General features: G+C 53.7%; 52 protein-coding genes, 1 pseudogene, 1 riboswitch and 2 other annotated features (1 of these 56 running past the window's edge). Of the genes and pseudogenes, 49 read left to right on the top strand and 4 right to left on the bottom strand.

The features are described from left to right. The 3 genes in view from C173_RS34995 to C173_RS14510 are tightly spaced (at most 56 nt apart) and all read left to right on the top strand, a layout consistent with a single transcriptional unit that may run on beyond the window. Positions 1-63 carry the 3' end of a glycoside hydrolase family 76 protein gene (locus tag C173_RS34995; protein WP_036725950.1) on the top strand. 1,014 nt of this gene lie to the left of the window's left edge, so only the last 63 of its 1,077 coding nucleotides appear in the window; its start codon lies off the left edge, out of view; it ends in the stop codon at positions 61-63. Positions 64-81: 18 nt separating this feature from the next. Continuing rightward, complete coding sequence (locus C173_RS34990) at positions 82-1,140, top strand: glycoside hydrolase family 76 protein (protein WP_036725949.1); 1,059 nt, start codon at positions 82-84, stop codon at positions 1,138-1,140. Positions 1,141-1,196: 56 nt separating this feature from the next. Beyond that, positions 1,197-2,759 carry a glycoside hydrolase family 76 protein gene (locus tag C173_RS14510; protein ID WP_036725946.1) on the top strand — a complete coding sequence of 521 codons (1,563 nt, stop codon included), beginning with the start codon at positions 1,197-1,199 and terminating at the stop codon, positions 2,757-2,759. Positions 2,760-3,182: 423 nt separating this feature from the next. On the opposite strand, the gene hpt is transcribed toward C173_RS14510, so the two are convergent. From hpt to C173_RS14495, 3 genes are read right to left on the bottom strand one after another with little or no spacing between them, the layout of a single operon-like run. Next, positions 3,183-3,710, bottom strand: a complete 528-nt coding sequence (gene hpt / locus C173_RS14505) for a hypoxanthine phosphoribosyltransferase (protein ID WP_036725945.1) — start codon at positions 3,708-3,710, stop codon at positions 3,183-3,185. A 30-nt stretch (positions 3,711-3,740) separates the two neighbouring features. Next, on the bottom strand, positions 3,741-5,255 hold the full coding sequence (locus C173_RS14500) for an IMP dehydrogenase (protein WP_036725942.1): 1,515 nt from the start codon (positions 5,253-5,255) through the stop codon (positions 3,741-3,743). Between the two features lie 32 nt (positions 5,256-5,287). Then, positions 5,288-5,848: a phosphoribosyltransferase gene (locus C173_RS14495; RefSeq protein WP_036725941.1), complete on the bottom strand. Its 561-nt coding sequence runs from the start codon at positions 5,846-5,848 to the stop codon at positions 5,288-5,290. Between the two features lie 124 nt (positions 5,849-5,972). Next, a riboswitch (purine riboswitch) is annotated at positions 5,973-6,075 on the bottom strand. Between the two features lie 331 nt (positions 6,076-6,406). Between C173_RS14495 and hemA the strand changes: the two genes are divergently transcribed. The 11 genes and pseudogenes from hemA (at position 6,407) to ypfJ (ending at position 18,419) form a co-directional block, all read left to right on the top strand. Next, positions 6,407-7,798: a glutamyl-tRNA reductase gene (hemA, locus tag C173_RS14490; protein ID WP_036725939.1), complete on the top strand. Its 1,392-nt coding sequence runs from the start codon at positions 6,407-6,409 to the stop codon at positions 7,796-7,798. A gap of 5 nt (positions 7,799-7,803) precedes the next feature. Continuing rightward, entirely contained in the window at positions 7,804-8,631 is an 828-nt protein-coding gene (gene ccsA, locus C173_RS14485; RefSeq protein ID WP_036725938.1) for a cytochrome c biogenesis protein CcsA, read from the top strand. A 61-nt stretch (positions 8,632-8,692) separates the two neighbouring features. Next, complete coding sequence (locus C173_RS14480; RefSeq protein WP_036726084.1) at positions 8,693-9,340, top strand: precorrin-2 dehydrogenase/sirohydrochlorin ferrochelatase family protein; 648 nt, start codon at positions 8,693-8,695, stop codon at positions 9,338-9,340. A 197-nt stretch (positions 9,341-9,537) separates the two neighbouring features. Beyond that, a complete protein-coding gene (hemC, locus tag C173_RS14475; RefSeq protein WP_036725936.1) occupies positions 9,538-10,482 on the top strand; it encodes a hydroxymethylbilane synthase in 945 nt (314 codons plus the stop codon). Positions 10,483-10,573: 91 nt separating this feature from the next. Beyond that, positions 10,574-12,121 (top strand): uroporphyrinogen-III C-methyltransferase, encoded by a 1,548-nt coding sequence (gene cobA, locus C173_RS14470; protein ID WP_036726083.1) that lies wholly within the window; start codon positions 10,574-10,576, stop codon positions 12,119-12,121. Positions 12,122-12,263: 142 nt separating this feature from the next. Continuing rightward, complete coding sequence (gene hemB, locus C173_RS14465) at positions 12,264-13,262, top strand: porphobilinogen synthase (protein WP_036725935.1); 999 nt, start codon at positions 12,264-12,266, stop codon at positions 13,260-13,262. A 24-nt stretch (positions 13,263-13,286) separates the two neighbouring features. Next, entirely contained in the window at positions 13,287-14,588 is a 1,302-nt protein-coding gene (hemL, locus tag C173_RS14460; RefSeq protein WP_200869542.1) for a glutamate-1-semialdehyde 2,1-aminomutase, read from the top strand. Positions 14,589-14,713: 125 nt separating this feature from the next. Further along, positions 14,714-15,439: pseudogene (locus C173_RS14455) on the top strand (RluA family pseudouridine synthase); the annotation flags it as partial. 771 nt (positions 15,440-16,210) lie between these two features. After that, a complete protein-coding gene (locus tag C173_RS14450; RefSeq protein ID WP_036725933.1) occupies positions 16,211-16,630 on the top strand; it encodes a hypothetical protein in 420 nt (139 codons plus the stop codon). A gap of 182 nt (positions 16,631-16,812) precedes the next feature. Further along, positions 16,813-17,364, top strand: coding sequence for a hypothetical protein (locus tag C173_RS14445; RefSeq protein WP_036725930.1), 552 nt, complete (start codon positions 16,813-16,815; stop codon positions 17,362-17,364). A 194-nt stretch (positions 17,365-17,558) separates the two neighbouring features. After that, entirely contained in the window at positions 17,559-18,419 is an 861-nt protein-coding gene (gene ypfJ, locus C173_RS14440) for a KPN_02809 family neutral zinc metallopeptidase (RefSeq protein ID WP_036725929.1), read from the top strand. A 127-nt stretch (positions 18,420-18,546) separates the two neighbouring features. Here ypfJ and C173_RS14435 read toward each other — a convergent pair whose 3' ends face one another. After that, on the bottom strand, positions 18,547-19,788 hold the full coding sequence (locus C173_RS14435; protein WP_036725927.1) for a GGDEF domain-containing protein: 1,242 nt from the start codon (positions 19,786-19,788) through the stop codon (positions 18,547-18,549). A 195-nt stretch (positions 19,789-19,983) separates the two neighbouring features. Between C173_RS14435 and C173_RS14430 the strand changes: the two genes are divergently transcribed. From C173_RS14430 to C173_RS34675, 35 genes are all read left to right on the top strand, one after another. Beyond that, positions 19,984-21,405 carry a glycosyltransferase family 4 protein gene (locus C173_RS14430; protein ID WP_036725926.1) on the top strand — a complete coding sequence of 474 codons (1,422 nt, stop codon included), beginning with the start codon at positions 19,984-19,986 and terminating at the stop codon, positions 21,403-21,405. A gap of 135 nt (positions 21,406-21,540) precedes the next feature. Beyond that, a complete protein-coding gene (locus tag C173_RS14425; protein WP_036725924.1) occupies positions 21,541-22,896 on the top strand; it encodes a LysM peptidoglycan-binding domain-containing protein in 1,356 nt (451 codons plus the stop codon). A 199-nt stretch (positions 22,897-23,095) separates the two neighbouring features. Next, positions 23,096-23,758, top strand: coding sequence for a stalk domain-containing protein (locus tag C173_RS32880; RefSeq protein ID WP_051478057.1), 663 nt, complete (start codon positions 23,096-23,098; stop codon positions 23,756-23,758). 92 nt (positions 23,759-23,850) lie between these two features. Then, positions 23,851-24,135: a binding site (T-box leader), on the top strand. A 159-nt stretch (positions 24,136-24,294) separates the two neighbouring features. Beyond that, positions 24,295-26,931: a valine--tRNA ligase gene (locus C173_RS14415; protein ID WP_036726078.1), complete on the top strand. Its 2,637-nt coding sequence runs from the start codon at positions 24,295-24,297 to the stop codon at positions 26,929-26,931. A gap of 5 nt (positions 26,932-26,936) precedes the next feature. After that, a complete protein-coding gene (locus C173_RS14410) occupies positions 26,937-28,313 on the top strand; it encodes a bifunctional folylpolyglutamate synthase/dihydrofolate synthase (RefSeq protein WP_036725923.1) in 1,377 nt (458 codons plus the stop codon). Between the two features lie 7 nt (positions 28,314-28,320). Further along, a complete protein-coding gene (gene murC, locus C173_RS14405; RefSeq protein ID WP_036725920.1) occupies positions 28,321-29,697 on the top strand; it encodes a UDP-N-acetylmuramate--L-alanine ligase in 1,377 nt (458 codons plus the stop codon). A 228-nt stretch (positions 29,698-29,925) separates the two neighbouring features. Continuing rightward, positions 29,926-31,107 (top strand): glycosyltransferase family 4 protein, encoded by a 1,182-nt coding sequence (locus C173_RS14400; protein ID WP_036725919.1) that lies wholly within the window; start codon positions 29,926-29,928, stop codon positions 31,105-31,107. Positions 31,108-31,282: 175 nt separating this feature from the next. After that, positions 31,283-32,470, top strand: coding sequence for a glycosyltransferase (locus C173_RS14395; RefSeq protein ID WP_036725917.1), 1,188 nt, complete (start codon positions 31,283-31,285; stop codon positions 32,468-32,470). A gap of 91 nt (positions 32,471-32,561) precedes the next feature. Next, positions 32,562-33,902: an SPOR domain-containing protein gene (locus C173_RS14390; RefSeq protein WP_235191893.1), complete on the top strand. Its 1,341-nt coding sequence runs from the start codon at positions 32,562-32,564 to the stop codon at positions 33,900-33,902. 227 nt (positions 33,903-34,129) lie between these two features. After that, a complete protein-coding gene (locus C173_RS14385; RefSeq protein WP_036698966.1) occupies positions 34,130-34,375 on the top strand; it encodes a DUF4321 domain-containing protein in 246 nt (81 codons plus the stop codon). A 37-nt stretch (positions 34,376-34,412) separates the two neighbouring features. Beyond that, positions 34,413-35,015, top strand: a complete 603-nt coding sequence (locus C173_RS14380) for a Maf family protein (protein WP_036725915.1) — start codon at positions 34,413-34,415, stop codon at positions 35,013-35,015. A 26-nt stretch (positions 35,016-35,041) separates the two neighbouring features. Further along, complete coding sequence (gene radC, locus C173_RS14375) at positions 35,042-35,731, top strand: RadC family protein (protein ID WP_036725914.1); 690 nt, start codon at positions 35,042-35,044, stop codon at positions 35,729-35,731. A gap of 39 nt (positions 35,732-35,770) precedes the next feature. Beyond that, positions 35,771-36,805: a rod shape-determining protein gene (locus C173_RS14370; RefSeq protein ID WP_036725912.1), complete on the top strand. Its 1,035-nt coding sequence runs from the start codon at positions 35,771-35,773 to the stop codon at positions 36,803-36,805. A gap of 67 nt (positions 36,806-36,872) precedes the next feature. Then, positions 36,873-37,742, top strand: coding sequence for a rod shape-determining protein MreC (gene mreC, locus C173_RS14365; protein ID WP_235191892.1), 870 nt, complete (start codon positions 36,873-36,875; stop codon positions 37,740-37,742). Then, a complete protein-coding gene (gene mreD, locus C173_RS14360; protein ID WP_081751172.1) occupies positions 37,742-38,272 on the top strand; it encodes a rod shape-determining protein MreD in 531 nt (176 codons plus the stop codon). Before mreC ends, mreD begins: the two co-directional genes overlap by 1 nt. Positions 38,273-38,353: 81 nt before the next feature. Beyond that, a complete protein-coding gene (gene minC, locus C173_RS14355) occupies positions 38,354-39,013 on the top strand; it encodes a septum site-determining protein MinC (RefSeq protein ID WP_036698972.1) in 660 nt (219 codons plus the stop codon). 5 nt (positions 39,014-39,018) lie between these two features. Continuing rightward, a complete protein-coding gene (minD, locus tag C173_RS14350; protein ID WP_036725909.1) occupies positions 39,019-39,813 on the top strand; it encodes a septum site-determining protein MinD in 795 nt (264 codons plus the stop codon). Between the two features lie 588 nt (positions 39,814-40,401). Next, a complete protein-coding gene (locus C173_RS14345) occupies positions 40,402-40,878 on the top strand; it encodes a hypothetical protein (RefSeq protein WP_036725907.1) in 477 nt (158 codons plus the stop codon). A gap of 541 nt (positions 40,879-41,419) precedes the next feature. Continuing rightward, the gene (locus tag C173_RS14340) at positions 41,420-42,286 is read left to right on the top strand and encodes a M23 family metallopeptidase (RefSeq protein WP_036725905.1); all 867 of its coding nucleotides are present in this window, start codon (positions 41,420-41,422) and stop codon (positions 42,284-42,286) included. Further along, positions 42,279-43,121 (top strand): M50 family metallopeptidase, encoded by an 843-nt coding sequence (locus C173_RS14335; protein ID WP_036725904.1) that lies wholly within the window; start codon positions 42,279-42,281, stop codon positions 43,119-43,121. Before C173_RS14340 ends, C173_RS14335 begins: the two co-directional genes overlap by 8 nt. Positions 43,122-43,155: 34 nt before the next feature. Beyond that, complete coding sequence (locus tag C173_RS14330; protein ID WP_036725903.1) at positions 43,156-44,397, top strand: Rne/Rng family ribonuclease; 1,242 nt, start codon at positions 43,156-43,158, stop codon at positions 44,395-44,397. Between the two features lie 101 nt (positions 44,398-44,498). Beyond that, positions 44,499-44,584: a sequence feature (ribosomal protein L21 leader region), on the top strand. A 14-nt stretch (positions 44,585-44,598) separates the two neighbouring features. Further along, entirely contained in the window at positions 44,599-44,910 is a 312-nt protein-coding gene (gene rplU / locus C173_RS14325; protein WP_036698983.1) for a 50S ribosomal protein L21, read from the top strand. A 12-nt stretch (positions 44,911-44,922) separates the two neighbouring features. Next, a complete protein-coding gene (locus C173_RS14320) occupies positions 44,923-45,258 on the top strand; it encodes a ribosomal-processing cysteine protease Prp (RefSeq protein ID WP_036725900.1) in 336 nt (111 codons plus the stop codon). A 17-nt stretch (positions 45,259-45,275) separates the two neighbouring features. Beyond that, positions 45,276-45,587: a 50S ribosomal protein L27 gene (gene rpmA, locus C173_RS14315; RefSeq protein ID WP_020429282.1), complete on the top strand. Its 312-nt coding sequence runs from the start codon at positions 45,276-45,278 to the stop codon at positions 45,585-45,587. A gap of 239 nt (positions 45,588-45,826) precedes the next feature. Beyond that, positions 45,827-46,567 (top strand): Spo0B domain-containing protein, encoded by a 741-nt coding sequence (locus C173_RS33370; protein WP_036725898.1) that lies wholly within the window; start codon positions 45,827-45,829, stop codon positions 46,565-46,567. 15 nt (positions 46,568-46,582) lie between these two features. Continuing rightward, complete coding sequence (gene obgE, locus C173_RS14305; RefSeq protein WP_036725896.1) at positions 46,583-47,890, top strand: GTPase ObgE; 1,308 nt, start codon at positions 46,583-46,585, stop codon at positions 47,888-47,890. A 213-nt stretch (positions 47,891-48,103) separates the two neighbouring features. After that, positions 48,104-49,282 (top strand): SPFH domain-containing protein, encoded by a 1,179-nt coding sequence (locus C173_RS14300; protein WP_036725895.1) that lies wholly within the window; start codon positions 48,104-48,106, stop codon positions 49,280-49,282. Positions 49,283-49,287: 5 nt separating this feature from the next. Further along, the gene (locus tag C173_RS14295; protein ID WP_155991460.1) at positions 49,288-50,034 is read left to right on the top strand and encodes a hypothetical protein; all 747 of its coding nucleotides are present in this window, start codon (positions 49,288-49,290) and stop codon (positions 50,032-50,034) included. Positions 50,035-50,049: 15 nt separating this feature from the next. Further along, positions 50,050-50,805, top strand: a complete 756-nt coding sequence (locus tag C173_RS14290; protein WP_036725892.1) for a hypothetical protein — start codon at positions 50,050-50,052, stop codon at positions 50,803-50,805. Between the two features lie 175 nt (positions 50,806-50,980). Next, a complete protein-coding gene (locus C173_RS14285) occupies positions 50,981-51,418 on the top strand; it encodes an ACT domain-containing protein (protein ID WP_036698990.1) in 438 nt (145 codons plus the stop codon). Between the two features lie 8 nt (positions 51,419-51,426). Beyond that, complete coding sequence (locus C173_RS14280) at positions 51,427-52,713, top strand: homoserine dehydrogenase (RefSeq protein ID WP_036725890.1); 1,287 nt, start codon at positions 51,427-51,429, stop codon at positions 52,711-52,713. 64 nt (positions 52,714-52,777) lie between these two features. Next, positions 52,778-53,758, top strand: a complete 981-nt coding sequence (gene thrB, locus C173_RS14275; protein WP_036725886.1) for a homoserine kinase — start codon at positions 52,778-52,780, stop codon at positions 53,756-53,758. Then, entirely contained in the window at positions 53,755-54,642 is an 888-nt protein-coding gene (pheA, locus tag C173_RS14270) for a prephenate dehydratase (protein WP_036725885.1), read from the top strand. The genes thrB and pheA overlap by 4 nt, the downstream gene beginning before the upstream one ends. A 4-nt stretch (positions 54,643-54,646) precedes the next feature. Then, positions 54,647-55,528 carry a branched-chain-amino-acid transaminase gene (gene ilvE / locus C173_RS14265; RefSeq protein ID WP_036725884.1) on the top strand — a complete coding sequence of 294 codons (882 nt, stop codon included), beginning with the start codon at positions 54,647-54,649 and terminating at the stop codon, positions 55,526-55,528. Positions 55,529-55,742: 214 nt separating this feature from the next. Next, positions 55,743-57,287 (top strand): LysM peptidoglycan-binding domain-containing protein, encoded by a 1,545-nt coding sequence (locus tag C173_RS34675; RefSeq protein ID WP_036725882.1) that lies wholly within the window; start codon positions 55,743-55,745, stop codon positions 57,285-57,287. Positions 57,288-57,671 lie beyond the last annotated feature (384 nt).

Genomic DNA, 57,671 nt, shown 5'->3' with positions numbered 1-57,671 from the left:
CTGCTGGAGCGGATGGCTGTGCTTGCAGGGACCGGGCAGCCGAAAACTCGAACCTCATTTTAGAATAGGAGGAGGTGGCGTATGGATCATTACAACGGGACATCATCATTAGAAGACTGGGCAGCGCGTGCAGACTGGCTCCAGGACTCCCTGTGGCGGCACTACTATAATGCGGACAGCGGAATTATGAGCCAGTGGTATCCGCGGGAATACAGCAGGGCAGGCGACAATTTCTACTACTGGTGGCAGGCGCATGTCATTGATGCTCTGACCGATGCTTACGAACGGACGCGGGATTCTGGATATGCCGAACGCATCCGCGGCCTGAGCCGCAGCTTGCATGCTTATAACGGCGGGACGTTCAAGCATAATTATTATGATGATATGGAATGGACTGCCCTTGCGCTGCTGCGGGCGCATCAGGCTACCGGTGAAGCGGAATATCTGAATGCTGTACTTGAATTATGGGCGGATATTCAGACGGCCTGGAATGAGCACTGCGGGGGCGGCATGTCCTGGAAAAAAGATCAGCTGGATTACAAGAACACGCCGGCGAATGCCCCGGCCGGTATTCTGGCCGCCCGCCTATACTCGCTGCTTGGGCATGAAGAGGATCTGAACTGGGCGATCCGGATTTACCGCTGGAACCAGGCTAATCTGGTTGACCCTGACACCGGGTTCGTATGGGATGGAATGAACCGGCAGGGCGATGGGCAGATCGATTACGACTGGGAATTCACTTACTGTCAGGGCGTGTTCGTGGGAGCGGGGATAGAGCTCTGCCGTGTCACCGGCGATTCCGGCTATGCCGCAGATGCCCGCCGGACCGCTGAGGCCTGCATCGGCCGCTTATGCCATTCTGATTCGCTGCTGCTGCCGGATGAAGGGATTGACGACACCGGATTGTTCAAGGGAATTCTGATCCGCTATCTGGTACAGCTGGAGCAGCATTTCCCCGGAAATGACCGGGTCCGTGAAGTCATATGGGCCAATGCCCGTACGCTATGGGCGCAAGGGCTGGACCGGACGCTGGGGCTGTGCGGACCCTCTTGGGAGCAGGTTCCCGTACTGCCGGTACAGCTTAGTGTACAGCTCAGCGGTCTGATGCTGCTTGAGGGGGCAGCCAAGCTTAGCCATTAGCCCGCTGCCGCCTGACGGTTGTGGACTGGATGTACAAATGAAGGGGGTATTTGGTAATGTTCACCTGGAAGAAAGTAAGAACGGCCGCAGTTCTCTGTCTGTTGTCCCTGTCTCTGTCTGTACCGTCTCCCGGTGCGGGAAGTACGGCAGAGGCTTTCACCGTCTCCAATGCTGATGCTGCAATGAACTCTTTTGTGCAAGTATTCTATGATTCTTCCGCCAAATACTTCTATACCAACAGCGATCACCAGATTTATTCTGAACATGCCCATGGGCCGAACGGGGGTCTCTACACCGACTTCTGGTGGGAGGCACAGCTCTGGGAGACCGTAATGGATGCCTACGAGCGCACGGGCAGCAATGTCTACCGCACGATGATCGATGAGATCTACACCGGATTCAACGCCAAATACCCGGATATGATGACAAATCCGTTCAACGATGACCTGGGCTGGTGGGCGCTGGCCTGCGCAAGAGCCTATGAACTGACTGGAACCACGGAGTATCTGAACCGCGCCAGCTTCCTGTTTGGCCAAATCTACAGCGAATGGGACAGCACGTACGGCGGCGGGATCTGGTGGAGAAGGGACGCCCATGTGCCGGGCCAGGCCAACGCCCAGAAGAATATGGCCACGAATGCCCCGATGGTCATGACCGCAGTCAAGCTGTCTAGTGCCTACAGTGATCCTGCTTATCTGACCAAGGCTACTCAAATCTATAACTGGACCAAATCTACCCTGGTTGGCGGCAGCAAAATCAACGATCATATTGAAGGTGCAGGCAGCGGTATCGTTAAGGATTGGGACTTCACTTACAATTACGGAACGTTCCTGGGGGCGGCTGTGTCCCTGTATCAGGCTACCGGAACTGCCGCCTACCTTACGGATGCCAATAATGCAGCCGGGTATGCCGTTAACAAAATGGTATCAGCCCAGACTCTGATGTATGAAGGGGAGAATGATGCCGCGGGCTTCAAGATGGTCTTCGCCCGCAACCTGAACCGTCTCCGTACGCTGGGCGGACAGCCGCAATACCTGAACTTTCTCCAGCAGAATGCAACGCAGGCCTGGAATCACCGCCGCGTAAGCGATGGAATCATCGGCAGCGACTGGCTGCGCAATACAGGCTCCTCCTATGTGCAGAGCCTGGCCGCCGCTGCGGGCGCTTCTATTCTGCAGCTCGTTCCCGCCGACGGCTACACCGGGTACATTGCGGGCAACGGGGCTTATGAAGCGGAGAACGCAGTGCGGACGCTGGTTGGGGGAGGCGGGATGATCAATGAGAGCACCAATGCCGGATTTAGCGGAAGAGGGTATGTCGGGGGATGGAACACAAGCGGCACCTCCATTGATTTCTATGTCAACCAGAATACGGCCGGAACCAGAACCGTCACCTTCCGCTACGCGGCGGCGGCCGGCAATGCTTCACGCTACGTGAAAGTGAACGGCGTGGTAACAGCCTCCAATCTGGTATTCAATTCTACCTCCAGCTGGAGCACCTACGGAACGGTATCCGTCACGATTCCGCTGAATGCAGGCTCGAACACTATTCAACTCGGGTATAACAGTGCACTCGGAAATACGAATTATCTGAATGTTGATTTGCTGAGCGGGCTGTAAATGCGGGGCGGCAGAACAGGCGGATTGTTAAAGCAAAAAGCAAGGGCACGCAGGAGTTTCTGGGTCCTGAGGTAATATTGCAGCACAAAGGGAGCGCCGTAATTGGCGCTCCCTTCTGCTTGCTTATTAGTTCTAGTACAGCGTCAGATTTAAAGATGAAGATGGGAGTTGTTCATTGCGGCGTTTGGCAAGGTGTAACGGACTGGGGCGCGCTTATTCCAGATGAAAGCTACCGCTTGGGCAAAGTAACGGACCCCATGGAGCTTATTCTTGGAATTTCTAATCTTAACCATCTCGTAGAGAGACGATAAGGTCCACTCCGTCCGTTAAACCTCAAAAAGGGGCGTTTTCCTGGGAATAGGGTCTATCAGGTCCGTTAGAGCCCACTCATCGCGCCCACTCCAACTTTTAAATCTGACCCTGTTAGTCCCCGGTCTCTACGATCCAGACCTCCGGCAGATTGCGGTACTGCTCGGCGTAATCCAGGCCATAGCCGACGACGAATTCGTCGGGAATATCAATCCCGCTGTAGTCGATGGGAACATTGACGAGACGGCGGGAAGGCTTGCTGAGGATGGTGCAGATACGCACGCTTGCCGCCTCGCGCAGGGCGAACAGCTCCTTCAGATGCTGAAGCGTCAGGCCGGTGTCGATCAGATCCTCGACCAGCAGGATATGCTTGCCGCGGATATCCATGTCGATATCCTTCTTGATCGTAATGACGCCGGAGGAGGTGGAGCTTGCCCCGTAGCTGGACACCGACATATAGTCGACGCCGACCGGGAAGGTGATCTCACGCATCAGATCAGACATGAAGACGGCCCCGCCCTTAAGAATGCCGATAAGCACCAGTTCCTTGCCTTCATAGTCACGCGATATTTCAGCGCCCAATTCCTGTACTCGCTGCTGCAGCTGGTCCTTGCTGACCAGAACTTTGGTAATTTGGGTCATGGTTGACGCTCCTTATGGATTAGGATGTGATCACGAGGATGATCTGTCCTTTTCCTTAAGCATAACATCATGTGCGCCTCCTTCAAAGATCGTTGTCGAGGAGACCAGGGTAATCTTGGCCTTCTGCTGTAGTTCCGGGATGGTCAGCGAGCCGCAATTGCACATGGTGGACTTGATTTTGCTGATGCTGAGATCGAGATTGTCCTTAAGCCGTCCCGCATAGGGAATGAAAGAATCCACGCCTTCCTCGAACTCCAGCTTGCTCTCCTTATCGGCATTGCCGAAGTCATAACGCTGCCAGTTGCGGGCCCGGCTGGAGCCTTCGCCCCAATATTCCTTCACGAAGTTCCCGCCGACCAGCAGCTTGCGTCCGGGACTCTCATCGAATCTGGCAAAATAGCGCCCAAGCATCACGAAGTCAGCGCCCATCGCCAGCGCCAGCACAATATGATAATCATGGACAATCCCGCCGTCCGAGCAGATGGGGACATAGATGCCGGTCTGCTCATAATATTCCTGGCGGGCCGCCGCCACTTCGATGACAGAGGAGGCCTGGCCCCGGCCGATGCCCTTTTGCTCCCGGGTGATGCAGATGGAGCCGCCGCCGATACCGACTTTGATGAAATCTGCTCCTGCCTCTACGAGGTACAGGAAGCCTTCCTTGTCAACAACATTGCCCGCGCCGACCTTCACGCTCTCCCCGAAAGTCTCCTTAATATAATGGATGGTCTCCGCCTGCCACTCCGAGTAACCGTCCGAGGAATCAATGCACAGCACATCTGCCCCGGCTTCGACCAGCGCCGGTACACGGTCCTTGTAATCCCTGGAGTTGATACCCGCGCCGACAATCAGCTGCTTGTTGCCGTCATGCAGCTCCAGCGGATACTCCTGGTGGCTGTCATAATCCTTGCGGAAGACGAGATGGACGAGATGTCCGCCGGCATTTACAATCGGCAGGCAGTTCAGCTTGTGGTCCCAGATCATGTCGTTCGCTTCGGTCAGGGTAATACCTTCCCGCGCGAATATCAGCGAAGCGAGCGGAGTCATGAACTCCGTAATCGGGCATTCCGGAGGCAGCCGGTTCTCGCGGTAATCGCGGCTGGTGACAATCCCCATCAGCTTGCCAGTCGGTTCCCCGTTGTCCGTAATGGCAATGGTAGAGTGGCCGCTGCGTGCTTTGAGCGCCAGCACATCCTGCAGGGTATCCTCCGGCCGCAAATTGGAGTCGCTGAGGACGAAGCCGGCCTTGAATTTTTTGACCCGGCGGACCATCTCGACCTGCTGCTCGATAGACTGCGAGCCATAGATGAAGGAGATGCCGCCGCTTTTGGCCAGGGCAATCGCCATGTTATGGTCGGATACCGCCTGCATTACGGCCGAAGTCACGGGGAGGTTCATGGTCAGTGCCGGGGTCTCTCCTCGCCGGAATTTGGTTACCGGTGTGCTAAGATCCACATTTGCGGGAATGCAATCTTTGGTGGTCAGGCTGGGTACCAGCAGGAACTCACTGAAGGTTCTTGAAGGCTGCTCGTAATAAAAAGCCATGGCTTGTCACTCCCCTGCTATTTTTTTACAACTCATACCTGGGACAAAAATCTGACGGGTACTCCAATGTCCGCTTCCAGCTGCTTGTAATGCTCCCCTTTGGCCAGAATCGCCTGCACACCGACGAGCTCTATGCCCATCACGGACAACTGAGCAGCAATGCAGCGGATCGTAGCACCTGAACTAATCACATCATCCAGCAGCAGCACGCGGTCACCGGCAGAGAAGCCGTCAAAATAGATATAATTCTCATTATACGCCGTCTCGCGTCTGACACTAACCTCATAATTCTCATACAGCTCCGTGCTAAGCCGCAGAATATTCATCGGCTTCATCAGCTTATAGGCAGCCAGCATCCCCCAGGTATGACCGCCGGGTTCAGGGGAGACAATGTAATCAAAATCGGGAAACTGCTCCGTTACAGCATCCGCCAGATTGTGAGTGATTTCACGGATCAGCTCGGGGGCAATGTACGTACCGCGTTCTCCGAAAGGGTAGAGCTTGAAGTCATAGGCGGTGTCCTTGTTCTTGTAGATCCTCACATTCTTGGCCTCACGGATCGATTCATTTAAGCTTGCGTAGGATGGACTCATTGCCCTCACTCCTTCTATTATAATGGATGTCAAAAACCCCAGGCTAAAGGAGGCGCAGTCCAAAGCAGGATACATCAGCGGAGAAAAGCACGGTTTCGCCCGTGAGCTCACACTGATTAATCCAGCAGGGGGTCTGGCCTCTTGTAGCCTGGGGCAATTTACGGTTGCCTGTAGATACGCCCATTCCGGATTAACGGGCTTATACAAGAGAGGTTTGAAGAGATATAACTGACGTGATGCTAACTTGGATACGGATAATCAGATTATTTTTGCTACATATGTTATAAAACTTAACTCAGATCATTTGTTATATGCTATCATCCGCAATAAAGTGTGTCAATATTTCATCAATATGTTATATTCCATAACTTATGTACTTGTTTATAATAATTATTATCTGCAATTCATAAATAGTTCAAAGGTTTTGTTAAAAGCCGTATTTTGATGTGATATACTTAACACAGCGATTTGAGATCTTGTGAAATTGATACTAATATTTGCTGCTAAGCAGTAACAGAGCCTACACCAATGAATATAGATTAGGATGGTGAACAAGCGATGCATATTGTCGTCGTTGGCCTGAATTACCGTACGGCTCCCGTAGAGGTGAGGGAACAGTTCGCTTTTGCCGAAAAGGATCTGCCTGCTGCGCTTCATCAGCTGCTGCAGACGAAGAGCGTTCTGGAAGGGGTCGTTGTCGCCACCTGTAACCGGACGGAAATTTATGTGGTCGTGGACCGCCTTCATATGTGCGGATATTTCATCCGCAGCTTCATGGAGCAGTGGTTCGGAGTAAGAAGTGATGTATTTACGCAACATATGTATATATATGAAGACGAGCAGGCGATTGCCCATCTGATGCGTGTCACCTGCGGTCTGGATTCCATGGTGATTGGCGAGACGCAGATTCTGGGTCAGGTGCGCAGTGCCTTCCTGACGGCTCAGGCGGAAGGGGTTACCGGAACCTGGTTCAACCGGCTGTTCAAGCAGGCGGTGACGCTCGGCAAGCGTGCGCATAGTGAGACCTCGATTGGCGAGAGCGCGGTGTCGGTCAGCTATGCGGCGGTGGAGCTGGGGAAGCGGATCTTCGGCATGTTCACCGGCAAAAGAGTGCTCATTCTCGGCGCCGGCAAAATGAGCGAGCTGACGGTGAAGCATCTGTACAGCAGCGGCGCGGCGGAAGTGATTGTCGCCAACCGTACCTTGTCCCGTGCTATCGAGCTGGCCGAGAAATTCTCGGGTAAGCCCAGCACGATTGAAGAGGCGCTGAAGTCTCTGGATGAAGTGGATATTGTGATCAGCTCTACGGGGGCAGACGGCTATGTGCTGACGGCTGCCCAGGTAGCCGAGGGCATGAAGCGCCGCCCTTCACGGCCGCTGTTCATGATCGACATTGCTGTGCCGCGCGATATTGACCCTGCTGCTGCCAGTGTGCCGGATGTATTCCTCTATGATATCGATGATCTGGAAGGCATTGTGGAGAGCAATCTGGAGATGCGCCGCAGTGAAGCCGCCAAGATCGAGGTTATGATTGAAGGCGAAATGGCGGATTTCCAGCAATGGCTGAAGACGCTGGGCGTCAGACCAGTGATCCGTGCACTGCAGGACAAGTCCAACGGAATATATGAAGAAACGATGGATAGTCTGTTCAACAAGCTGCCTGAGCTGGATGAGCATCAGCGCAAGGTGATCCGCCGGCTGACCAAGAGCATCGTCAACCAGATGATGCATGATCCGATCAATGTGATCAAGGAGATGTCCGGCGGCAAGCAGGGCAATGAAGCACTGGAGTATTTCACTCAAATCTTCGCTCTGCAGGAGCAGCTGGATGCAGCTCCGGCCGGTGGAAGTGTTGAACCGCATCAGCGCAGCTCTGCTGAACGGCCCTCAGGCGGAGAGATCCGGGGGCCGGGAGCGGTGCTTACCCCAGCCGGTCTGCTGGGCGGGTGAGCAACATGCTACTGCTGAACGGAATATATGATGCCGCTCTGCTGCTATATGCCCTGAGCCTGCTGTTTGTTTTCTCGGATTGCCTTCGGCGCAATCCGGGCGGAAAGCGGCTGGGCACAGGGCTTCTTGCTGTCGTAGGTCTGCTTCAGCTGACCGGCCTTGCGATCCGCTTCTCCCAGGAGGGCGGATTGCCAATTTTCACGCCTTATGATTTCCTGTTCTGGTTCTCCTTCAGCATGGTGGTTACCTCGTTTGCCGTGACGTATACACGCGGCGGTGAGTTCACGGTGCTGCTGCTCAGCATGGCGGGCTTCAGCGTATTTCTGCTGAACCGGGTATGGCTGACGGCAGAGGATCATACGCTGCAGAGCTGGAGTGCGGTGCACGGGTGGCTGGCGATGCATGTCATTTTGGCGAATCTGAGCTTTGCCGCACTGACACTGGGGATGGTATTTGCGATAATGTATCTGTTCCTGCATACGAAGCTGAAGAATAAGAAGTGGGATGACCGCGTCCGCAGGCTGCCCAGCCTGGAGACGATGGACAAATATTCCTACACGGCGATCCTGGCCGGAGTTCCGCTGCTGCTGGCTTCGCTGATTCTGGCGGGACTGTCGATTGTCGCGGAAGGACGGATACCGCTGTTTCAGGATACGAAGGTCCTGACTACACTTACGGGCCTGGGCGTCTACATCGTCTACCTTGTGCTGAAGTTCTCCGGCCGCCGAAGCGGTACAGTCATGGCCCGCTGGGCGATTGCGGGTTACGGCTTCATTATTCTTAATTTCCTGCTGAATTCCTGGTCGGAGTTCCATGGCTGGGGCGGGGAATGAAGTGGGATGGACGATGGATGAGAGCGAGTTGGAAGTGCTGGGGAGAGCTGGAGTGAGCAGGATGAAAAAGTATCTGCCGATTATGCTGGATGTGGAAGGCCGGCGCGTGGTGATCGTTGGAGGCGGGGCGGTGGCTGCACGTAAGGCGGGTCCGCTGCTGGAAGCAGGCGCGGAACTGGTGGTGATCAGCCCCTCGCTCAGCGGGACGCTGGCTGCGATGGCTGATGAGGGGCGGCTGCAATGGATCAGCCGCCCCTATGCTCCCGGGGATCTCCAGGGAGCGGTTCTGGTCTATGCCGCCAGCGATAATAGGGCGGTGAACGAGGCCGTTGCCGCGGAAGCCCGGCAGCTGGGGCTGCCCGTTAATGTGGGCAGCCATGCGGAGGCGGGCACATTCATTACGCCCGGCGTGCTCCGCCGCGGGCGCTTGACGGTTGCGGTCTCGACCTCCGGGGCGGGACCGTCTGCGGCTGCGGATATTACGCAGCAGATTGCGGGGCTGCTTGGCGAGGAATATGAGCCGTATCTGGATTTCCTGCATGAGCTGCGGACAGCGATTAAGCAGCTGGAGCCAGCGGCAGAGAACCGGTCGCGGCTCTTGCGGCGGCTGGGGAAGCTGGATGTGTTGAATGAGCTGCGGCAGGGCACCTTTATACCATGGACGGCCGAGGAGATTGAGGCTTGGGTGGCGCGCAACCGGGAGGAATAGGGGGCTTAAGTAGCTGGGCTACCGAGATGAGCAAAGCAAGGGCAAAAATGCCCTTAATTCGGCCGAATCAGCTCATTCGAGCAAATGAGGTGTATAAATACAACTGAATACGGCCGAATCAGCTCAATCGAGCAAATTCAGGGGATAGTTACGGCGGCGGATGGAATAAGGGACTGACTTGAACAGGGGGAGTGGGCATGCGGAAGATTATCGTGGGCAGCAGACAAAGTGCGCTGGCTTTAACGCAGACGGGGCATGTGATTGCTGATCTGGAGCGGCTTAGCGGAGAGCATGGGTTTGATTTTACTTTTGAGGTGCATAAGATTGTGACTAAGGGTGACCGGATTCTCGATGTGACCCTGTCCAAAGTGGGCGGCAAAGGTCTGTTCGTCAAGGAAATTGAACAGGCGATGCTGGCAAAGGATATTGATATGGCAGTACATAGCATGAAGGATATGCCTTCCGAATTGCCGGAAGGCTTGATGAATGGTGCGGTGCCGAAGCGTGAAGATCCGCGCGACGTTCTGATCTCTAATAGCGGAGTGGGCCTGGAGGGTCTGCCGCAAGGCGCGCGCGTAGGAACAAGCAGTCTGCGGCGCTCCAGCCAACTGGCTGCACTCCGGCCGGATCTGCTTATTGAGCCGGTACGCGGCAATATTGATTCGCGGCTGAAGAAGCTGGAGAGCGGCGAATATGACGCGATTCTGCTGGCAGCAGCGGGGCTGTCGCGGATGGGCTGGCAGGACCGGATTACGGCATATTTGCCGCCTGAGGTCTGCCTGCCCGCTGTAGGCCAAGGAGCACTCGGTATTGAGTGCCGTGAGGACGATGAGGAACTGCGCAAGCTGCTGGCGCTGTATAATGATGAGCGCACGGCACTCACGGTGACAGCGGAGCGGACCTTCCTGGGCGCCCTGAACGGCGGCTGTCAGGTGCCGATCGGCGCTTACGCGATCCTTGAGCCGGAAGGCGAAGCTGCAGGTCCGTCCATAACGTTAACCGGAATGGTCGGAACACCGGACGGCACAGTCATTCTGAAGGAGACCTGCACCGGCAATGATCCGGTGGAGCTGGGTTCGGAGGTCGCGCGTAAGCTGGTGGCCAGAGGTGCGGAGAAGATTTTGGCAGATGTAAGGGAATAAGGGGTAAGGGTTAGACAGGGAATAGTGTGCGTTGGGGAGAAGCTTATGCAGGCCAGAATCGCATGTGTAGAGGGATAAGGGGATGACGGAGATGGCGGGGAAGGTATATCTGGTAGGTGCAGGTCCGGGGGATGCGAAGCTGATTACAGTCAAGGGGCTGGAGTGTATCCGGAAGGCCGATGTGCTGGTCTATGACAGGCTGGCCAGTCCAAGGCTGCTGAAATGGATGAAGCCCGGCGGTGAGAAAATATACGTAGGCAAGCTTTCGGACCGCCATACGATGAAGCAGGAGGATATTAATCAGCTGCTGGTAGATCTCGCATTGGAGGGCAAAACGGTGGTGCGTCTGAAGGGCGGGGACCCCGTGATTTTTGGCCGGGTGGGTGAAGAAGCGGAGCTGCTGCGCAGGAATGGCATCTACTATGAGATTGTGCCGGGCATTACCTCGGCCATCAGCGTCCCGGCGTATGCCGGTATTCCGGTGACCCACCGGGAGGCATCGTCTTCCCTGTCGATTATTACCGGCCATGAGAGCCCGGATAAGCTGGATCATTCCATTCAATGGGATAAAGTAACGAATGCGACAGGCACGCTGGTATTCCTGATGGGTGTCGCCAAAATTGGCTACATCAGCGCCCAGCTCATGAAGCACGGACGTCCGCCGGAAACTCCGGTGGCGCTGGTGCGCTGGGGAACCCGTGCGGATCAGGAGACGCTGACCGGCACGCTGGCCGATATTGAGGCGAAGGTTACGGCAGCGGATTTTCAGCCGCCGGCGGTTATTGTGGTCGGTGATGTTGTGCTCCAGCGGGAGCACCTGATGTGGGTGGAGGCGCTGCCGCTGTTCGGCAAGCGCATTGTAGTGACGCGGGCACGCGCACAGGCAAGTGAGCTGGTGGACCGGATCGAGGAGCTGGGCGGCGAGCCGTATGAGTTCCCGGTCATTGAGACGGTGATGCAGCGGGATGCGGGCAAGCAGGCGGAGATCGCTGCGGCTCTTGGCGGGCTTGCGGCGTACGACTGGGTGTTCTTCACCAGTCCGAACGGCGTAGACTTCTTCATGCGTCATCTGACGCAGCAGAAGCTGGATATCCGCAGTTTGCACGGGGCGCGGCTGTGCGCTGTGGGACCGGGGACGGCTGCGGCGCTCGCAGAGCGCGGGCTGATCTCCGAGGAGCTGCCCGGACGCTTTCAGGCGGAAGGGCTGATCGAAACCTTCGGCCCCGAGCTTAAGTCCGGGCAGAAGGTGCTGCTTCCGCGCGGCGACCTGGCGCGTGAGTGGCTGCCGGCGAAGCTCGGGGAACTGGGGCTGGAAGTGACCGAGGTGGATACGTATGAGACGATTGTCACCGGGGAGGATGATATTGAGCTGGTGAAGCTGCTGGAGGAGAAGCGCATCCATGCGGTAACCTTCACCAGCTCGTCCACGGTGCGCAATTTCCTCGGCATTCTGAAGAGAATGGGCCTGGAAGATCCGCTGGAGTTGCTGGCGGGCGTCAAGATTGCCTGCATCGGCCCGGTTACCGAGCAGACCGCAGTCGAAGCGGGCCTCACTCCGGGACTGCTCCCGGAAGAAGCCACCATCGAAGGACTGGTGCAGGAGCTATGCCGCTGGAATGAATCGACGAGGCTGAGATAGCCTGTTCCTGCCGGATCTGTCAGCATTGTCTTTGAGCATTGCAATCGGGTCTGGCCTACTGGCAGCGATAACTTTAACATCTCAATACTGCTTAAGACGAATAGATGTGATTATATACTTACTGAACAGGAGGATACAACAAATGAGCTTTCCAATAACCAGACACCGCCGTTTGCGCGGGTCGGCCGGTATTCGCGGCATGGTGCGCGAGACCGTTCTGAATGTGCTGGATTTCATCCAGCCGATTTTTGTAACCTATGGAACAGGTGTGAAGAATGAGATCAGCTCCATGCCCGGCGTCTATCATTTCTCGCTGGATACGCTGAAGGCGGAGGTGGATGAGATTGCTTCCCTCGGCATTCCGGCGGTACTGCTGTTCGGTATTCCCGAGACGAAGGATGCGGTTGGCTCGTCCGGCTTCGCAGACGATGGCATTGTGCAGGAAGCCACGCGTCTGATCAAAAAATGGTATCCCGACCTACTGGTTGTCGCCGATACCTGCCTGTGTGAATTCACCGACCACGGCCACTGCGGCATGGTGCATACCCATACGGTGGACGGTGTGGTGCACGGGGATGTAATCAACGATGCTTCGCTTGAGCTGCTGACCCGCACGGCGGTCTCGCAGGCCCGGGCAGGGGCGGATATTATCGCGCCGTCCAACATGATGGACGGATTCGTGCAGGCGATCCGTGCCGGACTCGATGCGAATGGCTTCGAGCAGGTGCCGATTATGTCCTATTCGGTAAAATACGCCTCCGCCTTCTACGGCCCGTTCCGCGAAGCAGCGGATTCCGCTCCCCAGTTCGGCAACCGCAAGACGTATCAGATGGACCCGGCCAACCTGCGGGAAGCCGTTCGCGAAGCGGATTCCGATGTGCTGGAAGGCGCGGACATGCTGATGGTGAAGCCTGCGCTGGCTTATCTGGATGTCATCCGCACCATCCGCGACCAGTTCGATCTGCCGCTTGTAGCCTACAACGTCAGCGGTGAGTACTCGATGGTCAAGGCGGCTGCGCAGCAGGGCTGGATCGATGAGCAGGCGGTTGTGCTGGAGATGCTGACCGGCATGAAGCGCGCCGGAGCAGATATAATTATTACCTATTTCGCCAAGGACGCAGCCCGTTGGCTGCGCGGCTAGGATCAGGAACTGGAGGGAACAAGCATGGGCAATATGCCGTTGAACCGCCGGGAAGAGGCTTCCCGCATGGCTTTTGAAGAGGCAAAACAATATATTCCCGGCGGGGTGAACAGCCCAGTCCGGGCATTCAAATCTGTAGGATTGACCCCGGTCTATGTGGAGAGGGGCGAAGGCTCACGGATCTACGATATTGACGGCAACAGCTTCATTGACTACGTCTGCTCGTGGGGACCGCTGATTATGGGACATGCCCATCCTGAGGTGGTGAAGGCGCTGCAGGAGACTGCGGCCAGAGGGACAAGCTTCGGCGCGCCGACCCTGCTTGAGACCGCAATGGCCAAAACCGTGGTAGAACGCGTAGCCTCGGTGGACATTGTCCGCATGGTGAACTCGGGAACGGAAGCGACAATGAGCGCGATCAGACTGGCCCGCGGCTATACCGGACGCAGCAAAATCCTCAAATTCGAAGGCTCCTATCACGGCCATGCCGACAGCCTGCTGATTAAGGCCGGTTCCGGGGTGGCGACCTTGGGGCTGCCGGATAGTCCGGGCGTGCCGGAAGGTGTGGCCGTGAATACGATCACGGTACCTTATAATGACCTGGACGGGGTCAAAATCGCGTTTGAACGTTACGGCAACGAGATTGCCGCTATCATCGTTGAGCCGATCGCCGGAAATATGGGCGTAGTGCCTCCGCTTCCGGGCTTCTTGGAGGGTCTCCGCAAGGTGACGACAGGGTACGGGGCGTTGCTGATTTTTGACGAGGTGATGACCGGCTTCCGTGTGGACCGGGGATGTGCGCAGGGGCTGTTCGGGATGGACCCGGATCTGACCTGCTTCGGCAAGGTGATTGGCGGCGGTCTGCCTGTAGGGGCTTACGGCGGCAAAAGAGAGATCATGGAGCAGATCGCCCCGTCCGGCCCGATCTATCAGGCGGGCACACTCAGCGGGAATCCGCTGGCGATGGCGGCGGGCTACAGCACGCTTGCGCTGCTGACCCCTGAGGTCTACACCCGTCTGGAGTCGCTTGGCGCGAGACTGGAAGCCGGACTTAAGCGCAATGCGCAGGAGACGGGAATTCCGCTGACGATTAACCGCGTGGGCTCGATGGTATGTCCGTTCTTCACGGAGGAGCCGGTCATTAACTTCGAGACGGCCAAGACCAGTAACCTGGAGCTGTTCAAGCGTTATTTCGGTAAAATGCTGGATCAGGGCATCAGCGTTCCGCCGTCCCAGTTCGAGGGAATGTTCGTATCTGCTGCGCACAGCGAGCAGGATATTGACGATACGATTGCGGGCCATTACCAGGCCCTGAAATCGCTATGACGGCTGGACCGGAGGAGCTGTCCGGCCAGCATGGCGGCGGCGAGATCCAAGACGGAAGTGATGGCGCCAGCGGCCCCTTCGCGGGCGGCGGCAAGTGGACCCGGCGCGGAGAATGGCTGGAAGCCATGCCTGGCCGGATCATTACAGCGGCTGCCGACAAGCAGGCCGCCATCGATGCCTGGCTGCTGGGCGTAGCCGGGATGCCAGCGAAGCTGCACGCCCGGCTGCGCCGCGAGAACGGCATCCAGTGGCGGGGCGACCGGCTGCGGCTGGCCCTATTCCCTCACCGGGAAGCCGGAATAGAGCCGGTATGGCAGGAGGCTACGGCTGAGGTGCTGTTCGAGGACGACTTCTGCCTTGTGGTCCACAAGCCTGCGGGTCTGGCGGTTCATCCGGACGGAAGCAGCACGGAAGTGACGCTGGATCATCTCGTAGCCGCGCATTATGCGGCCTCCGGCGGAGGGATTGCCGTCCGCCATATCCACCGGCTGGACAAGGATACTACCGGACCTGTACTGTATGCGAAGAACGAATACGCCCAGCTTGTGCTGGATGAGGATATGCGTGAGAAGAACGTATCCCGCCTGTATGCCGCGATTGTTGAAGGCACAGTGCCGCCGGAGCTTACGGTGATCGATGCCCCGATCGGCCGTGACCGCCATCATGCGGCGCGCAGGCGGGTATCCCCGGGAGGGCAGGAGGCGGTAACACGGATTGTGGGACGCGAAGCCCTGCCCGGCGGGACCGTAGTGAAGCTGCAGCTGGAGACGGGCCGGACGCATCAGATTCGTGTCCACCTCAGCCATGCGGGGCATCCGCTCTTCGGGGACGACCTCTATGGAGGATCGGCCTGGCATACTGCGGGCATTCCTTCCGGCAACAGCCTTAAGGAGAAGCAGCCCCTTCGTTCGGAGCCTGGTCAGGTGAAATCTGCCATTACGGCCTGGTTCGAAGAGCAGGAGAAGGCAGGCCTTACCCCTGGTTTGCAAGTCCAAGGCAAGCAGCCGCCAGCTCCACCTTCGAAGCCGGGAGTCAAGGCGAAGCAGGAGAGTTCCGACCGCCAGGCACTGCATGGCGAGAAGCTGATTTTCGCCCACCCCTGGACCCGAAGTAAGATCGAGGTATCAGATCCCTGGCCGGAGGATCTGCGCCGCCTGCGCGAGCAAATCGGCGGCGTAGATCAGGAGTAGGCCATTACCTAATCGGCTCCGTGAAGTTAAGTAACTCAATAGATGCCATGCCCAGCCGGGCCGCGTTTCTCTGATATCTGGAGGATTGCGGCTCGGCTTTTTAGTTGTTGTTCAGTGTGACCTCCCCCAGCCGAAACATCGAACAAGAAGTGGATTATTTACGCACTATTACTCTCCAGGGAACGTTAAGTGGATTTAGGGCATCTAATTTTCTCAATATGTCCTATATGTTTATTTTCAGGTTATATAAGTGTTGTTGTTCCAACTGTTGCCGGATATTCGTAGATTTACTGGTGAACAGTTGTCCTTTTTCCACTTATTTCATTGTAGCCACCAGTTAGCCCACGTGTCCTCTGATACATTTCCGCGCTCAAGCCCGTCTTACTAATATGAGGAGATGATCTGGCTGTGAGATTGAGATGGAATCGCAGAGTGTTAGGAATCTTAGCCGCCTCGACCCTGGTGATTGCCGCCGGAATAATGGTGGTTGTGCAACTGAACAACAACTACGGTGTACTGGGTCTGGTTGCCCAGCTTCAGAGCTTCCGGGTGACGGTAGACAATCAATCGGACTTTGAGCTGAGTATTCAGGAGACAGGAGTGGTAACCGGCGCAGCAGCGGAGGCGTCAGCAGACGAAGTTGGCAAGATACTCAAAAGCGGAAAAACATTAAAAATTAAGCCCCGGCTGACCTTAAGCGGTGAAGGCGGAATTTATCTGAAGTATTCAGACCCGAGAGAACCGGACGTTCCCAAAACCATCGGAGTATGCTCCTACACCGAAACTTTATCCGGATATTCCAAGGTAATAATCACGAATGACAAGGTGACGGTTAAAGAGAATTGCAGCTAATCTATGGAGGCTGACTGCTATTTTGGCAGCTTGGTCTCCAAATATCCCCTTTAATTTCCCTCTGCGCATTTACAATCCAGATATTTGCAGATTTCCAGTAACATTTGTAACTGACGAGCTTCCAATATATTGATAAAAATATTATGTAAGCGCAGTCTATTTGATGAACTGGGGGAATATTTGTGAAAAAAGTTACTAAGTTAATGCTCGTGGCCGGCATCTCGTTGGCACTTGTCGGGGTAGGGAACAGCGGCGCTCTGAACAATGTCACTTCGGCAGCGAGTGCACCGCTTAAGGTAGGCCGGGTGGAAGCGGCTGCCCATGGCACCAAATGCTTCACCGTAGCGGTTGCTGTAGTCCAGAATGGCGTAATCGTTGCGGCTTCGCTGGATGATTATCAGTTCCTGGGCACCGATGTAGCCACTGGCGTACCGAACTCGGACAAGGATTTTGGAAAGAATTACAAAGACCCTAATATGGTGCTGGCCTCCAAGAAGGCCAACGCCAAATACTACAGTGAGCACATGACGGAAGAAGCCAAATCGACAGTAGCCTATGACAAGAACCTGGCGGCTATCGAGAAATTCGCAACAGGCAAAACTATAAAATCCCTTGAAGCTACACTGACTAACAAAAGCAAAGAGCAAGTTGTTGACGCTGTAAGCGGTGCAACTCTGGTGGATACTCAAGGTTACCTGAAGGCCATTCTAAGTGCGGCCAAAGCTGCAAAATAAACAGCTGTTCCATCATTTAAACGATGTTAACCCCTTCATGGCTGCGGCTGTGGAGGGGTTTTGCTATGCTGTTTCCATTTGTCGACAGACCGGCTCCGCTGTTCAAGAGAGTGGCACCCCTGCAATTATGGGTATAACAGTAATAAGTACAAATACATCAGCATGCGCGAGTATTCATAACTGGGGGGAAGGCCATGAAATGGCAGGGTAGAAGAGGCAGTTCCAATGTGGAAGACCGCAGAGGCCGCGGCGGCGGAGGCGGGGGCAAGCTGATTGGCGGCGGAATCAGCGGGATTGTGATTATAGTGATTGTTACGCTGCTGAGCGGAGGGAATATCGGCGATATTATGGGGAATTTGACTTCAACGGGTTCGGGCACGAACTCAAGCGTCCCTTATGAACAGAGCGCCCAGGAGAAGGAGTTATCCGAGTTCGTATCCGTGGTGCTGGCCGATACCGAGGATGTCTGGTCCGATATCTTCAAGGAGCAGGGGATGACTTATCAGGACCCGACGCTTGTGCTCTACAGCGGCAGCGTGAACTCTGCCTGCGGAACCGCGAGCTCGGCCGTCGGCCCGTTCTATTGCCCGGGGGATGCCAACCTGTATATCGACCTCAGTTTCTATGATGAGCTGCAGCAGCAGTTCAAGGCGCCGGGTGACTTCGCCATGGCGTATGTGATTGCCCACGAGGTGGGTCATCATGTGCAGACGCTGCTGGGCGCTTCCGAGCAGCTGAATTCAGAGCGCCAGCGTCTCAGCGAGACTGAATTCAACAAGGTTCAGGTCCGCTTCGAGCTGCAGGCCGATTATTATGCCGGGGTATGGGCCCATCATGCCCAGGGGATGAATCTGCTGGAGGAAGGAGACCTCGAAGAGGCGCTGACTGCTGCGAGCGCGGTGGGTGATGATACGATCCAGAAGCGGGCGCAGGGATATGTGGTGCCGGACAGCTTCACACACGGAACGTCCGAACAACGCAAGCGCTGGTTCTACAAGGGTTTTAACTCCGGCACGATTGCCGGTGGAGATACCTTTAAGGCTGCTGAACTGTAGCCGCCGGCATTCCGAAATAGGAACACTAAGAGCCGCCCATCCGCTTGACGGAGAGCGGCTCTTGTTCTTATTTGGGATATTATTATGAGGGCCCCTCCCACGCAGTTCCCCTGCGCGGAACATGTGCTTACGGCTGCACATCATTCCGGTAAGACAGACGGTTGCGGCCAAGCTTCTTGGACTCCAGCAGGAGCTGGTCGGCGTAGACATACCCTTTTTCCATAGAGGTCTTCTGATCCGGGTCTGCCTTATAGTAAAAGAGTCCGAAGGATGCCGAATAGGGCACGCGGATGATCTGCTCCTCGAATTCTGCACTTACGGTGTGACCGTGAAGGCTGTCCAGAATCTCCTGAATCTGCGTTCTGCACTCCTCGAAGGTCTTGCCCCTTAGGAAGAGCGTGAACTCTTCCCCGCCGCTGCGGAACAGAACATCCTGTTCCTGCAGATGCTTCTGCAGCGTCTTGGCAAAATGAACAATGACCCGGTCACCAACGGCGTGGTTGTAGCTGTCATTGATTTTTTTGAACCGGTCGATATCCGCCACTACAATCCCGATGTACTCCCCGCCCTGGTTCAGCTCCTTCATCATCTTGTCCATATGCGCCCGGTTATAGGTTCCGGTCAGGAAGTCGCGGTAAGCCATCTGCTCGAATTTGTCGCGTTCATACTTGTGCTGGGCACTCTGCGACTTGGAATAGAACGAGATACTGACTACATAGTTGAGCAGGAACAGGGCGATCAGCATCTCCCATTTCTCCATTTGCAGCAGCCGCAGCAGCAGAGCATTACTAAGAGCCACCTTGCTGAAATCCAGCAGATTCCGGCTTCGGAACAGTAGGTTCCTCGCTTCCCGGCGTGTCTTGATATCTCCCGACAAGGCAAAGGTCAGCACCAGGAAGGTGGAGGACAGCAGGGTGGTAACGCAGACCACGAGCAGGAACAACAGCCAGTATCCGAGAAGAAGCTTGTCCGCCAGGGGAGAGAGCGCCGTATACAGATAGTACGCAGCAGAGCCGCCCAGTGTGAACGAACCGATATTGTAGAAGGTATCCAGGAACTCTCCGGGATCGGCGGTTTTTGTTTTCTTTTTATAGAAATATACGATGAACCGGTATACAGTCTCGAACAGGAGCGTGCCGAGCGGACCGGCAAAAATCCCGAAGGAGGAGGTATAGCTGATGGCATAATCGATTGTTGAGTTCCCGCTCCGGGTCACAATCCGCAATTGGAAGTAGATGCTGGAGAAGATAGTGTATAGCAGTAATGCTTTTATATAGGTAGCGTCCAGGACTACAGCATGCGCGGGAATGAAGGCTATAGCCAGGGATGCGACAAATAGAAAAAGGTCAAATACCCTCGCTTTTGACATGTCGGAAATTTCCTTTCAGGATTTATACCGATTATACCCGAAAAGATGATTCTTGATTAAAAGATATTTTTGAAATTTGCAGGGAATGATCATATATCCCTTTCCGCCTGCCCGCAGCCTACATATACTATTCTGATTAGGGTGGAGCAGACTGCTCCTGTACCTAAATACATCTATAGCCGGGGAGAGGAATGCATGAAGATATTGCTGGTCACCTACTGGGGCCTCACCAATATGGGCGGAATTTGGACGTATATGAAGCAGCTGGCCGACAAGCTGGGCGAGCAGGGCCATTCCGTTACACTGATGGGCAGCCATGTGGAGAACAATACATTGTATTTGCTCAACCGGACGGAGTCTTTTGATAAAAAAGCCTTCTATTCGCTGCTGCTGCCCCAGCTTGATATCGGCCGGTTCCCCTCGCTGCATCTGGAGCATGGCATCTTCAGCTTTGAGCTGGGGCGTTACGTATTCGAGGGCGGCGCCGCTGTGCTGGGGCTGGAGGAATATGATGTCATTCATGCCCAGGACCCTATAGCCACATATGCACTGCGGCGGATCATGCGCCGTCCTGTTCCGCTGGTCGCAAGTGTTCATGGGGCATTGACCAAGGAGACCTACTATGAGTACAAAGGACTTGAGCCCGGACTGACCCGGGAGGCCTATGAGCAGCGGCCGATCTGGAGCTACTTCCGCAGGCTTGAGACACTGGGTGCCCAGGCGGCTGACCAGATTCTGGTCTCTTCGGAGTGGATCGGACAGCTTACGCAGAGCCTGGGGGTCAGCCCGGACCGTATTCATACCTTGCCGTACGGGTTGGACCTGCATCAATATGCAGCCAGGGCCGCAGAGACGCCACCGCTTCAATTTGCAGAAGGAATCCCTGTAATCATGTATGCCGGACGTCTTGAATATATTAAAGGCGTCCATGTGCTGATAGAGGCGCTAGGCATTCTGGAGCAGCGCTGTCAGCGGTGGATCTGTGCGGTGGCCGGAATCGGCAGCCTCCTGGAGGAGCTCATGGAGCAGGCCCGCCTGCTGGGTATCGCCGGGAAGGTCCATTTCACCGGGAAATTGAACAATATTCCGGCTGCACTCCGGGCTGCCGACATCTATGTGCAGCCCTCACTCCAGGATACGCAGCCTTTCTCGGTTACAGAAGCGCAGCTTGCCGGGATCGCGCCGATTGTCGCCGGAACCGCAGGCATGCCGGAGATGGTCCGGCAGGGAGAGACGGGCTGGATTGTTCCTCCCGGAGATGCCGCTCAGCTCGCCCTGCAGATGGAGCAGCTGCTGGGGGATGAGGGGCTGAGAAGACGCACCGGCCTCCAGGCTAAGCACTGGGCAGAGCAGACCCGTTCGCTGGATGTCATGGCTGCGGGTACGCTGCATGTATACCAGAGAGCGGTCAATCTGCGGGCGGGCCGGCCGGGAATTCCGGATCACCTCCGGTTTGGGGAAGAACCGGGCGCGGGTGCGCTGCCGGCAGCTTTTCATCCGGCAGATGTGCTTAACGAGGGTGATCCGGGGAATCCGCTTGCCGTAACGATGCGTGTCAAGCTTCCGCAGCACTACTCTATTCCTGATGCACGTACGGCCCTTCCTCCCCTGGGATAGGCGCTGTCCGCAATTGAAGCGGCAAAGTTGTCATGCCTGCCTGATTGAAGCATATACATGAGGGGAGTAACATTTTGGGCTTATACTCTGGGCTTGTCTCAGGGATAGATTATGCCAAGAAGGAGGACATTTCCCGTGTTTGACCAGTCCCATGGCTTGCGGTTTGATATTTATGAACGCATTCACCTTTCGGAAGAGCTTCCGGGAATAGCAGAGCTGGAGGAAGTCGAGCTGGTTCCCGACATCCAGGTCATCCAGCGGGAGGACCGGGCCGAGCTGCACGGACAACTGCTGCTCACCGGACTCTACCGGGGGGAGGATGACCTTACACAGCGTCTGGAGCATGCAATACCTGTTGAAATCACTGTTCCGCTGACCCGGGTCAGCTCACTTGATGACATAGGGGTGGAGATCGAGAATTTCGATATTGATCTGCTGACGATGCGAACCGTCAACATTACCGGAGTGCTCTCGCTACGCGGAATCGGAAGTGCAGATGTACAGCCGGCCTGGCAGCAGGAGGAATACACGGTAGCGTATTCGCCGGAGGCAGGAGACAGCAGGGCGGCTGAGGAGATAATCCGCAATCCGGAGAATGATACCCTGTATGAGAATTCGCTCTGGACCTATGGCGAAGGGACTGCAGAGGGCTCTGCGGAAGATCAGAACTCCGCTGCTCCGGCTGAGACAGCGCTGTACGCGGAAGATACTTCTTACAGCCAGCCCGCGGCCTATCTCTCCACACCCCTGAAGGACAAGGAACCCAGAGTAAGGACCCATAGCCTGGATACGGCTTCTTCGGCAGGCAGCAAGCCGGCGGCTGATAAGGCCTCCGCTCACTTCCTCACCTCCAGAGAGAAGACGGCACCAGCGGCTGTGAACGGCTCGGTTCAGGAGGACACCACGCTTCAGACAGGCACCGCCGCCTTGAATACTGTGGATCATTGGGGCAATGCGAAGCTTCATGCCGTGTCGCAGCCGGAGCCGGTGCTTACCTCCGCTGCCAACGATGCTGCTGCGCTGTTTGCCGGGAACGAAGGAGGGGAGGCGGCAGAGGAGATCCAGGCCACAGACAATGAAGTCTTCCTGTCTGCGGAATCTTTGTCTCCCCAGGAGGAGAAGCAAGATCTCAAGGTTGCCCTTGGCAGCAAAAAAGAACCGGGAGCCGCCGAGCAGGAGCCGCTCACCTTCTCCTCGCTGCTCAGCGCAAGCCGCGCCAACAGAGAGCAGGAGGAGCTGCTCTCGGGCAATATAGACTCTGTAGCGCAGGCTGTTCCTGAGGCAGGCAATGATACAGCGTGGAAGAGCCGTTTCATCGGCGGGATGGGCGGGACAGAGCTGTTCCGCAAGGTACGGCTCTGCATCGTGCAGCGGGAAGAGACGCTGGATACCATAGCCGAGAAATACCAGCTAAGCACCCGGGAGCTGACTATGTATAACCGGCTGTCCGGTCAGATTGTAGAAGAGGGACAGGTATTATACATTCCTTGAGATTGACGCTGTGCGGAGAATTCAGGCTTAACAGGAACAGCCCTTGCCTTACGTATGGGGCTGTTCCTGTTTCTTTGTGAAATCCGCTTCTGGTTTACAAACCGTTCAGCCGGGGGTAATAGTCACTACCGGCCTACATACATTACACATTCAGGCAGCTATGCGCTGGTACACTACTTCTGGAAGGATGATATATCACATGAAGAGAAAAGTGGCAGCCACTGCGGCCGCACTAAGCTTGACGCTCACAGTCTCGGCCGGTGTCTACGCCGCCAGTAATCTGCAGGAGATCAAGGCGCTCCTGAACAACAAAATCGGGATCGTCGTGAACGGCCAGGCGTACACGCCCAAAGACGGCAACGGCAAAACCCTCGCCCCGATTACCTATAACGGCATCACTTATCTGCCTGTACGCTCCATCGGCGAAGCGCTGAACACTGCTGTTACTTACGATGCTGCAACCAGCCGGGTCATCATCGGTGATGCTGCAGCTCCGGCTGTCTCCTCCGGCGGCTCGTCCACTGGAACACCAGCAGATTCTGTGAAGCGGCCGAAGAGCCTGCCGGCGGATTTCCCGCTTCCGGCGGACGCGAAGATATTTGATCTGATCGAAGGCTCGGCGACCGGTAAGCCGTCCGCAACCTTCAGCTACCGTACGAAGCAGAGCCTGGAGACGCTCGGCAATACGTACAAGGACTATTTTGTGCAAAAAGGAGCTACCTCCAAGTCTGAGGAAGTCTCCGCCTCAGCCTTCTCGATTATTGATGCCGGAAGCACATTCTCTGTTACGCTGGATGGCGCTCCCGGAACGGGCAGCCATCAGGGCTTCAATGTGGTTCAAGTGATCTGGAGCGGGGAGTAGGCATCAATGTACGTCTGCTGCGCGCCCATTGTGTATATGCTGGTTGACTAGGGATAACACTGAATGTATTATTGAACTAAGTAATAACTAGCATAAAGACTGGGAACGGGAAGAGTAGGCGGTCAGCCCTTCAGAGAGCGGGATTATCATTGGTGTGAATTCCCGCAGGATGCAGCCCCCGAAGTCGCCCCGGAGTTGCCCTTCTGAGCTTGTCTTCATCATGAAGACGGGTTAGGATGCGGCCGGTTGCAGCCGTTACCCTGCATGAGTGTCGCGCTAAGCTTCAGGAACCTGTAAGGGAACTTAAGGCAGTGGTTTATTTTTTATTGGCGCGAAACAAAGGTGGTACCGCGAAAGAATGGCCTTTCGTCCTTTGAGACGAAGGGCCTTTTTGTATTCTCAGAAACCGCTAGCTACTCAATACATTTAACAGTGGAGGGTTCACAATGGCTGATAACAACAATGCAGCAGCAGAGCTGCCGAACGGGCAGGAAGCGGCAGAAGCTACCGCTTCAGCTAATCACAAGCAGAGCGACATGCCGACTACATATGATCCGGGAGCGGCAGAGAAGAAATGGTATGCGTACTGGATGGAGAAGGGCTTCTTCGAAGCCGGCAAGCGGCCGGATGCGGAGCCTTACAGCATCGTGATTCCGCCGCCGAATGTAACAGGAATGCTGCATATCGGACATGCGCTGGATTTCACGCTTCAGGATGTGCTGATCCGCACCAAGCGGATGCAGGGGTATGATACCCTGTGGCTGCCGGGTACAGACCATGCAGGGATTGCTACACAGACCAAGGTAGAGCAGAAGCTGCGCCAGCAGGGAATCTCCCGCCATGATCTGGGACGCGAGAAGTTCCTGGAGCAGGTGTGGGCCTGGAAAGACCAGTATGCAGAGACAATTCATGACCAGTGGGCTAAGATGGGCCTGTCCCTCGATTACTCCCGCGAACGCTTTACCTTTGATGATGGAATGAAGAAGGCGGTAAGCAAGGTATTTGTGGAGCTGTACCAGAAGGGCCTGATCTATCGCGGCAAGCGGATTATTAACTGGGACCCGGCTGCCCGTACAGCGCTGTCGGATATCGAGGTTGAATACAAGGAAGTGAACGGGCATCTGTACCATCTGCGTTATCCGCTGAAGGATGGCAGCGGCCATATCACGGTGGCTACCACGCGGCCCGAGACGATGCTGGGCGATACAGCGGTAGCGGTACATCCGGAGGATGAGCGCTATAAGGATCTGATCGGTAAGACGCTGATTCTGCCGGTTACCTTACGTGAGATTCCGGTTATTGCCGATGAATACGTAGATAAGGATTTCGGCAGCGGTGCAGTTAAGATTACACCGGCGCATGATCCGAACGACTTCGAGATGGGAGTCCGCCATAACCTTCCGCAGATCAACGTAATGGATGAAGGCGGAGTGATGAATGAGGAAGCGGGCGCTTACCAGGGAATGGACCGCAGCGACTGCCGTAAGGCCATCGTAGCCGACCTGAAGGAGCAAGGCGTGCTGATCTCCATTGAGGATCATGTACACCAGGTTGGGCACAGTGAGCGTTCCGGGGCCGTAGTAGAGCCTTATCTGTCCACCCAGTGGTTCGTCAAAATGCAGCCGCTGGCAGAAGCAGCCATCGCTGCACAGAAGGACGGTGACGGGGTCCACTTCGTGCCGGACCGCTTCGAGAAGACGTACCTGAACTGGATCGAGAATGTCCGCGACTGGTGTATCTCCCGCCAACTGTGGTGGGGCCACCGTATTCCGGCCTGGTACTCTGAATCCACCGGGGAGCTTGTAGTTGCACATGATGAAGAAGAAGCACGCCGCATCAGCGGGCTGTCCGACCTGAAGCAGGATGAGGATGTTCTGGATACCTGGTTCAGCTCGAACCTCTGGCCGTTCGCTACCTTAGGCTGGCCTGATCAGGACAGCAGCGACTATCAGCGTTACTATCCGAACAATGTACTGGTTACCGGCTACGATATCATCTACTTCTGGGTAGCGCGCATGATTTTCTCAGCCATGGAATTCACTGGCCAGAAGCCGTTCTCCGATGTGCTGATGCACGGACTCGTACGCGATGCCGAAGGACGCAAGATGTCCAAGTCTCTGGGCAACGGTATTGATCCGCTGGATGTTATCGAGCAGTACGGCGCTGACGCCATGCGCTATATGATTACTACCGGCAGTACAGCGGGCCAGGATCTGCGGTTCCGTATGGAAAAGGTAGAGCAGGCGCGTAATTTTGCCAACAAGATCTGGAATGCCTCCCGGTTCGCGCTGATGAATCTGGAAGGCGTAGCCTTTGAAGATATTGACATTACAGGTGAGCTTGGCACAGCGGACCGCTGGATTCTGCACCGCCTGAACGAAACTTCCCGCGATATTACGCGTCTAATTGACTCGTACGAGTTCGGCGAGACCGGGCGCCTGCTCTACAACTTCATCTGGGATGATCTGTGTGACTGGTATATCGAATTCGCCAAGCTCTCGCTATACGGAGCGGACGCAGCTGCCAAGGCCAAGACTCAGTCTGTTCTGGCTTACGTGCTGGACCGCACACTGCGGCTGATTCACCCGTTCATGCCGTTCATTACGGAGGAGATCTGGCAGCATCTGCCGCATCAGGGCGAATCCATCACCTTGGCCGAGTGGCCGAAGTACGATGCGGCGCTTGAGAATCCGCAGGCAGTATCAGAGATGAACCTGCTGATGGATATTATCCGGGCCGTTCGCGGTATCCGTGCGGAAGTGAATGCGCCAATGAGCAAGAAGGTCGAGCTGATTATCAAGGCCGGCAGCCAGGACACCCTGGACATTATTTCCCGCAACGACAATTACATCGGGCGCTTCTGCAACACCTCTTCCTTCGAAGTAGGCCTTGCGCCGCAGACGCCGGATAAAATGATGTCCGCCGTGGTTACCGGAGCGGAGCTGCTTCTGCCGCTGTCCGGTCTGATTGATATCGATCAGGAGATTATTCGTCTCGAAAAAGAAGTTCAGACCCTGAACAGCGAAGTGGAGCGTGTGGAGAAGAAGCTCAGTAATCAGGGCTTTGTGGCCAAAGCTCCGGCGAAAGTCATCGAAGAGGAACGGGCGAAGCAGGCGGATTATTCCGACAGACGCGAGAAGGTGCTGGCCCGTATTGCAGAACTGAGAGGATAACAGACATGGAAGAGATCACCCGGAGCGGCGCTGCCGCTCCCTTAAGTTCTTATACAGAAGCCGTTGACTGGATCAACAGCCTGATTCCTTTTGGAATCCGGCCGGGTCTGGAGCGGATAGAGCTGCTAATGGAGAAGCTCGGACATCCGCACCGGAAGCTTAAGTTCATTCATGTGGCGGGGACCAACGGCAAGGGCTCGACCTGCGCCTTTTTGACCTCGGCCCTTATTCAGAGCGGATATTCGGTGGGGACCTTCACCTCTCCTTATATCACGAAGTTCACGAACCGGTTCCAGTACAACGGGACGGATATTCCTGAGGAGACGCTGCTTGCGCTTGCCAATCAGCTGCGTCCGCTGGCCCAGGAGATTGCGGGCACTGAGCTGGGTTCACCGACCATGTTCGAGGTGGCGACGGCGCTCGCGATTCTCTATTACGGCGAAGTCTGTTATCCCGATGTAGTCGTATGGGAGACGGGGCTTGGGGGAAGGCTGGATGTAACGAATATCGTTACTCCGGTTGTGTCGGTCATTACCAATGTGGGACATGACCATACCGATGTGCTGGGAGATACGCTTACGCTGATTGCCGGCGAGAAAGCCGGGATTATTAAGCCGGGCGTTCCTGTAGTCAGCTGTGTGAGCCAGCCCGAGGCTGTAGCTGTATTGAAGGCCAAGGCGGCGGCTACCCGTTCGACACTCTATTTAGCGGGAGAAGATTTCAGCTATAGTAATGTTGAGCAGAGAGACGGCTGCCAGCACTTTACCTTCAATGGGCCATTCCGCGGGCTTGAGCTGGATATTGCTATGAAAGGCGAGCACCAGCTGGAGAATGCGGCCGGGGCCATGATGACGCTTGAGGTGCTGCGGCAGTATATGGCCTTCATGCTGGAGGACGAGGATGTGCTGGAGGGCTTCCGGGGCACATTCTGGGCCGGAAGACTGGAGGAAGTGAGCGTCTCGCCCAGAATTATTCTGGACGGCGCGCACAATCCGGAAGGGGCTGAGAGCCTTGCGAAGAGCCTTCCGCAGTTCCAGCCTTACGGTAAATTAAATTTGCTCATGGGGATGCTGGCAAATAAGCATCACGAGTCGTATCTCAAGCATATACTGCCTATAGTGGATACGCTCATCCTGACCGAACCGGATTTCCGTAAGAAAATGGACGCGGAAGATCTGCAGGCGATCGCAGAAAGTCTGCGGAGTAAATATGCCAAGGAAAACTTGGAAATCATAGTAGAACGTAATTGGGGCCAAGCGCTGCAGAAGCTGCAGACGATCACAGCGGACGATGACCTTGCAGTTGTGTCCGGAACGCTGTATTTGATTTCTGATGTGCGCAGTACGCTATTACGGCAACCCGATTCTGAAAAAGGCTGGTGACGAACTGTTGGATACTACTGAACGTGTGCATTTTATAGGGATCGGCGGCTATGGTATGAGCGCGATTGCCCGGGTGATGCTGGAGATGGGATATACAGTTACAGGCTCTGACGTAGCTGCCCAGGAGTTAACGGAGAAATTGATTGCCAAAGGTGCCAAGGTCTTCATCGGGCATACGGCGGAGCAGGTAAAAGGCGCGGATCTGGTCGTCTATTCCACGGCGCTTGCCGCGGATAATGTGGAATGGGTGGAAGCGGAGCGTTTGAAAATTCCGATTCTGCACCGCTCGCAGATGCTGGCCCGGCTGCTGAATGAACGCAAGGGCGTTGCGGTGGCCGGAGCGCACGGCAAGACTACCACCTCTTCCATGATTGCTCTGGTGATGGAAGACTGCGGCGTGGACCCTACCTACATTATCGGCGGGGAGATTATGAATGTCGGCACGAATGCCAAAGCGGGACAAGGGGAATTCGTCGTGGCAGAAGCCGATGAGAGTGACGGCTCGTTCCTGCAATACCATCCTTGGCTGGGAATCGTTACGAACATAGAAGCTGACCATCTGGAGAACTACGGGGGCGACTTCGGCAAGCTGAAGGATGCTTATGTTCAGTTCATGAATCAGCTGCGCGAGGACGGGACAGCTATCGTATGTGCGGATGATGAGAATCTGAAATCCCTGCTGCCTAAGGTAAAAGGTACAGTGATCAGCTATGGGATCGAATCAGAGACGGCTGATTATACAGCGACTGATATTGTTCTCGGCGACCGGCAGGTATCCTATACGATGAACCATGGAACTGAGGTGTTAGGCCGGATTGAGCTCTCTATTCCGGGACAATACAATCTGTATAACTCTATGGCGGCAGTGATTTCCTGCCTGAAATCGGGCATTGCCTTTGAAGCCATTGCGGCTGCGATTGTGAAGTTCCATGGCGCCAAACGGCGCTTCCAGGTGCTGGGCGAGGTTGACGAGATTCTCGTCATTGATGATTACGCGCATCATCCCACAGAGATTCAGGCTACGATCAGCGCCGCCAAGGCAACCGGCAAACGCATTATCGCCGTGTTCCAGCCGCAGCGCTACACGCGTACCTTCTTCCTGCTGGATGCGTTCAGCCGTGCGTTCAGCGAGGCGGACGAAGTGATTATTACCGATATCTACTCCCCTGCGGGTGAGAAGCAGATTGAGGGCGTCACCTCCGCCAAGCTGGTAGAGCTGATCGTACAGAACAGCAACGCCGGTGCGCGGCATCTGCCGACGAAGGAAGCTGTGCTGGCAGATCTGCAGAACCGGATCGCTCCCGGTGATCTGGTCATCACCATGGGTGCAGGCGATATCTGGAAGGTCGGTTATGCGCTGGCAGACAGCCTGAAGAACCGGTAAGATAGCATCGCATTGATTACAGAAACGGCTCTACATTCCTTTAATAGGGAGTGTAGGGCCGTTTTTTGCATACGAAGTTACTATATTCTCCATAGAATCGCAGGATTGAGCGCCAGCTCGGCAGCGGGGAAGGAACTGCGTGGTCAAGCACCCGAACTTGGGTAATAGATCCTAGATGTCCCGGGCAGTCCAGGGCGAATTGATCATTGGAGAGTAGGAGAAGAGGCCATGAAGGAACCGTTGCTATTCATTTCCGCAGAGAATCCATATCCGCAGGATAGCGGGGGCAAGCTGAGAACAGGCAATATTCTGAAGCTTCTGCAGGGCAAATATGAGGTGGAGCTCATCACCTATGCCAATCCCCGGAAGACAGGGACGCCGGAGGAACTTCCGTCACTTACAGTGTATGAAGTAGAGCGTACGGTCAGCTACCGCAGAGCGCTTCTTCGTTCCCTCTATACCTGGCGGAACTGCTCGTATATGAGCCATGTCGATGTGGACATGAAGGCGAAGATTATGGAGCTCTGCAGCCGGAATTCCTACGGTCATGTATTTATTTCGCACAGCCTGCTGGGCTGCTGCATCGACATTGTACAGCGCTGCTTGCCTGACATTGTGATCATTACCGATGCGCATAATTTCGAGAGCGGACTGTCTGCACAGCTGGCAGGCGGTAAAAAGGGGATCGCCAAGGTCTACTATTTCCTTAATGCTATATGGACGCGCAGGGATGAGCTGAAGCTGATGGACAAGACCCATCTGCTGCTGACTACTTCGGAAGAGGATGCTCTGGCCTTCAAGGCACTGGCTCCAAGCCGGTCGCAGAAGGTTCATGTCATTCCCAATTTCATACGCATGGAGGATTACCGGACCAAGACGTTGCTGTCCAAGGAGCAGTGGATTATTCTACCGGGTAATATGAACTACTTCCCTAACATTAACGCAGCCCTCTACTTCTACCGTGAGGTATATCCTCTGGTTAAGGCGAGGGTACCGGACATTAAGTGGTATATTGTCGGACGGGATGTGCATCCGGAGGTAGCGGCACTGGCCTTGAAGGATTCCTCTATCGTCATCACCGGGTATGTGGACAGTGTGGCGGATTATATACGCAAGGCGCAGGTGGTCGTAGCTCCGCTCCTGGAAGGCAGCGGGACAAGGCTGAAAATTCTGGAAGCCTGGGCGCTGAGGACTCCTGTCGTATCCAGTTCCAAGGGGGCAGAAGGGCTGCTCTATGAGCATTCGCAGAATATTATGATTGCCGATGACCCGGTTTCCTTTGCCGATAGTGTGACACTGCTGCTTCAGGATCATGAAAGAGGAGTAGTGCTTGCGGACCGTGCATACGAGATTCTGCTGGCGAATTATGAGGCGCAAAGTGTCAAGGATAAGCTGCTTCATCTGGTCTGAAGGGATGTGGAAGGTGGAAAAATTATTTTTCCCCATAAATCGACAACCTTCTCAGAGGGATTGCGTTACTATAGATCTACATCGAAAGTTTCACATTTCTGGGCTGGATGTCATCCGGCCTTTTTTGTTTCGTACATATTCATACACATTTACATAGAACCAAGGAGCTATAGCCATGAGAGAGAGAATGCTGTTCCTTTCTGCCCGTAGTCACACACCGGGAGACCGGGAAGGAGACATCAGAACAGAGAATTTCCTTAATATGCTGCTGGAGCGGTTTGATATTGATCTGCTGGAGTATTGCTACCACCGCCGCGAGACGCAGATTCTGCGCAGTCCTGCCCTGACCGTGCATCAGGTGAAGCGGCCTGCGTCCACCCGCAGAAGCCTGCTGTTTCCGCTGAACAGGCTCCGCAAGGATGCCTCGATGATCGGCAATGACAAGTCGCTGCGGGCGGTAATAACCGAGATGTGCAGCCAGCATGCCTACAGCCATGTGTTTGTCTCATATGCCATGCTCGGCAATGGGCTGGATCTGGTCGCCTCGCTGCTTCCCGGGGCTGTTATCGTCACCGACGCCCGCCGTGCCGGTGGCATACGGGTGCAGAGCCGGGCGGCTGGCAAGCGGGGAATAAGTACAGGCTACCGCAAGCTGAATGATGCGCTGATCCGCCGCGAAGAGCGCCGGTTAATGAACAAGACCAGCCTGCTGCTGGCTGCTTCAGAAGATGAGGCGCTGTCCTTTAAGGCGCTATCCTTTGCCGATGCAGGCAAGGTGCATGTTGTTCCGCCGTACATTAATCTGAGTGCCCCCCCTTATGCGGCTGCCGGAGATACTGCCAAGGATAACTCCATCGTTCTGCACTGGAACATGTATTCTACTGACGGCAAGAATGCAGCGCTGCTGTTCTTCAAGAAGGTATATCCGCTGATTCGGGCGGCGGTGCCGGATATCCGCTGCTGCATTATTAGCAGAGAGGTGCACGCAGAGGTCGCAGCTGCCGTCCGGAATGACTCTTCTATTTTAATTATCAGTGAAGCTATACAGACAGCCGATTATATCCGCAGGGCCAGAGCTGTGGTTGCCTCATGCTGCGAGGACTGCGGCGCTCAAAGCAGCATTCTGGAGGCTTGGGCCCTCCGCACGCCTGTGGTCAGCAGCCTGAAGGGCTCGGAGGAGCTGCTCTGCGAGCCGGGACGGAATATCCTGCTGGCAGGAACAACGGCTGACACTGCCGATCATCTGATCAGGCTGCTGACCACGCCGGAGCTTGGCTCCATTATTGCAGATCAGGCCTACCGTACACTGAGCAGGCATTATGCAGCAGACGGCGTGAAGGCGAAGCTGCTTAGTCTGGTGTAAATATATTAAAATAGCATATCTCTCTCGCATCTTTCATATCTTTCAGTATAGAACTGAAGATCGCGAGGTGAGGGTATTGAATAACGGAAGAATGACATTCCGCTTCGACGGGAACCAGGGCAGACAGCGGACAGAGACGGCAGAGCGCCGGGCAGTGAACGAAACCGGTGTGGTTCTGGAGATTAAGGACACTGACAAGGTGCAGCGCGGGGAAATTAAGACATCCTCCTATTCCAAGGCCGATGAATATATTGTGGATCTGGAGAAGGTGGAGTTGCCCCGGCCTGTAGAGGCAGCTTACTTGAAGCCCCCGGGCTCCGGCCGCCGGAAACCGAAAACTCCTGAGGATAACTATGATTTGGGGCTGTATTCTGTTGTCCGTCCTGCTTCTGCAAGGCATCTATGGGAAGAGAGTGAAGATTCGGAGGATCACTCCTTCTATGGAGGGGCAGATGAAGAAGGTCTGCATTCAGCAGATGAGTACTACCCGCTGTATGAAGATAACCGTGAATCCGCTACAGACAGTCATGATCCATCCGGAGTTCAAGGGAATAGCTACGGCGGCTCTTATCATACCCGCCGTCCCTCGTATTGGTGGAAGTTCGCACTGTCCGTCGCTGGAGCGCTGGGAACGGGAATTCTGCTCGGATACGCAGCCCTGTCGTTCATCACAGGAGGGACGGGGGAGACTGCTAAAGCTCCCGGCAATGAAGCGGTTAAGACAGGGATTACTCAGGGGCAAAAGGCGGCAAACAGCGGTAACGCGGCAGACATTACGGGCGTGCCTCCTGAGCAGACGGGAGAAGCGGTGAGCACGCAGATTCCGGTTCAGGTTGCGCCGCAGAGCTATTATCTGCTGCAATATGGCGTCTTCAGTACACCGGCAGGAGCGGAGCAGGCCCGGCAGGAGCTGCTGACCGCCGGCCTTGCCGCAGGTCTTGACCCGGCAGACGGCAACCGTGTGTACGCCGGATTGTCTCCTGACCGTGAGCAGGCCAAGCTGCTCAGCAATGGCCTTAAGGGGCAGGGCATCGAGCTGTACGTGAGAGAAGTGGCCCTGCCAGCGGTGAACCAGGTCCGCTATACCGGAACGGCGGCGGCGGTGGACAGCTACTTCAAGCTTAGCAGCCAGCTGTTAAGCGAGCTCAGCAGCTTGTCTGCTTCCCTGCTTGGCGGGGGGGACAGCGGGAACGCTGGCGGAGCGGTAAGCGATCTCCATATGCAGTGGACCCAGGCAGTCAAGGCACTGGAGCCGGGCCTCACACCTGAAGGGCAGAGAATCGCTGACGGGCTGGAGAAATCCATGAGCCAGGGGATAGCCGCCCTGAACGAATACAATAAGAATAAGGCGGAGGGGCTGCTATGGGAGGTGCAGGAGGCCATGATGAGCTTCCTGACCGGCCAGAAAAGCCTGTTGTCCGCCATGAGCTGACAGCTGAGGCGTAATTAACCGCTGACTATAGGCTAAATAAATGATCCCCCGTACCAGGCGTTTGCCCGGCGGGGGATTGCTGTATTTCCAGACGTAATCCTGCGGTGTGATAAGTTCCGCAGGCTGCTTACGTGGTAAACATTCCCTGGATGGATTTTGAGTTTGTATTGCACTCCGTTTCACCGTATAATAATTAGGGTGTCAAAAAATGGCGAGGGAAGACTTGAATGAAGAAGAAAAATGTAGGAACACTGCTGTTATTTCTTATTCTGGGCTGGCTGGCCGGAGCCTGGATTGCCAAGCTGCTGGAACCTGTACAAGCTCTGTCTTTTCTTACAGCTTCGACTGTTCTCAAGTGGTCGCCGCAAGCCGATTTAGACATCATAACCTATGACATCACAATCCATTTGAAACTGTGCCTGCTCAGTCTTGCCGGGATTATTACAGCCGTGTGGCTGTACCGCAGGCTGTAGCCTTAGCTGGCAGCATCAAGAAGGGACGTTAATTACAGTGGAGCATGACAATTCGCGGCATATTATTCTGGCCTCAGGTTCGCCGCGGCGGCGTGAGCTGTTAGCCTCGCTTGGCCTGCCCTTTGAGGTGCTGTCCAGCGATGCTGATGAGAGTACGCCGCCTGAATGGAGCCCTGAAGCTATTGTACGGAATCTGGCGCTGCGTAAGGCAGAAGCTGTGATTCCTGTTGCAGGAGACCGGGATGCCGTTATTATCGGCAGCGATACGATCGTTGTGCTTGACGAAATGGTGCTCGGCAAGCCGGCGGACGAGCAGGACAGCGCCAGAATGCTGGGCATGCTGCAAGGCCGGACGCATCAGGTATACACCGGGGTGGCCTGCATCGGTTCCGCAGAGGGACGTACCCTGGTAGATCATAGGGTAACCTCTGTAACTATGAGAGCAATGAGCGAAGAGGAAATCTCCGCTTACATAGCGACCGGGGAGCCTGCCGACAAAGCCGGCTCTTACGCGATACAAGGACTGGGCGCCACCCTGGTGGAAGAAATTGAAGGCTGCTATTTTAACGTGGTCGGTCTGCCGCTGTCACTGCTGAGCGGTATGTTGTCCGGGTTTGGCATTTCGGTGCTGAAACGGTAAGGGTAGCCGAAGAAAGAAGGTTAGGGATGGAGTCGCAATCATTTATGCTGCGTGACCTCCCCCATGAAGAACGACCACGAGAGCGCATGATGCATTATGGGGCGGAATCATTAAGTCAAGCGGAGCTTCTGGCTATCCTGCTGCGCACAGGTGCGCACCGTGAATCAGCCCTTCTTATCGCCCAGCGGCTCTTGAGCCATGCAGGCGGTCTCCGCGGACTGGCGGATCTGAGCATTGAAGAATTGACAACAATTAACGGCATCGGCCCTGCCAAGGCCGTGCAACTCAAAGCAGGCATAGAGCTGGGAAGACGTATGGCGAATTCCCGGCTTACTGAACCGGTCATTATCCGCAGTCCCCAGGACGCGGCGGAGATTCTGACTGAGCAGCTGCGTTATTTGCAGAAGGAGCATTTTATCTGTCTGTTCCTGAATACGAAGAATCATGTTATTGCGCAGGAAACATTGTCCATGGGTAGCCTTAATGCCTCCATTGTGCATCCCCGCGAGGTGTTCCGGGCAGCCATGAAATGCAGCAGCGCAGCAATTATATGCGCACATAATCATCCGAGCGGTGATCCTACACCAAGCCCTGAAGACATCTCACTGACTTCCAGGCTGATGCAGGCAGGCGAGATTGTCGGCATTGATGTGCTGGATCATCTGGTGATCGGAGACAGCAGCTACGTAAGTTTGAAAGAGAAAGGCTACATGTAATACAATTGTCTAGATTCACATGGAAAAGGAGCATACAAGATGTTAGGTGGTTTTACGAAAGACTTAGGAATTGACTTGGGGACAGCGAATACGCTTGTCTACGTGCGCGGTAAAGGAATTGTTGTCAGAGAGCCGTCCGTGGTTGCTATTAATACCGATACTAAGACGATAGAAGCAGTAGGGGAATCCGCCAAAAAAATGATCGGACGCACACCGGGCAACATCCGTGCCATCCGTCCAATGAAGGACGGGGTCATCGCTGATTTCGATACTACAGCAACTATGATCAAATATTTCATCCGCCAGGCCCAGAAGCAGCGCTCGATGTTCCAGCGCCATCCGAATGTCATGGTGTGTGTGCCATCCGGAATTACTGCCGTTGAACAGCGTGCGGTAGAGGATGCTACGAAGCAGGCCGGAGCGCGGGAAGCTTACATTATCGAGGAGCCTTTTGCTGCTGCCATCGGTGCAGATCTTCCTGTATGGGAGCCAACCGGAAGTATGGTTGTAGATATCGGCGGCGGAACTACCGAGGTGGCAGTAATCTCACTCGGCGGTATTGTTACCAGCCGTTCTGTACGTGTGGCAGGGGATGATGCAGATGAGTCTATCATCCAATACATCAAGCGCCAGTATAACCTTATGATCGGTGAACGCACCTCCGAGCAGCTCAAGATGGATGTGGGCTCTGCCCTGCCGCTTGAGAAGGCTGAGACGATGGAGATCCGCGGACGCGATCTGGTAACCGGTCTGCCGAAGACGCTGACCATTACCTCCGATGAAATCTGTGAAGCTCTGTCCGATACTGTGAATGCAATTGTTGAAGCCGTGAAGGTTACGCTGGAGAAATGTCCGCCGGAGCTGGCTGCCGATATTATGGACCGCGGCATTGTGCTTACAGGCGGCGGCGCACTTCTGCGCAACCTGGACAAGCTGCTGGCGCGTGAGACCGGAATGCCGGTGATTGTGGCCGAGAATCCGCTGGACTGTGTTGCAATCGGCACAGGCAAGGCGCTGGAGAATATCCACTTGTTCAAGAGCCGCAGCAGTTCGGGCCTCCGCTCCAAACGCTAGGATCATGCGGACTGTGAACGTCAACCCCTGAGGTTGGAGAAATACGGTTATTAGAGGGTGCTCGAGATTGTTCAAGCTGTTTAACAATAAACGACTGTTTATATTGCTGATTACGCTGGTTACGTTTATCGTTCTGATGGGCTTCAGCCTGGGGCAGAGGAAGACCCTGTCCTGGCCGGAGAACTTCCTCAGAGATACGACCGGATTCGTGCAGAAATTGTTCTACAAGCCCGCTGGATACGTAGCGGGCTTCTTCCAAGATATCGGGACTCTGAATGAGCTGGCCGAAGAGAACAAGCAGCTTAAGATTCTGGCTGCGCAGTACGCCCGGGATAAGGCGCAGTTGAATTTTATTAAAGCTGAGAATGAGCGCTACCAAAAGGATCTTAAATTTACGGAAGCCCAAAAAAACATGTATAAATATGAATATCTGATTGCCAATGTTGTCAGTGTAACGACAGAGCCAAGCAATAATACACTTGTCATTGATCTTGGGGAGAAGGATGGCATCCGGCTGAATATGTCTGTAACTTCTATCGAGGGCCTTGTAGGGGTCATCAGTAATGTGAGTAAATTCACCTCTACCGTGAAGCTCATGACAATGATGGATGGCAAGGACCCCAACTCACAGCCTCCTATATCGGCAACTGCTGTGAACAAGGAAGGCAAGACCTTTGGGATGGTTGAGAGCTACGACCAGCAGACCGGAATGCTGCTGATGAACAAAATCCCTGTAGGCGATCCGATTGCCAAGGGTGATATGATTATTTCCTCAGGCGGAGGGGGGATGTATCCCCGTGGAATGCCTATCGGCAAGGTGGAAGAAGTCAAGGTAGGACAGTACGGGTTCACCTCTACAGCGATTATCAAGCCGGCGGCAGAATTCCAGGACTGGAAGGAACTCTTCGTTGTCTATACGGAGGAGCGTGTAGAATAGTGAGGATGCGCAGACCTGTCCTGATACTTTTGTTATTCTTTTTATTTGTTCTGGAAGGCACAGTGCTTCCCTGGCTGATTCCTGACGGCTGGCAGATGCGGATTATTCCTAATCTCGTCTTCATCGTCATTCTGTTCGTAACGGTATACCATCACCGGCATACGGCACTTATTCTGGGCTTGTCGTTCGGCATGCTGCATGATGTAGTCTTCTATGGCCGCATACTGGGTGCTCATTCCTTCGCTATGGGTTTATCTGCGTACCTGATCGGGCTGATATTCCAGATTCCCCGTGCTCCGCTGCCGCTCATGATGACAGTGGTGCTACTGGGCAGCCTGCTAGAGGACAGTATTCTTTTTGCTATCTATAATGTGTTTAATCTAAGCCAGGAGCCATATAATTGGGCACTCTTGCATCATATGCTGCCTACCATGCTCATTCATTTTGCTGCAGGCCTGCTTCTCTACGTTCCGCTCCGGCGCCAGCTGGAGCTGCTGAAGAAAGAGACTATCGATGAGGAGGCTGCCTAAGCTGCAGCAGCATTTTCTTATCACCCAAAGAAGGAGTTTGCCCGGCCCGGCACGAATGAATGAGGATAGGGGGACAGGCATATGACAGTTAAATCCAAGCACGTAAGGATTAAGGGCATCAAGGATGGCCTGGTATTCCTGCTAGACGACAAGTGTCCCTTTGAAGATCTCTTAAGTGAGCTTCGCTACAAGCTGGAGCACAGCCATCAAAATATTCTGACCGGCCCGATTGTGCATGTGGATATTAAGCTGGGCAACCGTGCTGTTACTGAAGAAGATAAAGAGGCGGTACTGGAGATCCTCAAGAGTCAGGGGAATCTGTTAATCCGTTCGGTTGAAGCTATTGAAGATCCTGAAGAGAAGGATACGGAAGCCTTGTTCATGATGAGCGGAATGCTCCGCTCGGGCCAGGTGCTGCATCATGAGGGCAATCTGCTGTTCCTCGGGGATGTGAATCCGGGAGGGACCATTACCTGTTCAGGGGATATCTATATTCTTGGAGCACTCAAAGGGATGGCACACGCCGGAATCAACGGTAATCAGGAGGCCATTATTGCCGCTTCGCTGCTCGCGCCTACCCAGCTCCGGATTGCTGAGATTATCAGCAGGCCTCCGGATGAATGGGGAACCCGGGAGAGCAGCATGGAATTTGCCTACTTATCAGGCGGTGCTATGCAAATCGACAAAATTCATAATATAGTGAAGTTACGTCAGGATTTAAATGTGTTTAAAGGGGTGTAGCCTCCATGGGAGAAGCGATTGTCGTAACCTCGGGCAAAGGCGGAGTTGGCAAGACAACCACAACAGCCAACATTGGTACCGCACTCGCCTTGCAGGGCAAAAAAGTATGTCTGGTGGATACCGACATTGGACTGCGGAATCTGGATGTTGTCATGGGGCTGGAAAACCGGATCATCTATGATCTGGTCGATGTGGCGGAAGGCCGCTGCCGGCTGAATCAGGCGCTGGTCAAGGACAAGCGCTTTGATGAGCTGTACATGCTGCCCGCAGCCCAGACCAAGGACAAGACAGCCGTTACACCGGAGCAGGTTAGGGATATCATTCTTGAGCTTAAGAAGGAGTACGAATATGTTCTGATCGATTGTCCGGCGGGAATTGAGCACGGCTTCCGCAATGCAATTGCCGGTGCTGACAAAGCAATTGTAGTTACCACTCCGGAGCATGCTGCGGTGCGGGATGCGGACCGGATTATCGGTCTCCTGGAGCAGTCATCGGTAGAATCTCCGAAGCTGGTGGTCAACCGGATTCGTCAGGGCTTAATCAAGTCCGGGGATATGCTTGATATCGAGGATATTCTGCAGGTGCTTAATATTGATCTGATCGGGATTGTACCCGATGATGAACAGGTCATCCGGGCGGCGAACAACGGGGAGCCTACCGTGATGAACCCGGACTCCTTAGCAGCGATCGCCTACCGTAATATTGCCCGGCGTATTCTTGGCGATGCGGTGCCGCTGATGCAGCTTGACCAGAAGACGGGTGCCTTTAAGAAGCTCAAGAAATTTTTTGGAATGGGCTAGAACTTCGTCCAAGCACACATACATGAAAATCTTTTATTAAGAGCCCGCTGCTTATTTCCCAACAGCGGGCTCTTTCGTGTTTATATAACATCCTCCAATGGGAGAGCGGTCAAGTTTTTGTTTCGGGAGGCTACGATTGCCGCTTATTTACGCAAGTGTATTTTTCGCCTGTTACTCAAAATCTGCGCTTATCAATAACAAAATAATTAAATCCAAGCATGTTGCATCTACTATTGACGAGAATTCGTGAGTTTCTTTGAGTTGTAGAATTTTCACTGTTCAGTGTAATGTATAATGACAAAAATGCATTAAATATTGTTTTCATTTTATTGATATAAATATAAGATTCAATTTTCCATGCAATATTCACGCACCTAACCTATCTTGTTTTTTCATAGTAATAGGTCAATTTGTATAGGTCACATAGACATAAAAGATCTGGGATAAGACAAAATACGACATGTAAATAATGAATTGTCAAATATTCGGTAGGTATATGGGCATATTTTGCATAAAATCAATTTATTTTAAAAGATATTATGATATTATAAATAAAGGAACAAAAATAAAATATTGGAGGAATTCGATATGAAAAAAAAGCTTTCAAGTATATTTTTTTTAACGACTGCTATTTCCTTGGTGACTGCAGTTCCCGCATTTGCTTCCAATGAATCTGATGTTAATACAACACCTTTGTTTGAATCCAATTCTATTACTTCCCCTTCTTCCAAAGATTCTATTGTTCCTCTTGCAGTGGGAGAATCTACTAGTATTACTGTAGACCCTGTTAACCACGGTTTCTCTAATCCCATCAATGGAGCTGGACAGTATGGGAAAATTACACTTGAATCAGTTGGAAAAGCTAATTTATTTGTTTATTACAATACAGGCAACGGAGTTTGGACACAAATGAATATTTCTGACCCAGGAACCGGATTTATTTTATTGGATGCAGGTGAAGGTTCAAAATCACTAAATTTCTTCATGAATTTAGGTTGGCAGTATAAAGTTAATGTATCTGCATATACTCATATAGCAAAAGGATATTTAAGAAATTACCAATAAATAAAATATATTTTTTTAATAATTTTAAATATATTCCAGTTTACTTGCCATTAGGGTGAGCTCGCATTCTGTCGAGCTCACCCTTTTTTCTATGGAACTCATAGTTATGTAATTGCCGTTAAGATTGTTTACTTGCAATGTCCCATCTATTTTCAAAAAACATAGACTAATAATCAATTCTTATAATGAACGAGCCTCTGTAAAACAACAGTGGTTTTTTTGTATTAGTCTACAGTTGTATTTCTATATGGTTAAACTTGGTTTGGAACTAAATTATTAAGGTTTTAGCCAGTTGAGTCGTGAAACGTACGAAAAGTCTGCAATTAGTAATATGCCGAGGTTATCTCTGTAGAACTTTACACTTTTCAGTAAGTAGAAAAAATAGATACTGAAGGAACTCACTAAAAGCGTGATAGCTATGAGGGGGAAGAATCTCTCTTGGAGCTCATAGTTAACATCGGGAACTTGGACAGGGCTTGTTCTAAAGCGGCTTCCGCCACTCATAAAATGGAAGTAAAACAAGCCCGCCGGAGGGATCATTATGGAATACCCGAGAGAGTCCAAGAACCGCCGCAAGAAGCGTATACAAAATCTGCTGGAGGAGAAGCCGGCAGCCGGAGCAGCACCAGCACCAGAGCGGTTCCGGCTGTCTGACAGTCCTCCCTCCTTCAGAGAATGGGGGGCTGGGGACAGGAATGAATTGGCCTCTTCCCCTGAGCCTGACCCCGAGACGGTGTGGAAGCAGCAGCGTAACCACTGGGAAGAGGAAGACGGGAGGGGACCGGGGCAGGGCTTCCGTGCTGGTCTGCTGCGGCGGACGGTGGCCAGTCTTCTGGTCTTCGGCGCTGTATGGGGCATTTTTGCCGTGCAGGAGCCCTGGGCCGTGAAGGCACAGTACTTTATTACAGACATCCTCAGCAATGATATGGATTTTGCAGCAGCACAGGTGTGGTACGAGGAACATTTCAATGGAGCCCCGTCCTTTATTCCGATTTTCGGAGATGAACAGGTACCGGCGGAGAAGGTGACAGCCGCCCATGAGCTTAGCGCTCCGCTTGCAGGAAGTATTGTGCGTCCTTTTGCCACTTCGCTTAATGGCATTGAGATTATACCGGCAGACGATTCAAGTGCCAGTGTCACGGTGAAAAGTGTAGATACGGGCCGTGTGCTGGCCGTTTCAAAGGAAGCCCGGGGAGGCATCCGTATTACGGTCCGCCATACCGGGGAGATCACGGCAGAATACGGTCATTTGAGCGGGACACGGCTCGCGGTGGATGACTGGGTACAGAGCGGAGACGAAATAGGCTGGATTCAGGGGACGGAGGATGCCCGGGTCCCGTTGCTGTTTTTTGCAGTTATGAAAGACAAGACTTATATTGATCCGGCCGAAGTGGTATCGTTTGATTAGGGTCTGCGGTATTGAATTATCACTGCATCCGCTCTTTGTGCTGATTCTCATGGTATCCGTGCTTACCGGACAGTTCCTGGAGCTGCTAACCTTGTTCCTGATCGTATTCATTCATGAGCTTGGACATGTATGTGCGGCGCTGCTGGCCGGAATTAACGTGAGATCGGTGGAGCTGCTGCCATTCGGCGGCGTTGCGGTTATAGAGGATCATGGGCGGCTTACGGCTGTCCGTGAGATCGGGATTGCCCTGGCCGGTCCGCTGCAGAACGGAATTATGATTCTGATGGCGCTGGCGCTTAAGCAGGTGGAGTATGGAAATATCGCCTATCTGGATTATTTTATCGGAGCCAACGCCATGATCGCTCTGTTCAATCTGCTGCCGGTGCTTCCGCTGGACGGTGGCAAAATCCTTCAGGCAGCCCTGAGTCTGCTGCTTCCGTATTATTACACGCTGCTGTGGACCGGCAGAGTCAGTATTGCGGCCAGCCTGCTTGTGATAGGGTACGCCCTGCTTCCGCTTGGGAACGGGGACGGCCTCCGCCTTAACCTGCTGATGATCGGAGCGTTTCTGCTCTATTCTAATTGGACGGACCAGCGTAATTTGCCGTACCGGTTTGTTGGTTTTTTGATGAACCGTGAGCGGATTTATGAGCGGTATCTAGTGGCGGAGAACATTGCCCGCCCAATAGTTGCCTCGCTCGCGAAACCTTTGGATGAGATATTGCGTCTATTTAAACGTAACCATTATCATTATATCTATGTGATGAACAACGACAGGGATATCGTAGCCGTTGTGCCGGAGCAGCGTCTGATTGCTTCGTATTTCGGAAAGTAACAAGCGAGTAACGATTCAAACCAGAGGTGAAGCCATGAAACAAATGATCGTTCACTGTACACAGCATATTACCCGCATGGCACTTCTGGAGAACGGGAGGCTGGTGGAATATGCGGCTGAACGCGATCAGCAGCAAGGTCTGGTCGGGAGTTATTATAAAGGCCGGGTAATGAATGTGCTGCCTGGTATGCAGGCGGCCTTTGTAGATATCGGACAGAAAAAGAATGCGTTCCTATACGTAGATGATGTATTGCATCCCCATCTGGACAAGCAGCCGGCCGTCAAGCCTTCGATTGAGATGCTGCTGCAGCCCGGTCAGGAGATTGTCGTCCAGGTGAGAAAAGAACCGCGGGGCGGCAAGGGCGCGCGGGTAACCACGCATTATACACTGCCCGGACGCTGGATGGTGTACATGCCCTTTGCCGAATATGTCGGGGTCTCCAAGAAAATAAGCCGGGAATCGGAGCGCAGCCGGCTCAAAGGTATCGGCGAGCGGCTGCGCCAGGGTGAGGAAGGACTTATTATGCGCACCGTCTCCGAGGACGAGCCGCTGGATGCCGTGGAGGGAGATCTGGCTTTTCTGCGGGCGCAGTGGGAAATGATTACCCGGCGTTCCAAGGAAGTGGAGGCACCCGCTCTGCTGCACTGCGATCTGAGTATCGTCCAGCGGTTCATCCGGGATGCCTTCAATCCGCAGCGTGATGAGCTGCTGATTGATTCGGCCAAGGCGGTGAAGGAAGCGGAAGCCTTCCTGACGGATATGGCTCCTGAAGGGTACAAGCCTGTGGGATTCTACAGGGGGCAGGAGTCCATTTTCTCTGCTTACGGGGTGACGGATCAGCTTCATAAGAGCTTCAGCCGTAAAATCATCCTCGAAGGCGGGGCTACGCTCATCTGGGATGAGACAGAGGCCTTGACTGTGATTGACGTCAACACAGCGCAGTATACTGGCGGGACGAACCTTGAGGATACGGTAACGCGGACCAACCTGCTGGCTGCGGAGGAGATCGGGCGGCTTGTCCGGCTCCGGGATACGGGCGGTATTATTATTGTTGATTTCATTGATATGGAGCGGGAAGAGCACCGCAGGCAGGTGACGGACAAGCTGGAGAGCATTATCAGCCGGGACCGGACCAAGACGCATATTCTCGGCTGGACCCATCTCGGTCTGCTGGAGATGACCCGTAAGAAGGCCAGACATGATTCCGCCGGATTTGCCCCGGTGATCTGCCAGTGCTGCGGCGGTACAGGCAAGGTTGGGACATGGCTGGAGTAGGGAAGAGATGGTCAGGTTGTATATGTTTTGTAAGGAGATATTGACTAGGGATCATATGTATGATAATATCTTCAAGTATGTGTTTGGTTGTTCCATTCCTGCACATGCTGTAACCGCTCCGATCGGGTAGATGAAGCGTAATTCCTCCGGGGATTGCCACCTTGACTAGGCGAGTCTGAGACATGAGGAGGTGCAAGTACAATGTATGCAATTATCGAAACTGGCGGTAAACAATACAAAGTCCAAGAGGGCGATGTTTTGTTCATTGAGAAGCTGGAAGCTGAAGACGGCGCAAGCGTAACGTTTGACCGTGTCTTGGCTGTTTCTAACGAAGGTGGTTTGACTGCAGGAACTCCGCTGGTAAGCGGCGCGTCTGTAACAGCCAAAGTCGAGAAGCATGGTAAGGGTCATAAGGTTGTAGTTTACAAATACAAACCTAAGAAGAACTACCACAAGAAACAAGGCCATCGTCAACCGTACACCAAAGTAACTATCGAGAAGATTCAAGCGTAAGAAGGTGCGTTAATGATTAACGTGCGGATTACACGGGCTTCTGCTCAAGGTGTCATTGTCGGTTTTGCCGTCAAGGGGCATGCGGAATACGCAAGGAATGGCAAGGATATCGTCTGCGCGGGTGTTTCGACGGTTACCGTTGGAACTGTGAATGCGATTGAAAGCCTGACCGGAGTTGTTCTGGATACTTCGATGAAGGATGGATTCTTAAGCGGAACCCTGGTTCCCGTGAATGATCCCGAAGTCTCCGCCAAGGTACAGCTCTTGCTGGAATCCATGGTGCTGATGCTCAAGGATATTGCTAAATCCTACAGGAAATATATTCAGATACAGGAAGTCATCATTTGAAGAAGGAGGTTGACAACATGTTGAAATTGGATCTTCAATTATTCGCATCGAAAAAAGGTGTTGGTTCCACAAAGAACGGACGTGATTCCCATTCTAAGCGTCTTGGCGTGAAACGGGCTGACGGTCAAGCAGTAACCGGCGGCAACATCTTGGTTCGTCAACGCGGAACCAAAATCCACCCGGGCACGAACGTGGGCATCGGTAAAGATGACACACTGTTCGCACTTGTGGACGGCGTAGTGAAGTTCGAACGTTGGGGACGCGACCGCAAAAAAGTGAGCGTGTATCCGGTGGATGTCGCTCCGGTAGCAGCGGCACTGGAAGCGTAAGCTTACGGAACCTATGAAGATGAGAAGCCTCCGGCATCAGTGCCGGGGGCTTTTTTTGAAATTGTTTCGGGGTCCCGCAAAGTACCTGAGTAAGCATCGAAGCTTAAGCCTCACTTTGTGGTGGGATTCTGGTGATTGCGGAGAAAGCCTGTGTTATACTGGGAAATGGTGAATATGAAGCAAGATAAGCAGTGCTTACATTGGAATCAATTTTGCGAACCAAGGGACGGGGAGAAAGAATGAAATCCTGGAAAAGTAAGGTCTGGGCAGTCATGTTATCCGCAGTGTTTCCTTTAGGTCTCGTGTATTGGCAAACCTCCCTTTTCACATGCCTGCTGCTCGGAGTCTGGGTAGCGGCAGTGCTTGCATTCAGCTTTGTTTACAACCGGCGTCAATATGAAGAGGAACTGCGTATACAGGAGAATACTCTGCAGCAGGCGGCAAACCGGACACTGAATCATCATCGTCATGACTGGATGAATGATCTGCAGGTGCTTTACGGATATATCCAGCTGGGCAAGCCTGATAAATCCGTACAATGTGTGGAAAGAATAAAGGAGCGTATTGCGCTGGACAGCCGTATTGCCAAATTGGGAGTACCTTCCCTGGTGTTCTATCTGCAATCCTTCCGTACGTTCAGAAGCAGTCTGGAGCTGGACATACAGGTGGAGGAAGGGCTCCAGCTGGAGGACAAGCTGAGTCCAGAGGCAGGAGCTGAGCTGACTTCGGTAGTTATGCAGACGGTTAGAGCGTACCAGTACAGCGGAATAACACAGCATGGAGACACGCGGAAGCTTGAGCTCAGCTTTTCACAGGAGGGAAGAGACATTCTGATCTCTTTCAAAGGTGAGGGAGAGCAAGACAATCCCGAACTGCTTCAGGGGCAAATTTATAATATAGTACAAGGAAAAATCATGAAGGCGGAGCAGGTTCAGCCTGCCAAGGGTAATGTGGAACTGCGGTTACCGCTGGAGATGTAAGGAAGGTGAACATTTATGTTCGTAGATAAGGCTAAGGTTTATGTAAAAGGCGGAGACGGCGGAGATGGTCTCGTAGCATTTCGCCGGGAGAAGTATGTGCCGGATGGCGGTCCTGCCGGCGGAGATGGCGGCCGCGGGGGAGATGTGATCTTCCGCGTGGATGAAGGCTTACGGACCTTGATGGATTTCCGTTATCAGCGGCACTTCAAGGCTGATAAGGGAATTAAGGGGCGCAACAAGAGCCAGCACGGGGCCAATGCCGATCATATGATCGTGCGGATTCCACCGGGAACCGTGTTGATTGATGATGATACCCAGGAGATCCTTGCCGATTTAACCCGTCATGGACAACAGGTTGTAGTGGCCCGCGGCGGCCGGGGCGGCCGGGGGAATACCCGGTTTGCGACGGCGAACAATACGGCGCCGGAGCTGGCTGAGAACGGGGAAGAGGGTCAGGAGCGTTACATCGTAATGGAGCTTAAGGTCATGGCGGACGTAGGCCTTGTAGGCTTCCCTAGCGTGGGCAAATCTACGCTGCTGTCGGTCGTGTCCGCTGCCCAGCCGAAGATCGGAGCGTACCACTTTACCACTATTACCCCCAACCTGGGTGTAGTTGATGTCGGAGATGGCCGCAGCTTTGTGATGGCGGATCTGCCTGGACTGATTGAAGGCGCGAGTGAAGGGGTGGGGCTTGGACATGAGTTCCTGCGCCACGTTGAACGGACGCGTATCATCATTCATGTCGTGGATATGTCCGGCTCGGAAGGCCGTGATCCTTTTGAAGACTGGGTACTGATTAACGATGAGCTGAAGCAGTACAATGCGGCGCTGATTGACCGTCCGCAGATCGTGGCGGCGAACAAGATGGATATGCCCGATTCCGAGGAGAACCTGGCTTCCTTCCGTGAGCGTGTCGCGGAGCTTCGCCCGGACCTTGAGATTATGCCGATCTCTTCACTGACCCGTCAGGGCGTTCAGGAGCTGCTCTACCGTGCTACAGATATTCTTGACAGTATTCCTGTGGCTCCGGTGGTGGAAGAAGTGGCCGGCAAAGAGCGCAAGGTGTATAAGCTGGAAGCGGAAGAGGATAACTCATTCACGATTACCCGTGACAACGAGGCCTTTGTAGTCAATAGTCCGCGGATTGAGCGGATGATTAAGAGAATGCAGCTAAGCACACATGATGCGATTCTTAGGCTGGCCCGTACTTTGCGTCACATGGGTGTGGATGCCGAGCTGCGCAGACGCGGCGCTGTGGAAGGTACGATTGTGCGCATTGCTGATTTTGAATTCGAATTTGTCGAGAACAGCAGCTACTATTAATAGAGAAGTAAGGTTACCGGCTGTATCTTCCGAGAGGGGGATGCGGCCTTTTTTTATTGCTTAACAGGTGGCAAAGCTATTTTTGCTAATAAAGTTTTCTTTATATATCTGGATTAATTTACTACAATCATTATATAAGCGACGTTAAGTTGAATCCAAAGGGTGTAATCTGCGTATATCATACATACCTGTCAGGAAAGAGGGAATGGACAGATGGCAATTATTGAAGTAGTCAAATATGACGGTCCTCCGGGTGTCTTCGCCTGGAAGTATCCGAATCAGGAGCTGGGGACCTGGACACAGCTGATTGTGAATGAATCCCAGGAAGCGATTCTGTTCAAGGGTGGAGAGGCGCTGGATTCCTTCACAGCCGGACGCCATACCTTAAGCACAGCGAATATTCCGATTCTGTCGAATGTGGTGAACCTGCCGTTCGGCGGCAAGTCTCCGTTCACCGCAGAGATATGGTTTGTGAACAAGCTGAACTCCATGAATGTGAAGTGGGGGACCAGTGCACCGCTGCAGCTACAGGACCCTAAGTACAAGATCATGGTAGCGGTCCGGGCCTTCGGTCAGTTTGGCGTGCGGATCGAAGATCCCCGTAAATTCCTGCTGAAGCTGGTAGGGACGCTGCCGGTCTTCGATCAGGATACGATGATTAATTATTTCCGCGGTCTGCTGATGTCTAATATTAATGAACTTATTTCTTCTTATCTGGTGCACAAAAAAATCAGCATCCTGGAGATCAACGCCTACGTGGTTGAAATCTCCAAGCATATTCAGGGGCGCTTGTCCTCCTCGTTCCTGGACAGCGGTATTGAACTTAATAATTTCTATATTGATTCGATCAATATTCCCGATGATGATCCGGCAACCCAGCGTCTCAAGGAAGCCTTGGCCAAAAAAGCGGAGATGGACATTATCGGCTTCACCTACCAGCAGGAACGAAGCTTCGATGCTATGGAGGAGGCAGCAGGCAATCCTGGCAATATAGGGGCGGGCATGATGAATGCGGGGCTGGGGCTCGGCATGGGCTTTGGGCTGGCCGGGCCTGCGGCTGAGATAGCTACCCGGATGACCCGTAGCATGTCTCTGGACGGCAGTACGGGCAGCCAGCCGGCACCTCCTGCTGCTTCTAAATCCTGCTCGGACTGCGGAACCCTTAATCCGGCAGATGCACGCTTCTGTACCGGCTGCGGCCGCAGTCTGCAATCCCCGCCGGCGGTGGAGGATAAGGTATGCCATAGCTGCGGTAAGGCGGTCATCCCAGGTGCCAAATTCTGTCCGCATTGTGGAGAGGGCCTGATCCTGAAGTGCGCAGGCTGCGGGCATGAGCTGAAGCCCGGACAGAAATTCTGTCCAGAGTGCGGCACCAGAGCGGCTAACGGGTGAACGGAATGCAGAGGCAGAGGTCATATACGGGTCTAGTTACTGGCATTTATGTTGCTGTTCTGGCAGTTACTGCGGGTACCTTCTTCACGCTTGGATTCTCGGAATCGCTGCTGCGCTTCGTAGTGACTCTGCTTGCTGTAGGTATGGCAGAGACTGTGGTTTATGTATATTGCATGTTCTGGTTGCGCCGTGCTCCTGAAGCGGGCCGGACTTCACCGGTATTCATAAGCGGAGCTGTAATTATAGCATTCTATCTGGCTGCGGTACTTGCTTCGGCTATTCTGCTGGACTGGATTCTGGAGCTGAGTCCGCTCTGGTATGCAGGAGAGCAACTGCTGATCCTGATTGTAGCTTCCATCGTACTTGTGGCTACAGGGGGATATGGGTGGAATGCCGCATCCGGGGAGCGCAGGGCTGCGGACGCTTCGCGGAGCCTGCGTACTCACATGCAGGAGCTGCAGGAGATCAGAGGGATTGCCGGCACCTGGAAGCATTCTGAGGCAAGCAGGCTGGTAGAACTGATTGATTCTCTGGAGGAGAAATTCCGCTACAGTGACCCGGTATCGAGACCGGGATTGTATGCCACAGAAGACATCATTAGGCAGCAGATCTCTCTGCTGCATGATCATGTGGCGCTGCTGCTTGTCCTGAAAGAGCTGCCGGCCCGCTGGGACACGGAGACAGAGGAATTAACGGAGAGTATTGCCGGCACGCTCCTGCGGCGTAACCAGGAGCTGGCGGCGCTTAAATAGGAGGAATAGACAGCAATGGGGATAGGGAATGAGCTAGGGGGACTGTTGCCGGGCCGGGAAGGACAGCCCTCTGATAGTCTGCCTAAGTATGAGCGGACTACTTTTGATATTGTAACTATCGGTGCCGGATATTTGTTTATGCCGTTGGGACTTGCGCTTGCGCTGGTACGCATGCTGAGCACCCATTATAAAAATTACCGCAAGCCCGTCAATTATAGTCTGTTGTTCCATGTATTTGTGGGCGGCTTCGTGCAGTTGATGGGGATTGTCGTCAATTCCATCTTCAGTGAAGTCGCCGTTGATACTGGTACGTTAATTGGAATGTTAATTATGTTCTCATTGATAACACTTCTGCCTGCGGCCGTATTTGCCAGAAGCGCGGCCAAAGCCAGATTCAGCTTCTCGCAGCTCACCAATCAGTATGTACATCTGATCACGGTGGAGAGAGTCCGCTATACCGGGAATCTGGCTGACCGCACCGGGCAGAGCGAAGGCGATGTGAACAGAGATCTTATCTATCTGCAGAAGTACGGGGTGCTGGACTCCGGGCTTCTCTTCCATGAAGGAGCGGATGCAGTGCCGCAGGCCCAGGCGGGGCAGGCAGATGCATCTCCCTTCTCGCAGCCTGCAAGGCAGCCGTCCTATCAGCAGCCGAGGCCGCAGCAGCTTCCCAAATCTGTCCGTTGTCCCGGCTGCGGGGCACAGAATACGGTAGCTCCCAACCAATCTACTAGCTGTGATTACTGCGGAACGACCATCGCCTACAGCTGAAGCGTTACAGCAGCTATAAGTATTTTCTTGGATTCCTGCAGGTGAAGGCTGTTCCTCCTAGCTAATAGGGGGACAGCCTTTTCCGCATGTTTGCAGAAAGTTATTGCAATAAAAGCCTTCAATCCCGTATAATGTCCACTATGTACATACAAAAGTCTTTGGGGTGAGGACGTTCGTGAAAGAACGCTATTATTTGGTCCGGGAGGACATTTTGCCCGATGCGGTGCTGAAGACCATGCAGGTCAAGCAGCTGCTGGAAGCAGGAGATGCCAAAACCGTACACGAGGGCGTGGAACAGGTCGGGCTTAGCCGCAGTGCTTTTTATAAATACAAAGATGGGATACACTTAATTCATCAGCTGGAGCGCGAGCGCATTGTGACGATCTCGATTGATCTGGAGCACGAGTCGGGCATGTTGTCCAAGGTGCTCGGTTCGGTGGCTGTTCACGGGGCGAATGTGCTGACAATCCATCAGAGTATACCGCTGCAAGGACGGGCGAACGTGGTGATCTCTGTCGAGATCTCCCATCTGAATGAAGAGCTGGGCGACTTGCTGGACAGTCTCAAGGCAATTCCCGGTGTGAAGCGTGCGTTAATTATTGGTCAGGGGTGAGAATACGAATGAAGCCGGTTAAAGTAGGTCTGCTGGGTCTGGGTACTGTGGGTACGGGTGTTGTCCGTATTGTGGAAGGAAATCAGGAGGATTTGAGCAGCCAGGTCGGCTCGCCGATCCTGATTGAACGGATTGCCGTGAAGAATACGGAGAAGCCGCGTGATATCGAAGTGGACCCGTCCAAGATTACTGATGATCCATGGGCCGTTATCCGCGACCCGGAGATTGATGTCATTGTTGAGGTCATGGGCGGGGTCGCAGGGACGAAGGAGTACATTCTGGAGGCACTGGAGCGCGGCAAGCATATCGTAACAGCCAATAAGGACCTGATGGCCCTGCACGGCTCGGAGATTCTGGCCAAGGCACAGGAGAAGCAGTGCGATGTGTTCTATGAAGCAAGTGTGGCGGGAGGCATACCGATTATCCGCACGCTGATCGAAGGCTTTTCCTCGGATAAGATTATGAAGATTATGGGGATTGTGAACGGGACAACCAACTACATCCTCAGCAAAATGAGCCAGGAAGGCGCATCTTACCTCGACGCACTGCAGGAAGCGCAGGAGCTGGGCTATGCCGAGTCTGATCCGACGTCCGATGTGGAGGGACTGGATGCAGCCCGCAAGATGGCCATTCTGGGCACGCTGGGCTTCCGGACCAATGTAGAGCTGAGCGATGTCAGTGTAAGCGGGATTTCCGGCGTCAGCAAGGAGGATATGGCTTTTGCCAAACGGCTGGGGTACGAGATGAAGCTGCTCGGGATTGCAGAACGCCAGGATGAAGAATTCAGCATTAGCGTCCAGCCTACAATGATCCGTACGAACCACCCGATTGCCTCCGTGAACGGCGTCTTTAATGCGGTATATGTATATGGTGAGGCTGTAGGAGAGACGATGTTCTACGGTGCGGGGGCAGGGGCGATGCCTACGGCAACCTCGATTGTGGCGGATCTGGTGGCGGTCATCAAGAACCTGAAGCTGGGGGTCAACGGGCTTAAGCAGATTGTGCCGTACAAGCAGAAGAAGCTGAAGAGCGACGAGGATATTTATTACAAGAACTTCCTGCTGCTTCATGTCGATGACAAGGCGGGTGTACTGGCGAAGATTACCCAGGTGTTTGCCGAATATGATGTCAGTCTGGATTCCGTTGTGCAGCAGGCCAATCCTAATAATCCTGATGCCGAAATTATCATTGTCACACATAACGCCAGCAGAGCGAGTATGAACAAAGTGCTGCGCCATCTGGAGCAACTGAATGTCATTCACCGCATCAAAAGCCACTACCGTGTAGAAGGCTAACTATCGCAGGTGTCCATGGAATACAGGGCTTGCGCGCAAATATAATGAAGGAGATTTACCCGCCATGAGTATTTACGGAAGGTCTAGAGTGAAGGTTCCTGCGAGCACGGCCAACCTCGGTCCGGGCTTCGATACGCTGGGCATGGCTCTGTCGCTGTATGCCTGGATTGAAATGGAGGAAGCCGCTGAAACGGTGTTTCATCTGTATGGAGATGAGATGGCCGGTCTTCCCCGGGACAAAAGCAATCTGCTCTACAAGGTTGCGCAAATGGTATTTGCAGAGGCCGGGGTCCAGGTTCCGGAGTTGTCCATCTCCATGTATTCGGAAATCCCGCTCACCCGCGGGCTGGGCAGCAGTGCTTCGGCCATTATTGGCGCGCTGGCTGCGGCGAATGCTATGATAGGTTCACCGCTGAGTCAGGCGAAGCTGTTCGATATGGCTACAGCGATCGAGAAGCATCCCGATAATGTCGGAGCGTCGCTCTTCGGGGGAATTATTACGGCCGTATGGGATGGCGAGCATGCCGATTACATCCGGATTGAGCCGCCGCAGGAGCTGGAATTCCTGGTGGTCATTCCTGAATTCGAGCTGGAGACCGTCAAGGCCAGAGAGGCGCTGCCTGCGGAGGTTACGCTCGGCGATGCTGTTCATAATATCAGCCGTACCTCGCTGCTCACCGCAGCGTTAGCCGCAGGCCGGCTGGACCTGATTGGCACAGCGATGCAGGACCGGCTGCATCAGCCCTACCGTGCACCGCTGGTGCCTGGGATGGAGAAGCTGCTGGCGGAAGCGCCCGGCCATGGTGCGCTGGGCATTGCGCTTAGCGGTGCAGGCCCGACATTGCTGTGCATGGTGGACCGCAAGGAGGCACGGAAGCAGGAGCTGGAGCTGTTTTTGACAGAGACTATGCAGGAGAACGGGATTTCTGCCCGTACCGTATGGCTGTCCCCATGCACCACAGGTGTCACGGCAGAGCTGCTTGAAAGAAACGGGATGCAAAACGAATCATTTTTGGATATGATAAAAGGAGAATTACAGTCATGAAATCGATAGCGTTATTGCCTCAGGGCTCCGTCTCGCATGAAGCGCTGCTGCATTTATTTGGCGGTAACCCTGCTCATCTGGAGCATCATAAGCTCATATCCGATGTCTTTCTGTCCACGGCTGGCGGAGTCACCGATTACAGCGTCATTCCGATTGAGAACACGATAGAAGGCTCGGTCAGCCTGCATATCGACTGGCTCATTAATGAAGTGAACCTGCCGATGCAGGCGGAGTGGATTTTCCCGTCGATACAGAATCTGATCAGCTGTCCGCAGGAATTCACGAAGGAGAACGGGGACAAGGATTATACCAAGATTGTCAAGATCCTGTCCCATCCGGTGGCTATGGCGCAATGCACGCAGTTCATCCGTAAGGCTATGCCCTGGGCTGAGCTGGAGTCTGTGGGAAGCACCTCTGAAGCGGTGGAGATTGTGAAGGGCAATCCCGGCAAAGGCTGGGCTGCCATCGGTACCGCGCTTGGAGCCGCTACGCACGGGCTGGAGGTTGTGGAACGCCAGATTACAGACCATAATAACAATTACACACGGTTCGTGCTGGTTGGTCCGCAGAAGCTGGAGCTTCCACAGAAGAGCAGTGGAGACAAGACGAGTATTCTTGTTACGCTGCCCGAGGATTTCCCTGGTGCACTGCATCAGGTGCTGGCTGCTTTTGCCTGGCGTAAGCTGAACTTGTCCCGTATTGAATCACGGCCGACGAAGAAGAAGCTGGGTACTTATTATTTCTATATTGATGTGCTGGAACCGATAGAATCGGTACTGCTCCCGGGTGCGATTGAAGAGATCAAAGCCTTGGGCTGTCAGGTACGGATTCTGGGGTCCTATCCCACATACACCTATGAGGAAGAGAAAGCGGAGGTGCAGTAAGTTCATGGCTGAGCAATGGATCTATCTGGATGGACAACATGTAACGAAGGACAAGGCAATGGTGTCCGTATTCGATCACGGTTTTTTATATGGAGACGGAATTTTTGAAGGTATCCGTATTTATAACGGCAACATCTTCAAGTGCAAGGAGCATCTGGACAGGCTGTATGATTCCGCGAAGTCGATTATGCTGGACATTCCGCTGGCCTATGATGAGATGCTGGAGGCCATGGCCGAGACAATCCGCCTGAACGAAATGCGGGACGGCTACATCCGGCTGATCGTATCACGCGGTCCCGGCAACCTGGGTCTTGATCCGCGCCGCTGCCCCAAAGCAAGTGTGATCATCATTGTTGAGCAGCTCGCGATCTACCCGGAACAGGCTTATCTGAACGGACTTCGTGCCGTTTCGGTGTCCCAGCGCCGCAATATCCCGGATGCGCTGAATCCGAAGATCAAATCGCTGAACTATCTCAACAATATTTTGGTGAAGATTCAGTCGAATCTGGCGGAAGCCGATGAAGCGATCATGATGAACGCTCAAGGGTATGTAACCGAAGGCTCCGGCGATAATATCTTCATTATCAAAAGAGGGGTAGTCTATACACCGCCTTGTTACCTGGGTGCCCTGGAGGGAATCACCCGTCTGGCGATCATTGAGCTGTGTGAGAAGCTGGGACTGCCGCTGAAGGAAGAGCCGTTCACCATGCATGATGTCTATATTGCCGATGAAGTCTTCTTCACCGGAACAGCGGCTGAAGTTATTGCTGCCCGTGAGATCGACGGCAGAGTCATTGGTTCCGGCCAGGCCGGGCCGATTACCCTGCGATTGCTGGAAGAATTCCGCAATGTGGTTGATAAAGACGGATATAAGGTTTGGGAATAGTACAGAAATTTCGCGTGAGCGAATAGAGAAAAATCCTTTCATGCCAAGCATGGAAGGATTTTTTTTGCATATAGGGATGTCATTCGCCCATGGGCTGCATAAGATGTAGTAACGAAGGAGGCGGCTGTACCGCAACTACCGAATCTGGAGGGCTATCATCCCTGAACCGGGGTGCAGTGCCGATCAATAGATACTTTTAGGAGGTAAATGCTGCGTGAAAATACACATTGTTAAGCAAGGTGATTCGCTGTTTGCGTTATCACAGAAGTATGGAGTGCCGCTGCAAAAAATAATCGAGGCCAATCCGCAAATCACCAATCCAGATGTGCTTGCTGTAGGAGACAAGGTTAAGATCCCGGCTGCGCCCGTAGCTCTGCCTGTTCCGGACAACAACGATATCTACTATAAGCATACAGTCAAGCAAGGCGATACCTTATGGAAGCTCTCCAAGGCTTGGGGAGTTACACTCAAGGATATGATTGATGCCAACCCGCAGCTTAAGAACCCTAATGCACTGATGACGGGTGAAGTCGTGAATATCCCTAAGAAAGTCAGCACCTCTCCAATCCAGGCCCAATCCATCGATCCGGTAAAAGCTAATACGACCCCAATTCAGGCTCAATCCACCGCTCCGGCAGTGGTCGATAAAACGGCGATTGGCGGTAAAACCTACACTGGTGTCATCGAAAAGCCGGCTCCCGCACCTGCGCCAGTTCCTGCACCTGCTGCAGAAGCAGTCCCTATCCCGTTGGCGGTTCCTGCACCTAACCCTGCACCTAACAAAGCGCCGGAAGTCAAGCCGGTTCAGGAAGCCGTCTATGAGAAACAAAGCTTGTATGTGCAAATCTCTGTTCCCGCGCAGGAAGAGAAAACCAAAGAAGTGCATCATAAGTCAGAGGTTCAGCCTGCCGCCTGGGATGAGGGTAAAACCTCGCCCTGGGGAAAGAGCGATGGCTATCCCGGCCTTAGCGAGAATCCGTACTTTATGAATTATGCACCCGTGTATCCCGTATATGAGCCAATGGCCAATATGAATATGAACAATATGAATATGAACAATATGAATAACGCTCCAAGTTATGTTCAGCCTGCAGCGTTTAAGCCGGAATGCCCGCCGTTCTATGCTCAGCCGGTTAATCCTTGTCCGCCTGGACAATACCCCGGAGCATGGTATCCTAATGCAGAACCGGATTATAACAATGTGAATATGTCAGCAGTCAGCCCTGTCAGTGACAATGCTGCGTTTGCTCCGCAGTACCAGAGTGAGCAGGTTAATCTTCCGTGGCCTTCCTGCGGATGCGGCGCAATGTCGATTCAGCCCTATCCTTATGAGCAGCCGATGTATAACGGGTATCCGGTGTACGGCATGCCGCAGATGGGGATGGTTTCTCCTTATGCTGGAGGAATGAATGCCATGCCTAACGCGGTGTCACCGATGTATGAACAGCCTATGGTATCGAATATTCCGCCATATCCGGCTTATCCGGGCATGGAGAATTTCGCCCACAACCGCGTACCCGAGATTCAGATTCCTGAGCCTGTGGTTGAGGAAGCGGAGGAGGTGCCGGATAAGGAGCGCACTGAGGCCACAACAGCAAAGGATACAAAACCAGGGAAATCCAAACCGGCAGCGGCAAAAGCGAAAACCTCCAGCCAGAACTCTGCCGCCAAGGATAAGGCCCACTCCAAGCCGCGTTCGAGCTCAAGCGGACGTTCAAGTACAGATAAGAAGAATCAGACTCCTTGGATTCCTAATTAAGAGGATAGTCCCTAAGAGGAGAGTTGCACATGCAGGTCCTGCTAGATTGAGGGCCGGCATGTGCTTTTGGGGCATGGTTATACAGGTACAGAGGCTTGTATAGGATATCTATGAAAGTCTATAGTACTATCTCGAAAATAGTAGAAATTAAGGGTTGTTAGCAGGGATATATAATGTTATATTATATATCCAATCGCAAGGCGGGTGCCTTGCACAAGGTTGGACATGTTGCTCTGATGAATACACACTTTGCTTCATCGAAAATAAGTGTTGCATTCAGAAGAAGAACATGTTATATTATAAGAGTTGCTGGTGACGACAACATCGACACTAACAACGAGCTTGATCTTTGAAAACTGAACAACGAGTGAGTATCGGAGATCG

The organism is Paenibacillus sp. FSL R7-277 (assembly GCF_000517965.1).
GTDB lineage: Bacteria > Bacillota > Bacilli > Paenibacillales > Paenibacillaceae > Paenibacillus_AQ > Paenibacillus_AQ silagei.
The sequence above is the reverse complement of the archived record's forward strand: the minus strand, read 5'-3'. Positions and strand labels throughout refer to the sequence as shown.

What these genes read in the sequence shown, in the direction of transcription:
- C173_RS14290 (WP_036725892.1), top strand. Translation starts at nt 50,050, where the DNA reads ATGGGGATAGGGAATGAGCTAGGGGGACTGTTGCCGGGCCGGGAAGGA.
- C173_RS14330 (WP_036725903.1), top strand. Translation starts at nt 43,156, where the DNA reads ATGAAACAAATGATCGTTCACTGTACACAGCATATTACCCGCATGGCA.
- C173_RS14385 (WP_036698966.1), top strand. Translation starts at nt 34,130, where the DNA reads ATGAAGAAGAAAAATGTAGGAACACTGCTGTTATTTCTTATTCTGGGC.
- C173_RS14430 (WP_036725926.1), top strand. Translation starts at nt 19,984, where the DNA reads ATGAAGATATTGCTGGTCACCTACTGGGGCCTCACCAATATGGGCGGA.
- C173_RS14415 (WP_036726078.1), top strand. Translation starts at nt 24,295, where the DNA reads ATGCCGACTACATATGATCCGGGAGCGGCAGAGAAGAAATGGTATGCG.
- radC (WP_036725914.1), top strand. Translation starts at nt 35,042, where the DNA reads ATGGAGTCGCAATCATTTATGCTGCGTGACCTCCCCCATGAAGAACGA.
- ccsA (WP_036725938.1), top strand. Translation starts at nt 7,804, where the DNA reads ATGCTACTGCTGAACGGAATATATGATGCCGCTCTGCTGCTATATGCC.
- hemL (WP_200869542.1), top strand. Translation starts at nt 13,287, where the DNA reads ATGGGCAATATGCCGTTGAACCGCCGGGAAGAGGCTTCCCGCATGGCT.
- C173_RS14480 (WP_036726084.1), top strand. Translation starts at nt 8,693, where the DNA reads ATGAAAAAGTATCTGCCGATTATGCTGGATGTGGAAGGCCGGCGCGTG.
- cobA (WP_036726083.1), top strand. Translation starts at nt 10,574, where the DNA reads ATGGCGGGGAAGGTATATCTGGTAGGTGCAGGTCCGGGGGATGCGAAG.
- C173_RS14370 (WP_036725912.1), top strand. Translation starts at nt 35,771, where the DNA reads ATGTTAGGTGGTTTTACGAAAGACTTAGGAATTGACTTGGGGACAGCG.
- hemA (WP_036725939.1), top strand. Translation starts at nt 6,407, where the DNA reads ATGCATATTGTCGTCGTTGGCCTGAATTACCGTACGGCTCCCGTAGAG.
- C173_RS14495 (WP_036725941.1), bottom strand. Translation starts at nt 5,848, where the DNA reads ATGAGTCCATCCTACGCAAGCTTAAATGAATCGATCCGTGAGGCCAAG.
- C173_RS14320 (WP_036725900.1), top strand. Translation starts at nt 44,923, where the DNA reads ATGATTAACGTGCGGATTACACGGGCTTCTGCTCAAGGTGTCATTGTC.
- thrB (WP_036725886.1), top strand. Translation starts at nt 52,778, where the DNA reads ATGAGTATTTACGGAAGGTCTAGAGTGAAGGTTCCTGCGAGCACGGCC.
- minD (WP_036725909.1), top strand. Translation starts at nt 39,019, where the DNA reads ATGGGAGAAGCGATTGTCGTAACCTCGGGCAAAGGCGGAGTTGGCAAG.
- C173_RS14500 (WP_036725942.1), bottom strand. Translation starts at nt 5,255, where the DNA reads ATGGCTTTTTATTACGAGCAGCCTTCAAGAACCTTCAGTGAGTTCCTG.
- pheA (WP_036725885.1), top strand. Translation starts at nt 53,755, where the DNA reads ATGAAATCGATAGCGTTATTGCCTCAGGGCTCCGTCTCGCATGAAGCG.
- C173_RS14280 (WP_036725890.1), top strand. Translation starts at nt 51,427, where the DNA reads ATGAAGCCGGTTAAAGTAGGTCTGCTGGGTCTGGGTACTGTGGGTACG.
- hpt (WP_036725945.1), bottom strand. Translation starts at nt 3,710, where the DNA reads ATGACCCAAATTACCAAAGTTCTGGTCAGCAAGGACCAGCTGCAGCAG.
- C173_RS14395 (WP_036725917.1), top strand. Translation starts at nt 31,283, where the DNA reads ATGAGAGAGAGAATGCTGTTCCTTTCTGCCCGTAGTCACACACCGGGA.
- hemB (WP_036725935.1), top strand. Translation starts at nt 12,264, where the DNA reads ATGAGCTTTCCAATAACCAGACACCGCCGTTTGCGCGGGTCGGCCGGT.
- rpmA (WP_020429282.1), top strand. Translation starts at nt 45,276, where the DNA reads ATGTTGAAATTGGATCTTCAATTATTCGCATCGAAAAAAGGTGTTGGT.
- ypfJ (WP_036725929.1), top strand. Translation starts at nt 17,559, where the DNA reads ATGAAATGGCAGGGTAGAAGAGGCAGTTCCAATGTGGAAGACCGCAGA.
- C173_RS33370 (WP_036725898.1), top strand. Translation starts at nt 45,827, where the DNA reads ATGAAATCCTGGAAAAGTAAGGTCTGGGCAGTCATGTTATCCGCAGTG.
- C173_RS32880 (WP_051478057.1), top strand. Translation starts at nt 23,096, where the DNA reads ATGAAGAGAAAAGTGGCAGCCACTGCGGCCGCACTAAGCTTGACGCTC.
- C173_RS14340 (WP_036725905.1), top strand. Translation starts at nt 41,420, where the DNA reads ATGGAATACCCGAGAGAGTCCAAGAACCGCCGCAAGAAGCGTATACAA.
- C173_RS14435 (WP_036725927.1), bottom strand. Translation starts at nt 19,788, where the DNA reads ATGTCAAAAGCGAGGGTATTTGACCTTTTTCTATTTGTCGCATCCCTG.
- rplU (WP_036698983.1), top strand. Translation starts at nt 44,599, where the DNA reads ATGTATGCAATTATCGAAACTGGCGGTAAACAATACAAAGTCCAAGAG.
- C173_RS14295 (WP_155991460.1), top strand. Translation starts at nt 49,288, where the DNA reads ATGCAGAGGCAGAGGTCATATACGGGTCTAGTTACTGGCATTTATGTT.
- hemC (WP_036725936.1), top strand. Translation starts at nt 9,538, where the DNA reads ATGCGGAAGATTATCGTGGGCAGCAGACAAAGTGCGCTGGCTTTAACG.
- C173_RS14300 (WP_036725895.1), top strand. Translation starts at nt 48,104, where the DNA reads ATGGCAATTATTGAAGTAGTCAAATATGACGGTCCTCCGGGTGTCTTC.
- obgE (WP_036725896.1), top strand. Translation starts at nt 46,583, where the DNA reads ATGTTCGTAGATAAGGCTAAGGTTTATGTAAAAGGCGGAGACGGCGGA.
- C173_RS34990 (WP_036725949.1), top strand. Translation starts at nt 82, where the DNA reads ATGGATCATTACAACGGGACATCATCATTAGAAGACTGGGCAGCGCGT.
- C173_RS14400 (WP_036725919.1), top strand. Translation starts at nt 29,926, where the DNA reads ATGAAGGAACCGTTGCTATTCATTTCCGCAGAGAATCCATATCCGCAG.
- C173_RS14345 (WP_036725907.1), top strand. Translation starts at nt 40,402, where the DNA reads ATGAAAAAAAAGCTTTCAAGTATATTTTTTTTAACGACTGCTATTTCC.
- C173_RS14510 (WP_036725946.1), top strand. Translation starts at nt 1,197, where the DNA reads ATGTTCACCTGGAAGAAAGTAAGAACGGCCGCAGTTCTCTGTCTGTTG.
- ilvE (WP_036725884.1), top strand. Translation starts at nt 54,647, where the DNA reads ATGGCTGAGCAATGGATCTATCTGGATGGACAACATGTAACGAAGGAC.
- C173_RS14410 (WP_036725923.1), top strand. Translation starts at nt 26,937, where the DNA reads ATGGAAGAGATCACCCGGAGCGGCGCTGCCGCTCCCTTAAGTTCTTAT.
- minC (WP_036698972.1), top strand. Translation starts at nt 38,354, where the DNA reads ATGACAGTTAAATCCAAGCACGTAAGGATTAAGGGCATCAAGGATGGC.
- C173_RS14390 (WP_235191893.1), top strand. Translation starts at nt 32,562, where the DNA reads ATGACATTCCGCTTCGACGGGAACCAGGGCAGACAGCGGACAGAGACG.